This is a genomic window from Butyrivibrio sp. LB2008, assembly GCF_000621565.1.
Lineage (GTDB): Bacteria > Bacillota > Clostridia > Lachnospirales > Lachnospiraceae > Butyrivibrio.
In genome coordinates this window covers 1-57,671 of the sequence record NZ_JHXZ01000015.1, presented here as the reverse complement: position 1 = coordinate 57,671, position 57,671 = coordinate 1, and the positions used below count along the sequence as shown (strand labels likewise).

At 42.9% G+C, this 57,671-nt stretch carries 51 protein-coding genes and 1 pseudogene (1 of these 52 running past the window's edge); 11 read left to right on the top strand and 41 right to left on the bottom strand.

The annotated features are described in order from the left end of the window. From T356_RS0105020 to clpX, 6 genes are all read left to right on the top strand, one after another. Positions 1 to 88, top strand: partial view of a hypothetical protein gene (locus tag T356_RS0105020; protein ID WP_026513550.1) — the final stretch only. 311 nt of this gene lie to the left of the window's left edge; the window shows 88 of its 399 coding nt (coding positions 312-399); its start codon lies off the left edge, out of view; it ends in the stop codon at positions 86 to 88. A gap of 3 nt (positions 89 to 91) precedes the next feature. Further along, positions 92 to 589 (top strand): hypothetical protein, encoded by a 498-nt coding sequence (locus tag T356_RS0105015; RefSeq protein WP_026513549.1) that lies wholly within the window; start codon positions 92 to 94, stop codon positions 587 to 589. Positions 590 to 607: 18 nt separating this feature from the next. After that, complete coding sequence (locus tag T356_RS0105010; protein ID WP_026513548.1) at positions 608 to 1,348, top strand: DUF975 family protein; 741 nt, start codon at positions 608 to 610, stop codon at positions 1,346 to 1,348. Then, positions 1,335 to 3,251: a glycoside hydrolase family 2 protein gene (locus T356_RS0105005; protein ID WP_026513547.1), complete on the top strand. Its 1,917-nt coding sequence runs from the start codon at positions 1,335 to 1,337 to the stop codon at positions 3,249 to 3,251. The genes T356_RS0105010 and T356_RS0105005 overlap by 14 nt, the downstream gene beginning before the upstream one ends. A gap of 88 nt (positions 3,252 to 3,339) precedes the next feature. Further along, positions 3,340 to 4,278 carry a carbamate kinase gene (gene arcC / locus T356_RS0105000; protein WP_026513546.1) on the top strand — a complete coding sequence of 313 codons (939 nt, stop codon included), beginning with the start codon at positions 3,340 to 3,342 and terminating at the stop codon, positions 4,276 to 4,278. 24 nt (positions 4,279 to 4,302) lie between these two features. Continuing rightward, positions 4,303 to 5,877 carry an ATP-dependent Clp protease ATP-binding subunit ClpX gene (gene clpX, locus T356_RS0104995; RefSeq protein ID WP_026513545.1) on the top strand — a complete coding sequence of 525 codons (1,575 nt, stop codon included), beginning with the start codon at positions 4,303 to 4,305 and terminating at the stop codon, positions 5,875 to 5,877. A gap of 103 nt (positions 5,878 to 5,980) precedes the next feature. On the opposite strand, the gene T356_RS18425 is transcribed toward clpX, so the two are convergent. The 5 genes from T356_RS18425 to T356_RS0104970 all read right to left on the bottom strand — a co-directional run bounded on the left by T356_RS18425 (position 5,981) and on the right by T356_RS0104970 (position 12,123). After that, positions 5,981 to 7,528, bottom strand: coding sequence for a S1C family serine protease (locus T356_RS18425; RefSeq protein WP_051563158.1), 1,548 nt, complete (start codon positions 7,526 to 7,528; stop codon positions 5,981 to 5,983). Between the two features lie 93 nt (positions 7,529 to 7,621). Continuing rightward, positions 7,622 to 7,891, bottom strand: a complete 270-nt coding sequence (locus tag T356_RS0104985; protein WP_026513544.1) for a hypothetical protein — start codon at positions 7,889 to 7,891, stop codon at positions 7,622 to 7,624. A gap of 66 nt (positions 7,892 to 7,957) precedes the next feature. After that, positions 7,958 to 8,974, bottom strand: coding sequence for a UDP-glucose 4-epimerase GalE (gene galE / locus T356_RS0104980; RefSeq protein ID WP_026513543.1), 1,017 nt, complete (start codon positions 8,972 to 8,974; stop codon positions 7,958 to 7,960). 63 nt (positions 8,975 to 9,037) lie between these two features. Beyond that, complete coding sequence (locus tag T356_RS0104975; RefSeq protein ID WP_026513542.1) at positions 9,038 to 10,267, bottom strand: UTP--glucose-1-phosphate uridylyltransferase; 1,230 nt, start codon at positions 10,265 to 10,267, stop codon at positions 9,038 to 9,040. A gap of 119 nt (positions 10,268 to 10,386) precedes the next feature. Then, positions 10,387 to 12,123: a GH25 family lysozyme gene (locus tag T356_RS0104970; protein ID WP_081777748.1), complete on the bottom strand. Its 1,737-nt coding sequence runs from the start codon at positions 12,121 to 12,123 to the stop codon at positions 10,387 to 10,389. A gap of 474 nt (positions 12,124 to 12,597) precedes the next feature. On the opposite strand from T356_RS0104970, the gene T356_RS0104965 reads away from it, so the two are divergent. Beyond that, positions 12,598 to 14,160, top strand: a complete 1,563-nt coding sequence (locus T356_RS0104965; RefSeq protein WP_026513540.1) for a hypothetical protein — start codon at positions 12,598 to 12,600, stop codon at positions 14,158 to 14,160. 79 nt (positions 14,161 to 14,239) lie between these two features. Here the strand turns inward: T356_RS0104965 and T356_RS0104960 are convergent, their stop codons facing one another. After that, positions 14,240 to 14,440 (bottom strand): hypothetical protein, encoded by a 201-nt coding sequence (locus T356_RS0104960; RefSeq protein ID WP_026513539.1) that lies wholly within the window; start codon positions 14,438 to 14,440, stop codon positions 14,240 to 14,242. A gap of 175 nt (positions 14,441 to 14,615) precedes the next feature. Here T356_RS0104960 and T356_RS0104955 point away from each other — a divergent pair, with 175 nt between their 5' ends. Then, positions 14,616 to 15,164, top strand: coding sequence for a histidine phosphatase family protein (locus T356_RS0104955; protein ID WP_026513538.1), 549 nt, complete (start codon positions 14,616 to 14,618; stop codon positions 15,162 to 15,164). Between the two features lie 336 nt (positions 15,165 to 15,500). Here T356_RS0104955 and T356_RS0104950 read toward each other — a convergent pair whose 3' ends face one another. The 6 genes from T356_RS0104950 to T356_RS0104920 all read right to left on the bottom strand — a co-directional run bounded on the left by T356_RS0104950 (position 15,501) and on the right by T356_RS0104920 (position 25,347). Next, the gene (locus tag T356_RS0104950; protein ID WP_026513537.1) at positions 15,501 to 16,979 is read right to left on the bottom strand and encodes an L-fucose/L-arabinose isomerase family protein; all 1,479 of its coding nucleotides are present in this window, start codon (positions 16,977 to 16,979) and stop codon (positions 15,501 to 15,503) included. A 169-nt stretch (positions 16,980 to 17,148) separates the two neighbouring features. After that, entirely contained in the window at positions 17,149 to 19,269 is a 2,121-nt protein-coding gene (locus T356_RS0104945; protein WP_026513536.1) for a glycoside hydrolase family 3 C-terminal domain-containing protein, read from the bottom strand. A gap of 222 nt (positions 19,270 to 19,491) precedes the next feature. Further along, positions 19,492 to 21,156, bottom strand: coding sequence for an extracellular solute-binding protein (locus tag T356_RS0104940; protein ID WP_026513535.1), 1,665 nt, complete (start codon positions 21,154 to 21,156; stop codon positions 19,492 to 19,494). 33 nt (positions 21,157 to 21,189) lie between these two features. Then, on the bottom strand, positions 21,190 to 22,065 hold the full coding sequence (locus tag T356_RS0104935) for a carbohydrate ABC transporter permease (protein WP_035780459.1): 876 nt from the start codon (positions 22,063 to 22,065) through the stop codon (positions 21,190 to 21,192). 17 nt (positions 22,066 to 22,082) lie between these two features. After that, positions 22,083 to 23,030 carry an ABC transporter permease gene (locus tag T356_RS0104930; protein WP_026513533.1) on the bottom strand — a complete coding sequence of 316 codons (948 nt, stop codon included), beginning with the start codon at positions 23,028 to 23,030 and terminating at the stop codon, positions 22,083 to 22,085. A 334-nt stretch (positions 23,031 to 23,364) separates the two neighbouring features. After that, the gene (locus tag T356_RS0104920; RefSeq protein ID WP_026513532.1) at positions 23,365 to 25,347 is read right to left on the bottom strand and encodes an alpha-glucuronidase; all 1,983 of its coding nucleotides are present in this window, start codon (positions 25,345 to 25,347) and stop codon (positions 23,365 to 23,367) included. Positions 25,348 to 25,453: 106 nt separating this feature from the next. Here T356_RS0104920 and T356_RS0104915 point away from each other — a divergent pair, with 106 nt between their 5' ends. After that, complete coding sequence (locus T356_RS0104915; protein WP_026513531.1) at positions 25,454 to 26,368, top strand: AraC family transcriptional regulator; 915 nt, start codon at positions 25,454 to 25,456, stop codon at positions 26,366 to 26,368. 18 nt (positions 26,369 to 26,386) lie between these two features. On the opposite strand, the gene T356_RS18420 is transcribed toward T356_RS0104915, so the two are convergent. The 14 genes from T356_RS18420 to T356_RS0104845 form a co-directional block, all read right to left on the bottom strand. Continuing rightward, entirely contained in the window at positions 26,387 to 28,273 is a 1,887-nt protein-coding gene (locus T356_RS18420) for a sialate O-acetylesterase (protein ID WP_051563157.1), read from the bottom strand. Between the two features lie 143 nt (positions 28,274 to 28,416). Further along, the gene (gene atpC / locus T356_RS0104905) at positions 28,417 to 28,830 is read right to left on the bottom strand and encodes an ATP synthase F1 subunit epsilon (protein ID WP_026513530.1); all 414 of its coding nucleotides are present in this window, start codon (positions 28,828 to 28,830) and stop codon (positions 28,417 to 28,419) included. An 11-nt stretch (positions 28,831 to 28,841) separates the two neighbouring features. Continuing rightward, a complete protein-coding gene (gene atpD, locus T356_RS0104900) occupies positions 28,842 to 30,236 on the bottom strand; it encodes a F0F1 ATP synthase subunit beta (RefSeq protein ID WP_026513529.1) in 1,395 nt (464 codons plus the stop codon). A gap of 97 nt (positions 30,237 to 30,333) precedes the next feature. Next, the gene (gene atpG / locus T356_RS0104895) at positions 30,334 to 31,194 is read right to left on the bottom strand and encodes an ATP synthase F1 subunit gamma (RefSeq protein ID WP_026513528.1); all 861 of its coding nucleotides are present in this window, start codon (positions 31,192 to 31,194) and stop codon (positions 30,334 to 30,336) included. Positions 31,195 to 31,209: 15 nt separating this feature from the next. Further along, positions 31,210 to 32,742, bottom strand: a complete 1,533-nt coding sequence (gene atpA, locus T356_RS0104890) for a F0F1 ATP synthase subunit alpha (RefSeq protein ID WP_026513527.1) — start codon at positions 32,740 to 32,742, stop codon at positions 31,210 to 31,212. A 24-nt stretch (positions 32,743 to 32,766) separates the two neighbouring features. After that, positions 32,767 to 33,306, bottom strand: a complete 540-nt coding sequence (atpH, locus tag T356_RS0104885) for an ATP synthase F1 subunit delta (protein WP_026513526.1) — start codon at positions 33,304 to 33,306, stop codon at positions 32,767 to 32,769. A gap of 19 nt (positions 33,307 to 33,325) precedes the next feature. Then, positions 33,326 to 33,859, bottom strand: coding sequence for a F0F1 ATP synthase subunit B (gene atpF, locus T356_RS0104880; RefSeq protein WP_051563156.1), 534 nt, complete (start codon positions 33,857 to 33,859; stop codon positions 33,326 to 33,328). 33 nt (positions 33,860 to 33,892) lie between these two features. Continuing rightward, on the bottom strand, positions 33,893 to 34,174 hold the full coding sequence (atpE, locus tag T356_RS0104875) for an ATP synthase F0 subunit C (protein WP_026513524.1): 282 nt from the start codon (positions 34,172 to 34,174) through the stop codon (positions 33,893 to 33,895). A gap of 54 nt (positions 34,175 to 34,228) precedes the next feature. Continuing rightward, positions 34,229 to 34,999 carry a F0F1 ATP synthase subunit A gene (locus T356_RS0104870; RefSeq protein ID WP_026513523.1) on the bottom strand — a complete coding sequence of 257 codons (771 nt, stop codon included), beginning with the start codon at positions 34,997 to 34,999 and terminating at the stop codon, positions 34,229 to 34,231. Between the two features lie 10 nt (positions 35,000 to 35,009). Continuing rightward, on the bottom strand, positions 35,010 to 35,420 hold the full coding sequence (locus T356_RS0104865; protein WP_035780456.1) for a hypothetical protein: 411 nt from the start codon (positions 35,418 to 35,420) through the stop codon (positions 35,010 to 35,012). Positions 35,421 to 35,448: 28 nt separating this feature from the next. Continuing rightward, a complete protein-coding gene (locus tag T356_RS0104860) occupies positions 35,449 to 35,706 on the bottom strand; it encodes an AtpZ/AtpI family protein (RefSeq protein ID WP_242846555.1) in 258 nt (85 codons plus the stop codon). A gap of 264 nt (positions 35,707 to 35,970) precedes the next feature. Next, positions 35,971 to 37,779, bottom strand: a complete 1,809-nt coding sequence (aspS, locus tag T356_RS0104855) for an aspartate--tRNA ligase (RefSeq protein ID WP_026513520.1) — start codon at positions 37,777 to 37,779, stop codon at positions 35,971 to 35,973. 126 nt (positions 37,780 to 37,905) lie between these two features. Continuing rightward, complete coding sequence (locus tag T356_RS21460) at positions 37,906 to 38,571, bottom strand: hypothetical protein (protein WP_051563155.1); 666 nt, start codon at positions 38,569 to 38,571, stop codon at positions 37,906 to 37,908. A gap of 124 nt (positions 38,572 to 38,695) precedes the next feature. Beyond that, on the bottom strand, positions 38,696 to 39,382 hold the full coding sequence (locus tag T356_RS0104845) for a hypothetical protein (RefSeq protein WP_026513518.1): 687 nt from the start codon (positions 39,380 to 39,382) through the stop codon (positions 38,696 to 38,698). Positions 39,383 to 39,761: 379 nt separating this feature from the next. Between T356_RS0104845 and mgtE the strand changes: the two genes are divergently transcribed. After that, a complete protein-coding gene (gene mgtE / locus T356_RS0104840; RefSeq protein ID WP_026513517.1) occupies positions 39,762 to 41,117 on the top strand; it encodes a magnesium transporter in 1,356 nt (451 codons plus the stop codon). A 329-nt stretch (positions 41,118 to 41,446) separates the two neighbouring features. On the opposite strand, the gene T356_RS0104835 is transcribed toward mgtE, so the two are convergent. The 15 genes from T356_RS0104835 to T356_RS18410 all read right to left on the bottom strand — a co-directional run bounded on the left by T356_RS0104835 (position 41,447) and on the right by T356_RS18410 (position 57,172). Next, positions 41,447 to 42,793, bottom strand: a complete 1,347-nt coding sequence (locus T356_RS0104835; protein WP_026513516.1) for an MATE family efflux transporter — start codon at positions 42,791 to 42,793, stop codon at positions 41,447 to 41,449. 133 nt (positions 42,794 to 42,926) lie between these two features. Beyond that, complete coding sequence (gene pflB / locus T356_RS0104830; RefSeq protein ID WP_026513515.1) at positions 42,927 to 45,191, bottom strand: formate C-acetyltransferase; 2,265 nt, start codon at positions 45,189 to 45,191, stop codon at positions 42,927 to 42,929. A 165-nt stretch (positions 45,192 to 45,356) separates the two neighbouring features. Next, the gene (gene pflA, locus T356_RS0104825; protein WP_026513514.1) at positions 45,357 to 46,085 is read right to left on the bottom strand and encodes a pyruvate formate-lyase-activating protein; all 729 of its coding nucleotides are present in this window, start codon (positions 46,083 to 46,085) and stop codon (positions 45,357 to 45,359) included. Positions 46,086 to 46,124: 39 nt separating this feature from the next. Next, entirely contained in the window at positions 46,125 to 46,886 is a 762-nt protein-coding gene (locus tag T356_RS0104820; RefSeq protein ID WP_026513513.1) for a Crp/Fnr family transcriptional regulator, read from the bottom strand. Between the two features lie 19 nt (positions 46,887 to 46,905). Continuing rightward, a complete protein-coding gene (locus tag T356_RS0104815; protein ID WP_026513512.1) occupies positions 46,906 to 47,466 on the bottom strand; it encodes an NUDIX hydrolase in 561 nt (186 codons plus the stop codon). 17 nt (positions 47,467 to 47,483) lie between these two features. Next, a complete protein-coding gene (locus T356_RS0104810; RefSeq protein WP_026513511.1) occupies positions 47,484 to 49,283 on the bottom strand; it encodes a Na/Pi cotransporter family protein in 1,800 nt (599 codons plus the stop codon). 131 nt (positions 49,284 to 49,414) lie between these two features. Continuing rightward, on the bottom strand, positions 49,415 to 50,326 hold the full coding sequence (locus tag T356_RS20185) for a GNAT family N-acetyltransferase (RefSeq protein WP_051563154.1): 912 nt from the start codon (positions 50,324 to 50,326) through the stop codon (positions 49,415 to 49,417). A 269-nt stretch (positions 50,327 to 50,595) separates the two neighbouring features. Then, positions 50,596 to 50,859 carry an HPr family phosphocarrier protein gene (locus tag T356_RS0104800; protein WP_026513510.1) on the bottom strand — a complete coding sequence of 88 codons (264 nt, stop codon included), beginning with the start codon at positions 50,857 to 50,859 and terminating at the stop codon, positions 50,596 to 50,598. A gap of 13 nt (positions 50,860 to 50,872) precedes the next feature. Next, a complete protein-coding gene (gene whiA, locus T356_RS0104795; RefSeq protein WP_026513509.1) occupies positions 50,873 to 51,814 on the bottom strand; it encodes a DNA-binding protein WhiA in 942 nt (313 codons plus the stop codon). Between the two features lie 3 nt (positions 51,815 to 51,817). Continuing rightward, positions 51,818 to 52,693 (bottom strand): RNase adapter RapZ, encoded by an 876-nt coding sequence (gene rapZ / locus T356_RS0104790; RefSeq protein ID WP_026513508.1) that lies wholly within the window; start codon positions 52,691 to 52,693, stop codon positions 51,818 to 51,820. A gap of 53 nt (positions 52,694 to 52,746) precedes the next feature. After that, positions 52,747 to 53,661: a UDP-N-acetylmuramate dehydrogenase gene (murB, locus tag T356_RS0104785; RefSeq protein ID WP_026513507.1), complete on the bottom strand. Its 915-nt coding sequence runs from the start codon at positions 53,659 to 53,661 to the stop codon at positions 52,747 to 52,749. A gap of 11 nt (positions 53,662 to 53,672) precedes the next feature. Next, positions 53,673 to 54,608, bottom strand: coding sequence for an ROK family glucokinase (locus T356_RS0104780; RefSeq protein ID WP_026513506.1), 936 nt, complete (start codon positions 54,606 to 54,608; stop codon positions 53,673 to 53,675). A 25-nt stretch (positions 54,609 to 54,633) separates the two neighbouring features. Beyond that, positions 54,634 to 55,587 (bottom strand): HPr(Ser) kinase/phosphatase, encoded by a 954-nt coding sequence (gene hprK / locus T356_RS0104775; protein WP_026513505.1) that lies wholly within the window; start codon positions 55,585 to 55,587, stop codon positions 54,634 to 54,636. Between the two features lie 97 nt (positions 55,588 to 55,684). Further along, a complete protein-coding gene (locus tag T356_RS0104770; RefSeq protein WP_026513504.1) occupies positions 55,685 to 55,942 on the bottom strand; it encodes a hypothetical protein in 258 nt (85 codons plus the stop codon). 384 nt (positions 55,943 to 56,326) lie between these two features. After that, a complete protein-coding gene (locus T356_RS18410; protein WP_051563153.1) occupies positions 56,327 to 57,172 on the bottom strand; it encodes a Fic family protein in 846 nt (281 codons plus the stop codon). Between the two features lie 311 nt (positions 57,173 to 57,483). Between T356_RS18410 and T356_RS18405 the strand changes: the two are divergent. After that, positions 57,484 to 57,671 (top strand): annotated as a pseudogene (locus tag T356_RS18405) (IS1634 family transposase); the annotation flags it as partial.

The following is a 57,671-nucleotide window of genomic DNA, read 5'->3' as shown; positions in this document are numbered from 1 at the left end:
TGAATATCGCCAGCAGTTAAACACTATGTCCGAGCAGATGAACGGAATAAGTTTTGATGATATGTTAAAAGAACTGGAATCGAGGTAGTTTATGAGTATTATCGGTGCGGTTGGCAGCGGATATGTGCCTTACAGATCTGCCGCCGCGCTCGGCACAAGTGCCGCAGCAGGCAACAAACCAATATTGAATCCCAATGTCTCCACTGAGAAGGCACCGGGCAGGATATCATCTCCGGCAGAGTGCGAAACCTGCAAGAATCGTAAGTACCAGGACGGTTCGGATGAGATGGTTTCCTTTAAGAGCGCTCAGCACATCAGTCCGCAGTCCGCTCCTGCGAGAGTGCGCGGACACGAAGCAGAGCACGTAAGTAACGCCTATAAGGACGCCGCAATGAACAACGGCAAAGTCCTTCAGGCTTCGGTCGCAATAAAGACCGCGATCTGTCCGGAATGCGGCAGAACCTATGTCTGCGGAGGAACGACAACCACCAAGATCCGCTATGAAAATGAAGACAATCCATATGAAAAAGAACGCAAAGCAATGCACCGCCAGGGACTTGTCGGTGCAAATATCGACCTCGCGGGGTAAGTTGGGAGCAATTAACTAATGACTAATCTTAAGACATCAGCAGAATTAAAAGCTATCGCAAAAGAAAGATCTCTTGATAAATACGGCACTTTGATCTTAGCCAATATTATAATATTCGTTCTTCAAACGGCTATATCGGGTATTGTTACAGTATCCGACTCACGTAGCCTTATTATATTTGCAATAAATGAAATTATCATCTTTATTGTCAGCGTTCTATTGGGAATTCTGGTCTCGGGAAAAGCTTATCTGTACATGAATCTCATTTATTCGCAGACAGTTTCCGCAAGTGACGTTTTCTTCGGACTCAAACAGCACCCTGATAAAGCGGTCAAGATTCAATTAGTCTTTGTACTGGTTGACTTTATCTCAAGTCTTCCCATTTCGATTATCTTATTTATATTGACGCCTGATTCATCTAACTACGTCCGCTTCGCGCTATTTATCGCAATCGCACTCGGCATGATAGTAAATGTATATGTATCACTTACATATTCGCAGGCATTTTATCTTTTACATGATTATCCCGACAGATCGGCAAAAGAACTCCTTGCTTACAGCAAAACACTTATGCAGGGAAACAAGTTTAAGCTCTTCTATCTGCATGTAAGCTTCATTCCGCTTATCATTTTCGGATGCTTGACCTTTTTCATCCCTCTTTTGTGGATTTCTGTCTACAGATATGCAACACTGACAGCGTTCTATCAAGATCTGATCGCTGCATCAAACACAGGAAAGGTTGAAAATGGACTTAATTGACGCAATAAAAGCAATCGACAAGCCTCACGAGGACGATGTGCTTAACAGACTTTACACTACATGGGGAGAAAACCTCGACAAAGACAACGTTCTTCCCGAATATCCAAGGCCCCGCTTTGTAAGGGACGATTTTTTAAATTTAAACGGTATCTGGGAATACAAGATTGTCAGTGACATATCCGCAAACGTACTTCCCGCAGATACAGACGGCGAGATTCTCGTACCTTTTTCACCCGAGAGTTTTTTATCAGGTGTTGAAAAAAGACTTCTTCCCGACCAGGTTCTCTGGTACAAAAAGGTACTTCCACCACTTAAAAGGAAATATCAGAACTCCAGATTTCTCCTGCATTTCGGAGCGGTCGATCAATTTGCCGAAGTGTATATAAATTCCAGATTTGTAGGATCTCATGGTGGCGGCTATCTTCCTTTTACCATGGATATAACAGATTATCTGAAATTCTCAGACGGCTGCGCACTTGAAACGCTTCTGAATGTGAAAGTAAGAGATACCAGCGACAGTTCCTACCACAGCAGAGGTAAGCAGACACTCAGAAGAGGCGGTATGTACTACACCGCACAAAGCGGAATCTGGCAGACCGTGTGGATTGAAGAAGTTCCGGAGACATACGTAAGAGAGCTTATCGTAACACCCTCTCAGGATCTGAAGAGCGTAACGATTGAAGTTTCGACAAACAAGCCCTGTGACGTCAATATCACCATTCCGGGGCATGATGTGAAGATATCCGATAAATCCGGCGAACGCATTAACTTTGAACGCGAAGAGCTTTATTCATCGGACACTTACCCTTCTAACGAAGCAGGCGTAAAAGAATTTGCTCCGGAAGGCTACAAGTTCTCTTTTGAAATTGACAACGCTCACTTGTGGACTCCTGAAGATCCTTATCTGTATCCGCTGCATATTGAAGCAGGCGATGACAAGATTGAATCTTACTTCGCCATGAGATCTTTTACCATAGAAAAAGATGATAATGACAATATGCGCTTCTTCCTTAACCACAAGCCCTACTTCCTCATGGGAGTTCTCGATCAGGGCTACTGGCCGGACGGTCTCTACACCGCACCTTCGGATGAAGCACTTATATTCGACATAACCGAGATGAAAAGGCTTCATTTCAACATGATGAGAAAACATGTAAAGATCGAAGCCGCGCGTTGGTACTATCACTGCGACAGACTTGGAATGATAGTATGGCAGGACATGGTAAGCGGAGGCTCATCCTACGCAAAGCCCATGGTTTCCTATCTTCCGACTCTTTTCCCAAAAGTATTCGGAAGAATGTCGGACGGTCCCGCATATTACAAGACCTTCTCAAGACACTCGGCCGAAGGTCGCAGAGAGTGGCTTAACGAGATGCAGAATACCATCCGTTATCTCTACAGCGTACCCTCAATAGCTACTTGGGTGCTGTTCAATGAGGGATGGGGCCAGTTCAACGCCGCAGGTGCCACTGTTATGGCGAAAGAGCTCGACAAGACAAGGCCTATCGATCAGGCCAGCGGATGGTTCGACGAAGGAAGCGGAGACTTCAGAAGCGTACACAACTACTTCAGACCTCTTTCAGTCGAAAAAGATCCCAAGAACAGAGCTTTTGTAATCTCGGAATACGGCGGTTTTACCTGCCACATAGACGGTCATTCAAGCGTAGACAGGGTATTTGGTTACAAAAAATATGATACTCTCGAAGCTCTGGGCGTTGCTTATTACAACGTGATAAATGCAAATATTATTCCTCTTATCTCAAAGGGGCTTTCCGGAGCGGTATATACTCAGGTCAGCGACGTCGAAGAGGAAGTAAACGGCCTTATGACTTACGACAGAAAAATGACCAAAGTTAACCCCGATCTTGATCCTAACGTATATAACAGGCTACACCGGGGATGACGGGTTTTTCTTCCAAATCAGACACAGTTATTGTAAAATAGTTCTATCTTTATATTAAGCACGCTCGACGTGCGGAAATGAGGACAACATGGAAAACATCAAAGCAGTAGTTTCTCTCGGACATGAAGCACTGGGTGTTACTACACATGAACAAAGAAATGCCACAAAGCTTACGGCAAAAGCACTCGCCGACCTTATAGAAGCAGGCTATCAGCTTGTTATAACTCACAGTAACGGACCTCAGGTCAGCATGATCCACAAGGCAATGACTGAGCTTCACAGAATGTATATCGATTACACATCCGCTCCCATGTGCGTATGTAACGCAATGAGCCAGGGATATGTAGGCTATGATATTCAGAATTCTTTAAAGACAGAGCTCACAAGCAGAGGAATCTCCAAACCTGTCAGCACTATCCTTACACAGGTTACCGTAGATCCTTACGATGAAGCTTTCTACGCTCCGACCAAAGCAATCGGACGTTATATGTCTAAAGAAGATGCCGATACAGAGATCAAAAAAGGTAACTTTGTAAAAGAGGATCCCGGAAAGGGCTACAGAAGAATCGTTGCAGCTCCGAATCCCATCGAGATCGTTGAGATCGATGCTATCAGAACTCTTGTTGATGCAGGCCAGGAAGTAATCGCATGCGGCGGAGGCGGAATCCCCGTAATCGAGCAGGGCCACGTGCTCAAAGGAGCTTCAGCTGTAATCGAGAAGGATGCTATCGCCGGAAAGCTCGCAGCAGACCTTAAGTCTGACAGACTTATCATTCTCACATCGGTTCCTTATGTTTACAAGAATTTTGGTAAGGATGATCAGGAACCCATCCTTAAAATGAACATTAAAAATGCAAAAGAGTACATCGAAGCAGGCGAATTTGGTGAAGTTGACATGCTTCCCAAGATCAAGGCAGCAATAGAGTTCTTGGAATCAAACCACGACGGTTCTGTTCTCATCACCTCTCTTGCCTCTGTTTCCGATGCACTTAAGGGAAAAGCAGGTACATTCATTACCTTCGAGTGAGCTCTTTTCCTTAATGGAGAAAATATGGAAGATAACAGAGACGATAACTTCGACTTCAGAGAAGTCAAAGATGAAGAATTGAATAACAAAGACACAAACGACAACACTTCAGACAACTCAACAGGCGAAAACAGCGCCAACAATAACAACAACGCTAATAACGATAACAATGACAAGCCTGAATTTGAAGATGTTTGTTTCGTATGCAGAAGACCTGAGAGCAAGGCGGGCAAGATGTTCCATCTTCCCAACAATATATGCATCTGTGAAGACTGTATGCGCAAGACTATGGATACAGTCACTCAGTTTGATTATCAGAATCTTCTGAATAACCCCAATCTTATGGGGGAACTCAACAAAAACATGGGCACATTCCCGAATGTGGGATTCTTTAACTTAGGTGATATGCCCGGTGATTTTAATATGGGCGGAATTCCCAACTCTCAGAAGATCAAAAAAAAGAGCGAAGCAAAATCCAAGCCCATAATCGACATCAAAGATATTCCCGCGCCTCACAAGATCAAGGCTAAACTTGATGAATTTGTTATCGGTCAGGACAAGGCCAAAAAAGTCATGTCTGTTGCGGTTTACAACCACTATAAGAGAGTTGCCACAGATACCATGGATGAGATTGAAATTGAGAAATCTAACATTCTCCTCCTCGGACCTACAGGTAGCGGTAAGACTTATCTTGTTAAGACTCTTGCCAAACTTCTCGATGTTCCGCTTGCGATCGCAGACGCAACATCACTTACAGAGGCAGGCTACATCGGCGACGATATCGAAAGTGTTGTAAGTAAGCTCCTTGCAGCTGCAGGAAATGATGTAGAAAAGACAGAACACGGCATTATCTTTATCGATGAGATAGATAAGATTGCCAAAAAGAAAAATACAACAGCAAGGGATGTAAGCGGCGAATCTGTTCAGCAGGGAATGCTTAAGCTTCTTGAGGGTTCAAATGTTGAGGTTCCCGTAGGAGCAGGCAGCAAGAATGCCATGGTTCCTCTTGCCACAGTTAATACAAGAAATATCCTGTTTATCTGCGGCGGTGCTTTCCCGGATCTTGAAGACATAATCACACAGAGACTTAACAAGCAGACATCAATCGGTTTTGATGCCGATCTTAAGGATAAATACGAAGACGATCCCAATATTCTCTCAAACGTGACTGTTGAGGACCTTAAGAAATTTGGTATGATCCCTGAATTCCTGGGAAGACTTCCGATCATCTGCACATTGCAGGCTCTTACAAAAGATATGCTCATTCAGATTCTCAAAGAGCCCAAGAATGCCATTCTCAAGCAGTACCAGAAGCTTCTTGCTCTTGACGAGGTTGACCTTCGATTTGATGACAGCGCACTCGAGGCAATCGCTGAGAAGGCTTTGGAAAAAGAAACGGGAGCACGTGCTCTCAGAGCCATCATAGAAGATTTCATGCTTGATATCATGTATGAGATTCCTAAGGATGACAACATCGGACGTGTGACGATCACAAGAGACTATATCGAAGGAAAAGCATCACCCGTCATCGAGATAAGAGGTGAAGGCATACATCCTCAGTTTCCTGTGTTTAACAAAGAACAGGCAAAGCTAGTGTGATACGTCGTTTTAAGCAATTTCCTATGATATTAAAAAGCTGTGAAAATGATCATTTCTCATTTTCACAGCTTTATTTATTACTCTAATATATATTCTATATCAATCAGCCTCCGGAGCTCTCCTGAGAATCTTCTGATGTTTCAGATTCTGATTCTGCTCCCGATGAAGATTCACCGCTTTCCGATGAACTTCCACTGTCTTTAGCAAGCTCTACAGTCACTTCCACTTCTTCGTATTCGGAACCGTTAGGTCTCATAACCGTCACATTTACGGAAGTTCCTGCCGCATAATACTGAAGCTTGGACTGAAGAACATCCATTGATTTGATCTCACTGCCATCAAACTTAACGATTACATCCCCCTTCTTGATTCCTGCCTTCTCTGCTCCGCCTCCGGGTACTATCTCTGCGATACATACGCCGAGAGGAAGTCCGTACATCTGTGATACATCCGAAGTAACAGTAACACCCTTTATACCAAGGTAACCTCTGTTCTCGTTGGTTACTTTCTTCTTGGTCTCCTGGTTCATAAGTTCCTCAATCTTAGGCTTTGCTGCTGAGATAGGAATTGCATAACCCATACCTTCTACTGCTTCTCCACCGATCTTATTGGAATTTATACCAATAACTTCACCCTGGATGTTAAGAAGTGCTCCACCTGAGTTACCGGGGTTAATAGCTGCATCTGTCTGAATAAATGTCTGGAATACGCCCTCTTCAATCTCAACCTTTCTGTTGATGGCTGAAATAACACCTGTTGTAACAGATTGTCCATATCCAAGTGCATTACCGATTGCTATAGCAGGCTCACCAAGTGTGAGTGCATCGCTGTCTCCAAGTGTTGCTACCTTAATGTTTGCAAGTGTTTCAGAAGGAATATCTTCAAGAGATACTGCGATTACCGCAAGATCCATCTCCGGATCGGGTCCCTTGATATCTGCCTTGATTGATTTCTGCTCGCCATCTGCATCAGCCATACCGTCTGAAAAGATAACTTCAAGTGAATCTGCCTCAGCTACAACGTGGTAGTTGGTTGCGATGAGCAGCTCTGAATCGTTCTGACCTACTATGATTCCGCTACCTGAAGCTGTTGCCTCTTCTGTCTGAACATATCCGAAGATGTTTGCAGATCTCTTCTGGTTGTTATGTATAATTACCATTGCAGGCATTACTGACTGAACAACGCCTGTAACGTCTGTAACTGTAGCCTTTACTTCACCTGAAACTGTTGCGGCAACCTTATTCTGATCGTTCTGTGTAACAGCCTGAGTTGCTTCCGTGCTTGCTTCCGCGGTAGTCTGTTCAACCTTTTCGGTTGTAACCTTCACATTATGCTTAAATGTATGGAAGAGATATCCTCCGATACCAACTCCGCTCAATATCGCAAATACAACGACCAAAGAAACCACTACTTTAAGTCCGGTTTTCTTCCTCGGAGGTCGCTGCATTCCATTATTCATTGCATTTCCTGTATTTGAATACTGGTATGAACCGTATGCTCTATTTTCGTTACCATAGCCATACACGCTTTTTCCTGATAAATCTCCATTGTATGTCTTATCATCTGAATAATTATAATTCGTGTAGTTATAACTGTTGTATGAGTTTGACGGTTTCACACCACTCTGTTCATTGGTTGCATCATCATACATAGTATCTACCTTCTTCCTTTTTCTATATTATAGATTTAAGTATAGTTTTATTATGTGTCGAAATTGTGTTTATTTTATTATAAAAAAATAACGTCAATAATCCTCTTCCAGAACCTGAATTTCCATATAGTCGAAATTAATCTGTTCTATAAATGCGTCTTTATTAAAACGGCATTTCGAATGAATCTGGAATTCTTTTACTATATTATCAAGCCAGATAGGCTTGGAAAGGTCCATCTCATAGCACGCCTTCTCAATAGCGTTCATAACTTTATGTGTTCTTGTATCGGTTGATTCATCGCAAACAACCATATCTTTTATCAGGTGATTGTCATCCACCAGTCTTACCCAAAGTCTAAACATCTTGTCTCCTGCTCGAATGCAAAATCGGTCGCATGCTCTTTTGAACATACGACCTGCATAAATTTATCATTCATCATATCCGTTAGGATTCTGACTTTGCCACTTCCATGAGTCCGCACACATATCTTTTATACCGTACTGAGCCTTCCAACCGAGCTCTTTTGCCGCTTTATCTGCATTAGAATAACACGTTGCAATATCTCCTGCACGTCTGGGTTTGATCTCATAAGGAATCTTAACTCCGGTAGCTTCTTCAAAGTTCTTTACTATATCAAGAACGCTGTAACCAACTCCTGTTCCGAGGTTGTAGATATTAAGTCCGCTTCCGGGCTCAAACTTCTTGAGCGCCTTAACATGACCGAGTGCAAGATCTACAACGTGGATGTAGTCACGCACTCCCGTTCCGTCAGGTGTGTCATAATCATTACCAAATACATTGAGATGAGGAAGCTTACCAACAGCAACCTGAGTAATGTAAGGCATGAGGTTGTTCGGAATTCCGTTAGGATTCTCTCCCATTGTTCCGCTCTTGTGAGCTCCGATAGGATTGAAGTAACGAAGAAGAACTACATTCCACTCGTTATCAGCTCTGTAAATGTCGGAAAGAACCTGCTCAAGCATTGACTTGGTCCATCCGTAAGGATTTGTGCAAACTCCCTTAGGACATTCTTCGGTGATCGGTACAAATGCAGGATCTCCGTATACTGTCGCCGATGATGAGAAGATCATATTCTTGCAATTATGTTTTCTCATTACATCAACAAGAGTAAGTGTTCCTGAAATATTATTTTCATAATATTCCCAAGGCTTCTCAACAGATTCACCTACAGCCTTGAGTCCTGCAAAGTGAATAACTCCGTCAATCTTCTCTTTTTCGAAGATTGCATTAAGACCTTCACGGTCTCTGATATCTGTCTCATAGAAAGGTACTTTTTTGCCTGTAATTGCCTCTATCCTGCCAATTACTTTCTTGCTCGCATTGGCAAGATTATCAACAATAACAACATCATAACCAGCGTTCTGTAGTTCGACAACTGTGTGAGAACCGATATATCCGGCTCCTCCTGTAACTAGTATAGTCATAATATTACCTTCTTTCAGTTATAAAACTCGGGAAACGCCGGTTAAAGCGTTTCCCTCGTAAAATTATAGCTCTATTCCGTTTTTCTTGCAAAGTTCTCTTGCAGACTCAACAGAATCAACACCTGTCTTATTCTTGATCGGTGCGAATTCATGCTCTCTGACAACCTCGTAAGGAAGGCATGTATCAAGCATATGGATCATGTCGAGAACAAGCTGCTCGAACTTGCATCCGTTTGGACTCTCGGGTTTAATAAGATTTGCATTCTCATCAATGTAGGGAATCTTCTTCTCTACAACGTGAAGAGGAAGTTCCTTCTGAGCGATCTCATAAAGAGCTTTCTCATTGAACATATAATTGAGAATAACTCCATAGTTATAAGCAGGATCGCCGTTTGCGTCCTTTGCATCCATCATTTCCTGTGAAAGCTCGTAGTATTCTACGATTGAAGGCTTACCATCTTCAAGACACATAACGCCTACTTTTTCATCCGGAGCGTTCTTTCTTACAACTTTGGCTCCGCATGAAACCTTAGCTGCAACTGTAGCTCCCACGAAGCAGGGATCTGCAATTCTCTGAAGAACGTTGTCCACTGCAAAAATGTCTATCCATTCAATGCCCTCTTTTACGATGACATCACGAAGACCTGCTTTAAGGAGTGATGAATACCATCCGGCGTTACCGTTGGGAGAAGTTGAGATTCTTGACTTGCTCTCCATATAAACTTTTCCGTCATAGTCGGAAGCCGGTGCCATCTCCTGCTTAAAGAATGTAATCTTATCTTCAGGATAACCGAAGAAGTTCTTCTCCTTGAGGAAATTAACAGTCGCATCATTGTTCTTTTCACTGGTCATGATGAAAAGACGGATGTATGTACCATCGGCCTGCTTAACTGTATCAAGAAGATTCTCGATTATTCTCTGGAAAATATAAACGGGCTTGGTTATACCAATATCGTACATTCCCTTTGGATTGTCAGAGCCAAGTCTTGTTCCCATTCCGCCTGCAAGGAGAACCGCAGCAACTTTACCTGCCTTAATGGTCTCAACGCCGAGCTTCATAAACTCATCTTTTCTCTTCTCAATCTCTGATACCTGAAGAGCCGCCAAAGGTGCAAACTCACCTCTTGCATCAGCATGTCCAAGATTCTTGCAATTGGCAAGTACTGAAAAATCCGTGTCCTCAATCTGTGCGATAAGTTCCTGTTTCTCGGAATCGCTGAGTTCGGAATAGTACTTAAGTACATGCTCCTGTCCATACTTCTGTAATTTCTCTTTTGCTTCTTCGATGTTCATTTTTAGTGTTCCCTCCGTTTTATAAACAACTAAATTTATTGGACGTCCCGTGCCGATACACCGGACGTCCACCCCTCTTAAATTTATTAAAACACTGATCTATTCAGTATTTTTTCTGATTAATTGCTTGCTGCTGTATTAGCCGGTGCTGCAGGAGCCGCAGGAGTTGATGCGCCTGCTGAAGCTGCCTGTCCTGCTGCATCAGGTGCAGGAGCCGGAAGTGGTGTTCCGGGTGTCCAACCTGCAGGATCAACAAGAAGACCGTTCTTATCAAATGTGCAAGATACATTCTCAAGCACTGCAGTTGTCTTTACAAGCATCTTTCCTGTGTTGCCGTCAAAATAACGCCATCCGTCAGGCTGCTGTACCCAACCTACTGTTCTATGTCCGTCTGTAGGCTCAAGATAGTAAACGCCGTCCTGAAGTGAAGCCATTCCTACAACCATCTTACCATCTGCGCCAAAGTAATATCTCTGTCCTTCAATATCGCTCCATCCTGTAACCATCTTTCCATCAGGTCCGAAGTAGAACTTACCCGAAGCGATGTCTCCCGACCATCCTGTCTGCATTACGCCGTCAGGTCCAAAGAGATAATTAGCCTTTTCGATATTCTGAACTCCTGTAACAGCAACATGATCCTGGTTAAAGAAGAACTTCTGTCCCTGCTCGTTTGAGTACCATCCTTTTACAGCTGCGCCGTCTGCTCCGAACATGTACTTACCTGTTTCAAGAGCAACCATACCTGTCTGCATTACACCCTGAGGATTGAACAAGTAAAGCTTGTCGCCAACCGGTGTAAGTCCTGTGTGCATCTTGTACTCTTCATCAAAGTAGTGAACGCCGTCTTCAAGAGGTACAAGTCCCTTCTGGCATACACCTTCCGCATTGGCATAGTAAACAGTTCCGCCGAGATTGAGAAGACCTGTTCTCTTTACAGCTGCTTCATCAAAGTAGTAACGCTTTCCTTCAATATCAGCAAATCCTGTCTTGGCAAGACCGCCTGCTGCGGGATCAAAATAGTATGTTCCGGTCTCATCCTGGAACCATCCTGTCTGTACATATCCGTTAGGATCTGTATGATACTTGGCACCGTTAAGATTGATCCATCCAAACTGCTTACGGAAGTTGTGATAGTAGAATGTATGTCCGCCCCAGCTGTTGAAACCTTCCTGAATAATTCTTGAGAAATAATCGCTGTAAAGGTGGTCAACGTCTACTCTTCCGGGAATTCCGGGATAGCTTCCGTGGCTACTTGACTGCCACATTACGTATTCACCCGGATAATCACAGGCAACGTCGTACTGAGCAACCCACTTAGGTGCTGAAACAACCGGCATTCTCTGCAAGAACCAGTTTCTGCTTGCATAAACCATTGTCTCGTATCCTGCACCGTTAAGGATTCCGCAGAATGTATCGGCAATAGCCTGAAGCTGTGCAGGATTAAGACTCTTCTGCACTGTATCTTCTATATCAATAGCAACCGGGAAAGTAACCGAATAAGGAGCAATCCAGGCAAGAACCTGATTTGCCTCCACAGCAGCTGCTTCCGGAGTTGTTGCATAAGAATAAATATAGATACCTGTTCTGATACCTGCTGCATTTGCACCATTGATATTATTAACAAACTGCTCATCCAGGCCCTTTTTCATCGTGCCTACGCGGATCATAGCAAATCTGACACCTGCTGCCTTAACCTGCTGCCAGTTGATGCCTCCCTGAAACTTGGATACATCAATACCTGTAGCTAATTCCGGGCCTGCCGCTCTCACATTAATACCGGCAATAGGAGTAAAGAATAACGCCGCTGACATAGTGACAGCCCCCAGTGATGTAACAATTTTCGAAACTTTTTTCATTATAATACCTCGCTCCCATTTTTTTATCGCATTTAATCACATACTTAACGTTCTAATTATATTAGTAAACTCTTGCCCAGGTCAATGCAAAATGGGCATATTTACACATTATTAACATCTAATACAAAAAATACAGGCATCAGAATATTTCTGATACAAAAAAAAGTTTTTCACACTTTGTTTGTTGACATCATAAATTTCATGTGTTACTATGCCTATCGTAGTACTACAGTCGTACTATGCCAGATAGAGTAAAGAGGCCTCTTATTTATCAGAACAAAAGAGATACGACACAGAAAAGAGAGTAACCAAAGCAACAACGCGACTAGGCACTTTTTTGATCATGCTGATAGTATTAATAGTATCAACACAATTCAGACATAAAGAAATGAGACATAAATGAACTACTTGGGGAATTACTTTAAAACAATATATCAAAGAATAAAGGAAATGCGCTTATGGGAAATTGGGGCGATGATACTTTTCACGATCAATATGTCAGGTATCTTCTACTTTAACTTATCTGACCTTCGCCTCTCGCTTGATCCTGATTTTGCAACAGTTGTATATCATCTAAGAGAAATCGTTAATAAAGGAAGTCTTGTCCTCCCGAACTGGGTTGCGACAACAAGCATGGAATTCGACTCGACTCTGCTTTTTGCAGTTCCGTTCTATGCACTTACCGGTAATGAGTTCTTATCGGTAGGCTTATCCGATCTTTTGATCGTTTTCATATATATTTACGCGATATGGAACATCCTGACAGCGCTCCATGTGCGTATCGGCGTAAGATTTCTCACGCTTGCCGTCATAATAACACCGTATAATTACGACTGGCTTGATTATTTCAAGATGCTGTTCTTTGCACATGCCAATTACAGCATTAAGGCTCTTGTACCGATCATGCTTGTGCTATGCCTTATAGCGTTTGACGACGGTAAGTTTGCCGATTGTTTCAGCAAATGGAAAAGAATTTCTTTCCTATTTATATATTTGTCACTACTGTTTGTGACATGCGCTTCCACAGGAATATACACCGTTGTATGCGGCGTAGTTCCGATACTGTTTATCAACATCTTTTCTCTGTGGAAAAAAAGATATGCCTTTACAGAAAGCGTATTTCCGGTCTGGGCAATGAGCGGCATCTTTGCCACCATGGGAATATTTACATATAAACTGATCTACACAGGTCACTCTCCTTCATCATCATTTATAAAGATTGAGAATTTCTGGGACAATATGAAAGATGTATTTGTCGGAGTATTTCAGGCATTCGGAATTCTTTTTACCGGAAGTGTACCTTTATTCTCTAAGATGGGACTGTTCTACCTGTTAAAGATAGCCTTTGTGATCGCGATGTTTATTGTCACTGCGCTTGTTATATATAAGTGGCTTCGCGGAGCAGATAATTACAACTATTATGTATCATTCTTCTCGGTAATACTTTTTAACATGTTGATCCTGATTGTTTGTGACATGCGTGCCGGTAATAACTTCATCCCTTACAGATACCTCTTCGTGGGTATACCGATTCTTTTGACCGGAATGGGAATCATGCTTAACAGGTACCTTGCCACTCACAACAACAAGCAGATCATGCCGATAATGTCGCTTGTTCTCCTTGCATGCTCATATATGCTTGTCGGTAACTTCAAGGTCACAAACGACAACCTGATGGACAAAGATTACATCGTCGATATGACGGACTACTTCTCCACACTCGATGTCGATACCGTTTTTATCGCCGACGACAAGGACACGGCGCTCATGTGCAAAGCAGTTGATGACAGCAAGAATTATGCCTGCTACAACAGCGAGGATGAGAGTATTACACTTGAGATCAATTATTATAAAGATGAAAAAGACTTTGATTATTACGGGGACAAAAATGTAATAGCCATTCCCTACTACAACAAGCTTACAGACTATGTTCCGGAGCATATCGCAGACGAATATGAATATGTCGGTGAGACAAGATGGCTTGCATGTTACGTATCTGACACCAACTTTTTTAAAGATGGTGAAAAGAATTCCTGAAAAAATGAATCGCTCGATGTTTTCTGCCATCGAGCGATTCTATATTTATACACACAGTATGTGTAATTTCCTGTTTATATTATTCTGCAACTGTTTCTTCAGCTTCGGTATCCATTGAAACATCACCTGTCTCTGTAAGACCATCCTGCTCCATGCTAACCTCTTCTTCAATGGCCTCATCTGCCTCAAAATCATCTGAGCCTGAAGCTCCGCCGCATCCTGTAGTCAACGCAACCGCTGTCAATACCCCAAAAATAATACTAAGTGTTCTCTTTTTCATATAGTCTCCTTTCTATGTACCCCCACGTACTTCTTTTTTCTTTGTTAATTTCTGTGTTACATCATGTTTGAATTATAACCGATATCGGCCAAATATTCAAATTTCTATTGTTAACTTTTTGTTGTCTTTTATTGTGATATAATAAAGTTCACTATTTTTATGCGAGGTTTTCGAAATGCTATATATTATGAGACATGGAAAGACAAATTGGAATAAAATGGAAAAGCTTCAGGGGAGCGTTGACATCCCTCTCAACGAAGAAGGAGTATCAATTGCTCGCAAAGCTCATGATAAATACAAAGAAATATCGTTTGACATCTGTTACTCTTCCCCTCTTGTAAGGGCAAAAGAGACTGCAGAGCTGTTTCTTGAAGGAACCGGCACTCCGATCGTGCTTGATGAGCGTCTCAAAGAAATGTCTTTTGGAGAATTTGAAGGAACAGTCGGATATTTCAATAATCCCGAGTGTCCTATAAACAACCTGTTTGTCGATCCCGTTAACTACGTTTCTGTCGGCGGTGCCGAGAGTTTCGAGGAATTGGGCAAAAGAACTCTCTCTTTCCTAAACGAGATTGCTTATCCTCTGCACAATGAAGGAAAGTCTGTACTTATTGTCTGCCACGGCGCACTGGGATGCAGCATTATCTCACACGTAAAGAATACTCCTCTCGCAGGCTTCTGGGACAACCTAATGGGGAACTGCGAATTGGTGAAGTTACTTTAAGATCATCCTTAAAGCAGCCGAGCTTATCGAAGACGGACGTATCGATGATTTCATCAAAGAGCGTTATCAGAGCTTCGAATCCGGAATCGGTAAAAAGATCCGTGATAACAGCGTAGATCTTAAAGAACTCTCAGACTATGCCCTTAACATGAAAGCTCCTAAGCTTCCTATCTCAGGAAGACAGGAATACCTTGAGAGTGTTGTGAACAACGTTCTTTTCAAAGGATAATGCAATAAAAGTATTTCTCGTATAAATTTAAGAAGCCTCAGCTCCGTTAAAGAGCTAAGGCTTCTGTTTTATACGCTTACGCGCGATTCTTATTCAATCTCTATAGATTAAGCGAAAGGATTCTCTGTAGGGTAAGGAAGAGATGCAGGCTGGTTGTAGCCGATTGTCTCTGCTCCGATGTACTTGAATACCTCATAGAGAGCCTTTCCGAAGTGACCGAATGCTACAGCGCCGTGGTGAGGGAAGTTGCCCTCGATAAGTACGTGTCTGTAGAATCTGCCCATCTCAGGAATAGCGAATACACCGATACCACCGAATGACTTAGTAGCAACAGGAAGAACCTCTCCCTCTGCAACGTATGTGCGAAGGTGATTGTCTGATGTGCTCTGAAGTCTGAAGAATGTGATATTTCCGGGCATGATGTCACCTTCAAGAGTTCCCTGTGTAACTTCTTCAGGAAGGTTTCTAGCCATAATTCTCTGGAACTTCATCTCGCAGCTTGAAAGCTTGCCTGTGCATGTATTTCCACAGTGGAAGCCCATGAATGTATCTGTGTGCTTGTAATCGAACTTGCCCTTGATGCTCTCGTTGTACATATCCTCAGGAACTGAGTTGTTGATATCAAGAAGAGTAACTGAATCGTTACTTACGCAAGTTCCGATGAACTCACTGATTGCTCCGTAGATATCTACCTCACAAGATACAGGAATTCCGCGACCTGTAAGTCTTGAGTTTACATAGCAAGGAACGAATCCAAACTGAGTCTGGAATGCAGGCCAGCACTTTCCAGCGATTGCTACATACTTCTTGTAACCTCTGTGCTCCTCAACCCAATCAAGAAGTGTAAGCTCATACTGAGCAAGCTTCTCAAGGATTTCAGGCTTCTTGTTACCTGCGCCAAGATCTTTCTCCATGTCCTTAACAACATCAGGAATTCTCTTGTCGCCTGCGTGCTTGTTGAAGCTCTCGAAGAGGTCAAGCTCTGAGTTCTCTTCAATCTCTGCACCAAGGTTATAGATCTGCTGAATAGGTGCGTTACAAGCAAGGAAGTTCATAGGTCTGGGACCAAAGCTAATGATCTTGAGATCACGAAGTCCTGCGATTGCTCTTGCGATAGGCACGAACTCGTTGATCATCTTAGCGCATCCTTCTGCTGTTCCAACAGGATACTCAGGAATATATGCTTTTACATTACGAAGGTGGAGGTTGTAGCTTGCGTTAAGCATTCCGCAGTAAGCATCTCCTCTTCCGTCGATAAGATCATTCTGTGACTCCTCTGCCGCAGCACAGAACATGATAGGTCCATCAAAGTGCTTAGCAAGAAGTGTCTCTGAAATTTCAGGTCCGAAGTTTCCAAGATATACGCAAAGAGCGTTACATCCTGCTTTCTTGATATCCTCAAGAGCATTTACCATGTCGATCTCGCTCTCGATAATGCAGATAGGACACTCATATACGTCCTTATCATTAAAGTTCTTTTTGTAAGCCTCCATAACGGCTTTTCTTCTGTTCACTGCAAGTGATGCAGGGAAACAGTCACGGCTGACTGCAACCAGTCCGATTTTTACCTCTGGTATATTAATCATAGAAATCCCCTTTCTTTGCGCTTAAGCGCTATACCTTCATTTTTCTTTATATCAATGTAAACCGCTCATAAAAAATTGACGATTTTTTATTATCGAGTCGGTTCCCATAAAGAACTGCCTTTTTTTATTATACACTTTTACAAGCTCTTCGTATAATAAACATTTTGTATCAGATTGTAATTTCTTTAGAAACGCACTTGTGTCCCGTAAGCTCTTCTGAACGGCTGTCAGGCTGCATTGTTCCTGCAAAGATATCGAACTTCTTTGAGAAGATCTTTCTGTTTCCGTCATTATCAACTGATGTGAATGCCTTTGCATTAACAGAAATTGTTACTTTCTGCTCGCTGCCTGCTTCAACATGTACTCTCTTGAATCCGCAAAGACAAGCGTTGGGAATTGCAAGTTCGTACTCCTTATCCTTGATGTAGAGCTGTACAACATCATCTGTAGCTACTTTACCGTTGTTAGAAACAGTTACTGTAACGTCAGCACCTTCCAGCTCACCGTTTGCTGCCTTCTTAATGTCTACGTTTACGTCTGTAACAACGCAGTCACCGTATGTAAGACCATATCCGAAAGGATAAAGAGGTGTTCCCTCGAAATATCTGTATGTTCTGTTCTTCATTGAGTAATCCCTGAAATCAGGAAGCTCTTCTGAAGAATAATAGAATGTAACAGGAAGTTTTCCTGAAGGAGAAACATCACCGAAGAGAATATCGGCAACATCTTTTCCTCCGAGAGCTCCGGGATACCATGCCTGGATAACAGCGTTGGCGTCATCATCTGCTCTCTTAAGGTTAATTGCACTACCTGACATATTTATTACAATTGTAGGCTTGCCACACTCAAGTACTGAGCTGATAAGCTGTCTCTGAGGCATAGGAAGATTAAGATTGAGCTTATCTCCCGAAGCGAACTGGTTACCTGTATCACCCTCTTCGCCCTCAAGTGTCTCATCAAGACCTACTACAACAACTACTACATCTGAATAATCAGCAACTGCCTGAGCCTCAGCAATTCTGTCTGCTCCGTTAGGATCAGAAAGTGCGCTGGCATTTGCCTGCCACAAATGGCTTCCCTCTGAATAAAGAACTCTCACGTCATCACCGACTTTGTCCTGAATTCCTTCAAGAACAGTGATGTATCTTGATGATACGCCGTGATAGTTTCCGATAAGTGAAGATCTTGAATCAGCATTGGGTCCTACTACGCCGATAGTCTTAATCTTGCTCTTATCAAGAGGAAGGATACCATCGTTCTTAAGAAGTACGATACTCTCCTTTGCTGCCTTGTGAGCTACTTCAAGGTGCTCTTTGCACTCAACAACAGTGTAAGGAATCTCATCGTATTCTGTCTTATCGAACATTCCGAGAAGGAATCTTGTTGTGAACAGTCTCTCACAAGATGTTGTGATAGTCTCTTCATCAATAAGTCCCGCTCTGTAAGCGTTCATAAGTTTCTGATATGTACATCCGCAGTTAAGGTCACAACCAAGATCAAGAGCAAGCTTAACAGACTCTTCAGGTGTTCCCGTAACCTTGTGATTCTCATGGAAATCTCTGACTGCCCAGCAATCAGAAACGAAATGTCCCTGGAATCCCCATTTACCTCTTAAGATATCAACCATAAGAGGCTTATTTGCACAACAAGGCTCATCATTTGTTCTGTTATATGCGCCCATTACCGCCTCAACATCAGCTTCCTTTACGCAAGCTTCAAAAGCAGGAAGATATGTCTCCTCAAGATCTTTTGCAGAAGCTTTGGCATTGAAATAATGTCTCTCAGCCTCGGGACCTGAGTGAACCGCAAAATGCTTAGCACATGCAGCAACCTTCATGTACTCGCCGTCACCCTGCATTCCTTTGATAAAAGGAACTGCAAGAGTACTTGTAAGGAACGGATCCTCACCGTATGTCTCATGTCCGCGTCCCCATCTGGGATCTCTGAAGATATTTACGTTGGGAGCCCAGAATGTAAGTCCCTTATAAATATCTCTGTCACCGCGCTTAGCCTGCTCATTGTACTTAGCACGTCCTTCAACAGCGATTATCTCACCGATGCAACCCATGAGTTCCTCATCAAATGCTGCAGCAAGTCCGATTGCCTGAGGGAACATTGTTGCCGTGCCTGCACGTGCAACTCCGTGGAGTGCCTCGTTCCACCAGTTGTAAGCAGGAACTCCAAGTCTCTCAATTGCGGGTGCGTCATAACGAAGCTGACCTGCTTTCTCTTCAACGGTCATTTTCGCCACGAGCTCTTTGGCCCTTTTTCTTGCTTCTGTTCTATCCATTCATTCACCTCATATATTAATCTCATTTATACTTTTCCGATAATATGTATAAACATTGTACTTAGGTTCTATACACTAATTCCTATCATTTAATGCTTTTTTTATCTTGAAATTTGCTTATGGCAATTATGACAAAATAAAACAGAGACGGGGCTGCGCAGTTACACGCATCCTGTCTCTGTTTCATTAGTTATTGCTATTTGAACAGTATAATTTTAATTATCAGTCAAGGTTCTCTTTGTCGCCGTGGATAGACTCCCATTTAGCTTTTCTTTCATCAATGATAGCCTGTCCGCCTGTTGAAAGGTATTCCTGCATACCCTGATCGAATACTTTATCGAACTCAGCTGTAGGAGCAACGATTGCCTGATCGATGATCTGGTCTCTCTTCTGTGAAAGAGGATCGCCCATACCTGTCTCAGCCTCGATTGCACCGATGTGATAAGACTTAGCTGCACGATTGTCTGTCTTAGCGATCTTGTCAGCTTCCTCAACAAGTGCAGGATCAATTCCTGCATAGCTGTATGCAATTGACTTGCTTGTAAGTTCAGGATCAACAAGCTTAAGTCCGTTTGTTGTGATTGTGTAGTCGATGTTCATTCCTGAGTTCTGAATGTCATTTCCTTCAGCTGCGATGATTGAAATAACGCCGCCTTCACCAACTTCGTGTGTAACACCCTCATCACCAATCTGGAGATACTCAATGTTCTCCGGTGTGCTGATCCACTCAAGGTAAAGAAGTGATGCAAGGACATTTTTGTTTGTTGCAGGTAAGAAGATCTTACGGTCTACAGGACCTGAAATCCACTTTGTGTGTGTTCCGTTCTTATCCTGGAAAGGATCGATAGCGATGAACTTAGCATCGTCTCCACCGAATTTCTTGATGTTAGCTTCGATTGAGTTCTCACCGTCTCTGAAAGGGTAATCCCAGTTATGTGTGAATGCTCCGACATAGCCGGCTTTGATAAGGTCATCCTCTGTCTTGTCTCCTGCGCCGTAAAGCGCGAAATCTTTCCAGATAAGACCTTCGTTGTACCACTTGTTAAGAAGTGCAAAACCTTCTTTTACGCCGGGGATTGTGAATCCTCTGTCATCAAAGCTGTTGATGTAATACTCTTTATCTGTCATCTTAGGATCTGCAAATGACATTGTAAGTGTCTTTGCTCTGTAACCTGCATCAAAGCTGATTGAATAAGGGATCATCTTAGATGCGTCTGCTCCAAGGAGAGTATCTGCATTGTCTCTGAATGCGCAGATTACGTTGTAGAACTCCTCAGTTGTCTTAGGAACTTCAAGGTTAAGTTTCTTGAGCCAGTCTTCTCTGATGAATGTATTTACATCGTTCTGGTTCTCACGAACAGCGTTGATATCCCAGATGGTACCTGTATCAGGATGCTGATCCCAGTAAATGTTTGTCTCACCGAGATGCTTCCAAAGATTAGGAAGAATGTCTTTATTAGACTCAAGCGCATCCTTCATATCAACAATACCGCCCATGTTTCCATAAGTCTCGATTGTTGCGATATCATATGTAACGCATACGTCAGGTGCATTGTTTGCAGCAAGAAGGTTACTGATCTGCTCAACCTCTGTCCAACGGGGAACTGCTACGAACTCAACTTCTACGTTGTATTTGTCAAGCATTCCCTTCTTAATGTAATCTGTGTACTTGTTGTTTACAGGATCTGATCCGCCGTCATTACCACGATCATAAACCTCAACAGTAATGTGCTGAGTTTCTGCAAACTTACCATCCACGAGTGCTGAAGCATCAGCTGCTCCGCCTTCGTTTGCTGCGCTTCCGCCATTGTCTGACTTAGCGCCGCATCCTACTGCCATAACAGTCATCATAGCAGCAAGCATAAGTGATACCACTCTCTTTTTCATACTAACCCTCCTTATTTTTTGTATGAATGTTTTTTATTCTTTTACTGCGCCGACCATAACTCCTGACATGAAGTACTTCTGGAGTCTGGGATATACGCACAGTATAGGAATCGTAGAGAACATAACAATCGCAGCTTTCAGAGCTTCTGAAAGACCGGGTGATGAGAATCCTTCCTGTGTAGCAACTTCAACACTGTTAACATTATTAAGAATGTTGTACAAAAGAAGCTGCAGAGGATACCATTTGCTTCCGCCGGGGCCGCTCAAATACATAAGAGCATCTGAGTATCCGTTCCAACGACCTACTGCATAGAAAAGAGCAAGTGTTGCGATAACAGGCTTTGAAAGCGGAATATAAATGCTTGAAAGTATTCTAAAGAATGATGCTCCGTCAATCTGTGCAGATTCGCGCAAACTTTCAGGTATTCCATAGAAGAAACTTCTCATAATTATCATGTTGTAAACTGACAAGCATCCCGGAAGAATAAGTACCAGAGGCTTGTTCAAAAGTCCCAAACTCTGCATAAGAAGATAGTTAGGGATTGTTCCTGCATTAAAGAACATTGTGATAGTGATAAAGATATTGATAACACTACGCCCCTTAAGTTCGGAATAAATCAAAGGGTATGCACATGCTGCTGTCATAACAAGTGAAACAATTGTGCAAATAATTGTCAAAATTACTGTCCAGATAAAGGACTTAATATATTTAGGATCCGTAAGGACCATCTGATATGCATCGATGTTGATGTCAACAGGCAACAGATATACTTCATGCTTAATAAGCGCATCTGTTGAACTGAGCGACCTTGCAAGCAAGTTGATCATCGGAATGATACATATCAAACTGATTACTACGCAAATTGCAGCGATAACATAATCGCTAATATAATGCTTAGGTTTATGCATTGATGTTCTCCTCTCTTTTACCAAATACCACGCTCTCCAAGCTTTCTGGAAATTGTATTAGCCAGAAGCAGGAATACTACACCTACAACAGACTGGAAGAATCCAACCGCAGTGGTAAGAGAGAACTGTAATCCCTTGATACCATGTGAATAAATATATGTAGGAAGAACTTCTGCCCATGAAATAACAAGGTTGTTTCTGAGTGCAAAAGGTCTGTCAAATGTTCCGCCAAGGATGTTACCGATCTGCATGATAAGGAGCAGAACGATAGTTGATCTGATTCCCGGTAAAGTAATGTGCCAGATCTTGCTGAGTCTGCCTGCACCGTCTACAGATGCAGCCTCATAAAGCTCATTGTTGATACCTGCAATAGCTGCAAGATAAACAATTGAGTTCCATCCAAAACTCTGCCAAGCTCCAAGGAATACATATGTCCATACCCAGTGTCCCGCATCATTAAGGAAAGGAACTGTCTGTCCTCCAAGTTTTGTAATAACCATGTTTACAAGACCTGTAGAAGGTGTGAACAACTGAAGTGCCAATCCATAGATGATTACCCAAGAAAGGAAGTGAGGCATGTATGCAATAGTCTGAACCACATTCTTGAATCTCTTAAAGCACAATTCATTAAGAAGAAGTGCAAATATGATCGGAATCGGGAACCCAATAGCAAGATCAAGAAGATTAAGCACTAATGTGTTTCTGAGTGCTCTTCTGAAATCACTGTCGGAAAATGCCTGGATAAAATACTGGAATCCGTGATTTCCGGCAAGTTTCTGGCTCCAAATACTCTCAACAATACTGTACTTCTTAAAAGCGATCTGAATATAGACCATAGGAATGTACTTAAAAATAAGCAAGTACAACATAGGTAGCGCAAGCAACAGATAAAGTTGCCAATAACGCTTAAAATAGATACTTACCGGTTTACGTTCCGCCGGCGCGTCACTTTTAATTTTGCTCATAAATTTCTCCCTAATTAAAAAAAAATTGCACAACTTGTATAATAATTCTACTTATCACTTTGTGCTAAATCCTATCAAATAATGCTTTTTTCATCTCGATATTTGCGACAAAAAATCGGTCGCATCCCGCTATTTTTCTAGCATTTTTGGCAATTGACATAGTTGTTGTTTTTATTGCAAAACTTGCTATGTTAGCGCTTACATAATGGATATTTATACATAAATAATGCATAACGCGACTCTTTTTCTGCATATTTAAAGAAATCGCGCTATGCATCTTAAATTTTATTTCAAAAAAACCTTGTATTTATGAGCTTCTTCGCAATTTTATTACTTAATATATTTTTCTGCACTTCTCGTCAGCAATGTCACTCTTTCTATAGAAATAAGAGTTAACCTGGTCTCTCCACTCTTTTGCATTGGCAACCTGAAGCTCGAATCTCTCAGCTACTCTCGCAAATACCTCGGGATCGACAGCATCTTTTAATGAATCCCAATCTGCCGCAAGCTTCTCTGCACCCTCTTCTCCCTCGAAGTGAGAATCGTAGATGTACTGGATAAGAGTCTGACCACTCTTAAGCTTCCATGTATAAGGAATATGATGGAAGAAAAGAAGCAACTCTTCGGGACATTTCTCGGGATCGTTATATGCTGATGCGTTTGGCTCATAATACTGCTGCGCATATCCTGTTCCCTTGTCGGATCTGTCTACACCGATTCCCTTGTGATCTGCTCTGTGATATGTACCCCATCTTGAATACTCATATCCGTCAACGCTTGGTCCGTAGTGTACGTGAGGAGTCACCATCCATCCGATTCCGAGAGGTGATGTGTATTTCTCATAGATATCTCTTGATCTCATGAGCATATCAACGAGCTTGTCTTCTGATGCCTTGTCCATATCAAATGTAAGAGCAACCCACTCTCTTGCGATCTCATCCGCACCAAGTTCGGTATTATAGGCAAGTCTTCCGAAACCGTAGAGGTTTGCTGCTGCAAGATCGTTTCCGGTCCAGTTGAAATCGTTACCTGTATTTATTACCGCTGCCATTCCCGCAAGCTTATTGCCCATTGTTCTTCCACTTACAATATCGGCAACAGTGTCATTCTTCTCACTGCAATATGTTCGGAAATCAAGAACTTCCTTGAACATGGGCATGAGATAGCAAAGATCTATCTGATGTCCCGTGTACTCCTGCGCTATCTGAACTTCAAGAAGCTGATTTGTCTTGGTAAGTCCGCCAAGAAGAGGAGAAATAGGCTCTCTTATCTGGAAATCCATGGGACCGTTCTTGATCTGAAGGATTACATTGTCATGGTACTCTCCGTCAAAATCCTTGAAGTAATCATATCCTGCTCTTGCTCTGTCAGTCTTGTAATCTCTCCAGTCCTGAGTGCAGTTGTAAACAAAACATCTCCAGATGATTATTCCGCCGTAAGGAGCAACAGCATCAGCGAGCATGTTTGCTCCGTCAGCCTGTGTTCTTCCGTATGTGAACGGGCCCGGTCTTCCCTCTGAGTCAGCCTTTACAAGATATCCGCCAAATCCGGGGAGCTTCTCAAATACTTCTTTTGACTTAGCCTGCCACCATGCGATAACGCCTTCATCAAGCGGATCGCACACCTCAAGACCACCAAGCTCAATAGGAGCCGCAAAGTTGATAGAGAGATAAAGCTTGATCCCGTAGTCTGCAAATACATCCTGAAGCTCTTTTACCTTATCAAAAAATCTGTCAGTTATAAGGTAAGTAGCCGCCCCCTTAACATTAACATTATTGATGACAATTCCGTTTATTCCTACACTCGCCATGAAACGTGCATAGTCAACGGTTCTCTCATTTATATACATTTCGTCATTCTCAAAAAAGAATGATTCTCCCGAATATCCTCTTTCAATACTTCCATCCATGTTATCCCAGTGGTTCATCATTCTGAGCGGGTTGGAGGGAGCTGCCTCTTCGCAAATATCTTCAACAGAAACTCTTGCACCGAGCTTTCTGAGTATTGCAAAAACGCCATAGATCACGCCATTTTCATCAGATGCTTTAAGTGTGATACCACTCTTTTCACCTTTTACAAAATAGCCTTCCTTTGCAATACTTGCATCCTTTGCAATCTCAAGAACGTAGACATCACCGTCATTCTCTGTTATGTCCGCATCAAAATATCCCTTGATCCCTGTTGCAAATTCACCTATCGCGCTCTTAACAACGCGATCTTCCTTGGAAAAATCATTGCAGATAACTTTCCAATTCTTGTTGTCTTTGGATATTTGGTGATATCCAAGCCACATCTGTGACCAGTTCTGTGTTTTCATAAAAAAATGTTACCTTTCCTTTAAAAATCTTTCTTCTATTTTTTATAGTAAAATGCTAAAATTAATCTCGTAGTATTTGTTATACCGTTTTATAGGAGTTATCAATATGATACAAGACATAAATGAAAAGGCCAGAGAAGATATCATCTATGACACCCTAAAAGGCGTCCTTCTATATCACAATACTCTTGCCAAATATCCTATACACTGGCACAACGACGTGGAGATTATTTTGCTCTTATCGGGAACTCTTAGTATAAAGTTCCATAATGATAAATCCACTATTGTTAATTGCGCGCCCGGTGACCTTATTATGATCGCTCCGGGAACACTTCACGAGTACATTTCCGAATCATCGGGAGGAGAAAAGCTCATCCTGCTCTTCGATATCGGTGGTTACTCACAGATTTCCGCGCTCGTTCCCCTTCTTAAAACACTTCCGCCTTATGTTCATATAAAGCAGACCGAATATCCAATCGAGACCGCCAAGCTTCAGAATTATTTCTGGGAGATTGACAGACTCTACGGCGAGAGCGATGAATTCCTGAAAATTTCGGTATACTCTCTTGTCACGCTTATCTTGGCGCAGATCGGAAGCATGCATCCCAATGAAAAAAGACAGATGCCCGATTCCGCTGATCCTCAGCGCAAAAATATCGACAAGATTGTTTCTGTCACAAACTATATCGATTCGCACAGATCTGACGATCTTACGGTTGAACAGCTTGCTGAACTTGCAGGTTTTTCCAAATTCCATTTTGAAAGACTTTTCAAAAACTATATGGGTATTTCCTGCTATCAGTACATTACCAAGCGCAGAATCCTCATGGCTCAGGAACTTCTTGGCGATACAAACATGTCCATTATGGATATCGCGCTCCAGTCCGGATTCTTCAGTCTTTCAACCTTCAATCGTGTGTTTAAAGACATAAACAAGTGCTCTCCAACCGAGTTTAGAAAGCTCTACCGAACCGGTGCGGATCTCACAGGAAAAGAAGCCAATCCTGGCAAAAAGAGATAGGACCGGCTTCTTAAATATTTAATGTATCAAGAGCTTGAACGGGCTCATCGGTATTCCCGATACATTTGATACAAGTCCGCCTCTGTATGTGTTTTCACAACACCACAGAACTCTTCTGAACTTTGTTTTGCTGCCGTCTTTGCATTTACAAATTACGGCGTTTTCTGAAAGCACTGCTTCAGTCTCATGCAGCTTGCCTTCTTCATCTTCAAGGAAGAAGTCTTTTATTTCCGTGCCCTTATCGGCATCAACTACGCACAATCCATCGGCATGTCCGAGTACTACCTTAACACTGTCACCCTCTGCTGCCGCAGCAAGCGCAACAGGTCCTGTATACTCACCATTATAGCCGTATTTGATATGTGCTGCCCAAAGAGCAAGTCTCTCTCCGACAGGCTTCTTTGTAACGGGATGGAGATCGTTGTCCTCACCAAGTCCCATTGTTACAGCAAGTCCCGTTGAAGGAATTGAAAGAATCTTGTTCTGTATAAGTCTGAACTCTCCCCAATTCTCATTTTCATTAAGATCGATCACAAAGTTGGGAAGCTGAACAGCGATAAAAGGAAGATTCTCTTCTTTCCACAATTCTCTGTAACCCTTTACCATTCTCTCTGTAAGGTCTGCGTAATCCCACTTCTCATGAACATTACTCTCACCCTGATACCAGATAACACCGTCAATAGGGAAATTGTGGCAAGGAGCAGTCATTCCGTTAAAGAGTCCCGAAGAATTCCAGTTGATGAAATCTGTGGGCGGCTTGGGATCGCACTTTGCACCAATCCTGTATTTCCACTCACCGTCGAGATTAACAGACGCATCTTCGTTAAAAATCTTATATTCTTTGCCGGGGCCCGGAGTAACTCGTCCAAGACCAAGTTCGATGGTAAGTCTTATTGATATAACATTGTCTTTTTCCCTGGTAAGGCCTTCGGGAATGTCATATTTACGAGGCGGATACTGATAACCGGTCTCGCCGATAAGCTGTCCGTTTACGTATACCTTGTCTGAATCAACCATTGTTCCAAAGAAGAATCTTGCTTTTTTGCCCGCAAGTTCCTTAGGAAGGTCGAATTTCCTTCTAAACCATACAGAGCCTATATGACCTTCAAGAGGTGTTCCCGTAAACATTGTGGGAAGTGTCATTGTATCCCAATAAGAATCATAAACATCTTCAAGATCCCAATGCCCCTCTATTCCTGCATCTGCCGCCTCAAGTTCGCCGGTCCACTTCTCATCCTTCGCAACATTGTATTCCATGCGCTCTTTTCTGAAAGCTTCATCGTTGTACTTATCAGTCTCTGCGATAAGTTCATCATAACCTTCAAGCATCTCTCTGCTCATCCATGATGATGCTCTGGAACCGCCAAGGCTTGCATTGATAAGACCAACGGGCTGGCCCGTCATACTCTGCAATTTATTGGCAAAAAAGTATGCTGTAGCGGAAAAATCCAAAATAGTATCTTTGCTTACATGTTTCCAGCTACCTGTATTATGTTCCTCGTAAGGTCCTTCAAAACAGGTCTCTTCAACTATCTTAAAAGTTGATATTCTCTTATTCTCTTCTACATTAACAAGTTCAGGATATTTGTCTTTTACCCTGTTGATAGGAAGCTCCATATTGGACTGTCCGGTGCAGAGCCAGACAATTCCAAGCATTACATCTTTAACTGTTATGCTGTCTCCCTTATCGTCTGAAACGACAAGCTCGTATGGTCCGCCGCTCTCTTTGGCGGAAAGATATACGTCAAATCTTCCCTTGTCGTCGCACTTTCCTGTAGCACTCTCACCGGCGAGATTTACAGTAATCTCAGATCCTGCATCGTCCCATCCCCAAATATGAATGCTTTTTCTCCTCTGAATAACACACCCGTCAGATAACAAACGCGGTAAAGTAAGTCTAGCCATAGTATATTACCCCATCCTTTCATGTTAGATAGATTATACTAATCGCAGACCTATTTTACCGCGTACTTAATGCTAATATTTTCCCAGTTTGTGCTAGTGTCGTATCTCATCAAAAATGAGATATCACACTTATGCTTTTTTCCTTAGATATCCTGTCCCGAGGATCCGATTCTTACCAGCGCTCTGTACAGTTTTGCCTCGGCACGAACCCTTGCTTCCTTATCAAGCTGCTGGTTCTTGAGAAGTTCCTCAGCCTTTTCTTTGGCTGCCTTGGCACGCTCAATATCGATATCTTCGCTCCATTCCCAAGTTGTGGGAAGAACTCTGACCTCGCCGTTCATGACTGAGATCATTCCACCGATACAGGCCGCTTTTCTCTCACTGCCGTCGGCCAGGGTAACTTTAGCGGTTCCCATTCCGATGGCGGTACAATAATTGGTGTGACGAGCAAGGATCTCAACATCACCGTCTATTGTACGGAGCATTATCTTCTGTACTTCACCTTCAAAATCAAGACCATCCAGGGATACAACCTGTAAATGATATGAAGTGGACATAATCAGCTCCTTTACTGCTTTTTAGCCTTCTCAAACACTTCGTCGATAGTTCCGACAAGGAGGAAAGCACTCTCAGGAAGATCATCGCACTCACCGTCAAGGATCATCTTGAAGCCTCTGATTGTCTCCTTAAGAGGAACATACTTGCCGGGAAGACCTGTGAACTGCTCAGCAACCGAGAAGCTCTGTGACAAGAAGTTCTGCACCTTACGTGCTCTGTATACAGCCAGCTTATCTTCCTCTGAAAGTTCGTCCATACCCATGATAGCAATGATATCCTGAAGTTCACGATATCTCTGAAGAACCTGCTGAACGCCCTTTGCAACTTCATAATGCTCTTTTCCGACGATGTCGGGTGAAAGAATACGGCTTGTTGAATCAAGAGGATCAACCGCAGGATAAATACCCTTTGAAGCGATATCTCTTGAAAGAACCGTAGTAGCATCAAGGTGTGTGAAGGTTGTAGCAGGAGCAGGGTCTGTCAAGTCATCGGCAGGCACGTATACAGCCTGAACTGATGTGATAGATCCCTTCTTTGTTGATGTGATACGCTCCTGAAGAGCACCCATTTCTGTAGCCAGTGTAGGCTGGTAACCTACGGCTGAAGGCATACGTCCTAGAAGCGCTGAAACCTCTGAACCGGCCTGTGTGAAACGGAAGATATTATCGATGAAAAGAAGCACGTCCTGATTCTTAACATCACGGAAATACTCCGCCATAGTAAGTCCGGAAAGACCTACTCTCATTCTTGCTCCGGGGGGCTCGTTCATCTGACCGTAAACAAGTGCGGTCTTATCAAGAACTCCACTTTCTTTCATTTCGCCGTAAAGGTCATTTCCTTCACGGGTACGCTCACCAACTCCTGTAAATACGGAGATACCGCCGTGTGCGGTAGCAACGTTATTGATAAGCTCCATGATAAGTACGGTCTTACCTACTCCGGCACCGCCGAACAGACCGATCTTACCACCCTTTGCGTAAGGACAGATAAGGTCAACGACCTTGATTCCTGTCTCAAAAATCTCTGTAGCAGGTACCTGATCTTCGTATGCGGGAGCTGCGCGATGAATCGCCCATCTCTCTTTTGCATTCGGATCGGGACCGTTATCTACGGGATCACCCAAAAGGTTGAAAATTCTTCCCAGACACTCTTCTCCTACAGGAACTGTGATAGGGCTTCCGGTGTCTTTGGCATCAACACCTCTTACAAGACCGTCAGTTGAACTCATGGCAACGCAGCGAACTACGTCATCACCTACCTGCTGCGCAACTTCGGCAACAAGCTTGCGGTCCTCTATCATAATCTCTATAGCATTGTGAAGATCAGGAAGTTCGCCTTCTTTAAAGCGAATATCGAGTACAGGTCCTGTAACCTGTATTACCTTTCCAACATGATTTTCACTCATTGTTAAACTCCTTTTTTCAATATGATGTTCTGCTCTCGGTCAAAAGACCTCGCCAGAACAAGCTTCTCACTAGGCTCGAAAATACCTCGCCAAGTGATCAGCTTTCTGCACCTGCGACGATCTCTGTGATCTCCTGCGTGATGCTTGCCTGACGTGCTCTGTTGTAGTACAAGCTCAATGTATCGATCATCTCCTCAGCGTTGTCGGTTGCAGCCTCCATCGCTGTTCTTCTGGCTGCAAGTTCACTTGCATAGGATATATTGATACTTGAATATAAAATGCCCGCCAGATACTCCGGAACGATGGCATTGAACACCGTCTCACTGTCAGGTTCATACAAAATAAGGTCTTTTGCCTTTCCGTCAGACTTCTTTTCCTCCGATCTGAGATCTTCAAGCGGAAGAAGTGAAGAAGCGGTAGGCACCTGAGAAAGCATGGATACAAAATTCGTATAGCAAAGATGAATATGTCCGTACTCTCCGCTTTTGTATGCATCACAGATCAGTTTTGCGATCTGGTAGCAGTCCGAAATCGTAACCTTGGCAACCTCGGAATATTCCTCTGTAAAGAGAGGCACATTTCTGTGTTTAAAGTACTCTACAGATTTTTTTCCTATGGGAAGAACGGTTATATCGTCATGTCCCTTGGTCTCTGCTTCCATGAACTTGAAAAGATTGGAGTTATAGCCGCCTGCAAGACCTCTGTCTCCCGCAATGACCACATAGAGCCATTTGTCGTTTTTACCGCTCTGGGTAAAAGGAGATCTGAAATCCGTATTGCCGTTTGCTATATCCGTCAATGTCTCAAGTGTAGTCTCGAGATAAGGTTTTGACTGGTCCGCCTTCTCTTTTGCCTTACGAAGTTTGGATGCTGCAACGAGCTGCATCGCCTTCGTGATCTGCATAGTGCTCTGAACGCTCTTTATTCGGAGTTTAACAGCTTTCATATTTCCAGCCATCTTTATGTCCTCCTATTATTTTGCACTCTCTTTTTGCTGCAAAAACTTATCTGTATATGCGTTCAATGACTCTTTAAGTTTGTTCTCAGTCTCGGCTTCAAGCTTACCTGTCTCGCGAATATCCTTAAGTGCGGCAATTCCTGAAGGATCGCTGTCAAGGAAGTCATAAAGACCTTCTTCGTATTCCGCTACATCCGCAGCATCAACCTTCATAAGAATGTTATTTACTACGGCATAGAGAATAGCTACCTGCTTTTCAACGGGAACCGGCTTATTCTTGTCCTGCTTAAGAACTTCAACGATACGTTCACCCTGTGCAAGACGTGCCTTGGTATCTTCATCAAGGTCAGATCCGAACTGAGCGAAACTCTGAAGTTCACGGTACTGTGAATAAACAAGCTTAAGTGTTCCGGCAACCTTCTTCATCGCTTTGATCTGAGCGTTACCACCTACTCGTGATACAGAGATACCGGGGTTAACAGCCGGCATGATTCCTGAGTGGAAAAGCTCTGTCTCAAGGAATATCTGTCCATCGGTGATGGAGATAACGTTTGTAGGAATGTAAGCAGATACGTCACCTGCCTGTGTCTCAATGATAGGAAGGGCTGTAAGCGATCCGCCGCCGTTCTCATCAGAGAGTTTAGCCGCTCTCTCAAGAAGTCTTGAGTGAAGGTAGAATACGTCTCCGGGATAAGCCTCACGTCCCGGTGGTCTTCTGATCAAAAGTGAAAGTGCACGGTATGCAACCGCATGCTTTGACAGATCGTCATAGATGCAGAGTACGTGCTTTCCTTTGTTCATAAAGTACTCACCCATTGCACAACCTGTGTAAGGTGAAATGTACTGAAGAGGACTGGGTTCTGAAGCTGTAGCTGCAACTACGATAGTGTAGTCCATAGCTCCGCCCTTCTTAAGGTCCTCAACAAGTGCCGTTACTGTAGAACGTTTCTGTCCGATAGCAACGTAAATACAGATAACGTCCTTGCCCTTCTGGTTAAGGATCGTATCTATTGCGATTGTTGTCTTACCGGTCTGTCTGTCACCGATGATAAGCTCACGCTGACCTCTACCGATAGGGATCATTGAATCGATAGCTTTGATACCGGTCTGGAGAGGCTCCTTAACCGGCTGTCTATCAATGATTCCGGGAGCAGGTGATTCAACAGGTCTGTACTCTGATGTCTCAATTGGTCCCTGTCCGTCAATAGGCTGACCGATAGCGTTAACAACACGTCCGATCATTTTATCTCCTACGGGAACGGATACGACTCTTCCCGTACGTTTAACAGTCTGTCCTTCGCTGATTCCTACATCCTCGCCGAACAAAACCGCTGATACTACTGTTTCCTCGAGGTTCTGAGCCATTCCGAATGTACCATTCTCAAACTCCAAAAGCTCTCCGGACATACAGTTCAAAAGACCGCTAACTCTGGCGATACCGTCACCGACGGTAAGAACTGTTCCTGTCTCGTTTTGGATTATTGCATTCTGATAATTCTTTATCTGGCTTCGAATGACCTCGGATATTTTTTCTGGTTTTAGTTCCATATTATCCTCCGACGTAATTTTGGTTTATATAATTGTCTCGTCGACTCGTCTCTTAAGTTCGGATAACCTGCCTTTGACCGTTCCGTCAAAAAGCTGTCCCTCAAGATCAACACGGACACCACCTAGGATTCCGGGATCTACCTTCTGTCTTAGCAAAACTTTTTTGCCGCTTATTCCCTCAAGTTTCTCTTTGAGCTTGGTTACTTGTGACTCATCAAGCGCAACAGCAGATGTAACAAGAGCATCTGCGATGCCGTTGTCCGAGTTGTAACACTTCCTGAATCTCTTTCGGCAAGCCGAAAACTCTCTAAGCAAATCTTTCTCAATAAGAATCTTGATGAAATTCAGAAGATATTCCTGACAGCCGTCTTTGAGCGCATCATCAACAAGCTGCAGTCTCTCTTTTTTGGGAACCGACGGTTCCGAAAGGAGTGTGATGTAATCGGGATTCTCTTTAAAGAGTCCTTCTATCACCTCCATCTGTCCCAGTATTTCATCCGTAAGGTTCACTTCTGCTGCCAGATCATATAGGCTCTGCCCATAAAGATCTCCAGCTTTACTCATGATTACCTCTTTTCTGCGATCAAGCTCCGACTTTGCTTATAAAGTCTTCAATGAGCTTCTTGTGATCATTTTCATTTATCTCTTTTTCAACGACCTTACCTGCAATATCCATTGCAAGTCCGCCGATTTCATCTTTAGCCTCGTTGATAGCTTTCTTCTTCTCCTGCTCAATATCAGCAGCAGCTCTAGCCTTGATATCAGCCGCTTCTTTCTGTGCTTCATGCACCATTGCGTCTGCTTTGACCTGTGCTTCTTTCTGTGCATCAGATACGATCTGTGCAGCTTCCGAATGAGCATTTGTCAGGCTGCTCTCATATTGATCTTTGAGAGAATCTGCTTCTTCCTTGGCTTCTCTTGCTTCCTTGATTGCCTTATCCGCAAGATTCTGTCTCTTCTCAAGAATATCGTTGATAGGCTTGAACAGGTATTTCTTTATAAGATGAACCTGTATAAAGAGGTTACAGATCTGAAAAATAAGGGTCCAAGGACCAACTGTGACAAGATCCTGCGTCTCATTCGATGCAGCAAATGCCAATAAAGCCTGTATTCCCATATTATTTCTCCTTCGTTATTGAAGCTTGTTACATTACTGCAGGTAGTTCATGAACATTCCGGGTGCTACAAACATAAGAAGAAGACCTGTAACGAAACCATAAATACCTGTTGTCTCTGCAACAGCACAACCAAGAAGCATTGTACTTGTTACATCATTCTTGCACTCGGGCTGACGTCCGATTGCTTCAAGAGCCTTAGAAACTGCAGTTCCTTCACCAATACCGGGTCCGATACCTGCGATAAGTGCACATCCTGCACCGATTCCACAACCTGCAAGTGCTATACCTCTAGCTAATAACTGAAAATCTGTCATAATTTTGCCTCCTTCAAGACACATTTAATTGTTTTTATTATTATTTACTTTTTGTCAGCCTTCTTCTGCTGCATTTGCGATATACATTACTGTCAGCATGCAGAAAATAAATGCCTGCATACATCCTGAGAACCAGTCAAAGTATACGCCTGTGATCGCCGGCAAACCTACTCCCAAGATTGGTATCTTTGAGAGGAAGTTACCCACAACTCCCGGAATCAGTCCGAGCAGTGCAGATGATGCCAGTCCCAATGCCCAGTAGATAAGACCATCGATAACTACACCCGAGAGAATATTTCCAAAGTGACGGCACGCCATACTAACCGGCGTAGCAAGCTCTGAAAGAATATTGAACGGGGTCATAACCGCAATAGGTGTCGTAAATCCCTTTAAATATCCGCCTAATCCATTAGTCTTTATCTTAGTCGACGTAATCATGATGAATACGACAATCGCCCAGGCGGCTTCTGTAGATAAGTCTGCTGTCGGGCTTCGTAGCCCAATAAGGCTGATAAGGTTTGAAACCACACTTGTAACAAATAACGCCGATACAAACGGGATCAACTTATCAAATTTAGTGCCTCCGGTGTTATTACGAACAAAGTTATTTCCCATTTCAACAAGCATTTCAGCAAACGCCTGTCTCTTTGAAATGTTCTCCATCTTAAGATCCCTTGTAAGGAATATGCACAATCCTGTTATTATCAGCATTACGATCCACGTAACCACTAAGGTTTCGGTAATGTTGATATCACCGAGAATCGGGATTCCGGTGTGGATAGTCGCATATATCTTAGGACCTACGACTGAGAATTCTTTACTCATATCTTCGCCTTCAACCTCCTTTCCCCGCAGATATAATCCCGCGTAATTTAATCACAATGCTTGGAATAAATAAGGGTGCTATACCCGCTACCGGATTGATAAACGGTAAGACTATAGAAAGAATAATCCAGAGAAACTGAATCATCGTTCTATACCTATAGCTCACTCCCATTGTCTTCCTTGCTCTGTCTTCATCTTCAATAGATGCTACTTTTTGCACAGATACCGCCATGCCTAAGAAATTACCTACAGCGACCATATAACCGCCTATTCCGCCTATGATAACTTTTATGTCAAATGGCGCCCAATCGGGAACTACCATGTGCAAACAAAAAAATACGAGATACATAGCAAGAACGCCTACCGCTACGCTTGTAGCAATTATTCCTGCTTCTTTTTTTACAGCCTTCTGTAATTTCATTTGCTGTCCTCTTTCCGTCTGTATTAATTCAATGATGCCTGTTGAAAGACACTTCGTTGTTGTTTTTCTTCTTTTTTTCTTCTTTGTTGATTACTTGCAGATACACCTTATACGCAGTTGTAATAGAACCTCCAAGCCCCAAAATAAACCCGGGTATGTACACCCACGCTCCTACCGAAAGCTTAGAGCATAACAGATAACAGCCGATCAGACACATCAAAAGAGGCATTATCAAAGAAAGCCCCAGTTGACCAACCATCGCAAATTGACCAAGTATTTCAGACATTCGCTTCATTTGCATCTGAATTCTGACTACGCTCCTTTTCATATAAAAGTCGAAACAAACCTAATTTATATGATACTCTATTTACGTTCATTTCTCAACCAATCCCTGTCAATAAGCTACTTTTGCAAAGTACATGCCAAAATTAGAAAACCATTCGATTCTCGCACAAAAATGTCGCAACAAAAATGAAAAAGCCGCTCAAATGACAGATAATATACTCTGTATTTAAGCGACTTTGCTCAACTATAATTCAATATATTCTTTTTACTGTTCTTCTTCAACAGCAGTTGTCTTAATGTGAAGTTCCTCAAGCTGCTTGTCTGTTACGTATCCGGGTGCTCCCATCATTACATCCTGTGCATTCTTGTTCATAGGGAAAGGAATGATCTCTCTGATAGAATCCTCTCCGGCAAGAAGCATTACCATACGGTCTACTCCGGGTGCGATTCCTGCGTGCGGAGGTGCTCCGTAGCAGAATGCGTTGTACATGGCAGGGAACTTGGCCTTAACGTCTTCCTCTCCAAGTCTTACCATCTCAAATGCCTTTATCATGATCTCTGGATCGTGGTTACGAACAGCTCCCGATGAAAGCTCAACGCCATTACATACAAGGTCGTACTGATCAGCTGTGATAGAAAGAGGATCGATCTCACCTCTCTCAGCCTTAAGAAGAGTCTCAAGACCGCCGCTTGGCATAGAGAAAGGATTGTGGCAGAACTCAAGCTCGCCTGACTCCTCACCGATCTCGTACATAGGGAAATCTACTATCCAGCAGAATGTATACTGCTCTTTATCCATGTGTCCGGGAACAGCAGCGCCGAATGTCTTAACAACAACACCTGCTGTCTTCTGAGCCGCACCAAGCTTGCCGCTTGAAAGAACAACAAGGTCTCCCGGCTTAACGCCAAGTGCCTCAACTACTTTATCCTTGATAGGTGCAACGAACTTAGCAATTCCGCCTACAAGCTCGCTGTTATCGTCCATTCTGAACCAATATGCCTTGTTACCTGACTGAACTTCTACATCTCCGATAGTCTTGTCGATGAACTTTCTGCTCTCTTTGAAATCAGAGATTACAACAGCCTTTACTCTTACGTCTGTTGCAGAACCGTCTTCTGCCTTTGTAGCAAAAGGTCCGAATCCACAATCTGCAAGAACTTCCGTAGCGTCCTGAACAGTAAGGTCGATTCTGAGATCGGGCTTATCCGTTCCGTATTTCTCCATAGCCTCAAGATAAGGAATTCTCATGAAAGGAGCTCCTGAAGCACGGTCGTAGTTCCCGTATTTAGCAAATATAGGAGGAAGAACATCCTCGATAACGGCAAATACGTCTTCCTGTGAAGCGAATGCCATTTCCATATCAAGCTGATAGAATTCTCCGGGACTTCTGTCTCCTCTTGCATCCTCATCACGGAAGCAGGGAGCGATCTGGAAGTAGCGGTCAAATCCTGCTGTCATAAGGAGCTGCTTGAACTGCTGAGGAGCCTGGGGAAGTGCATAAAACTTACCCGGATGCTTTCTTGCAGGTACAAGATAGTCTCTTGCGCCCTCAGGTGAAGATGCTGTAAGTATAGGTGTTGTGATCTCAAGGAAGCCATGTTCAGTCATAGCGCTTCTGAGAGCGGCAACAACGTTGCATCTTAAGATAATATTCTTTTTAACCTCAGGATTTCTGAGATCAAGGTAACGATATTTAAGACGTGCAGTCTCGTCAGCTTCTCTTGAGTGGTTGATCTCAAAAGGAAGCTCGTTATAACGGCAGCGTCCCAAAATCTCGATTGATTCGGGAACAACTTCGATGTCTCCGGTTTCCTGCTTCGGGTTCTTGGAACTTCTCTCTCTTACAACTCCCTTTACGGAAATTGTTGATTCCTTGTTGATCGCCTTGGCTGTCTTAACCATCTCTTCAGTCTCAAGGACGATCTGAGTTGTGCCGTAGAAATCGCGAAGAACTACGAATCCAAGTCCGCTTCCGACTTCTCTCATATTCTCAAGCCATCCGACAAGAGTTACGCTCTCGCCGACATTATCAATACGAAGTTCACCGCAGTTATGTGTACGTGATTGCATCATTAGTGTTACTCCATTCTTTTATTCATTAAATCTGCATTAAAAAAGTTGTGCGCGATATTTTTATCCAATACCACGCACAACATTTTAGACCAACATTGTAATAGTTGCAAGTGAAAACACCAAACCTTATTTAACCCTGTTTCCACCCCACTCAACAACAGTAAAGCCTTCTCTGTTGAATTCATCCAAATACTGCGGATTAAGAAGAACGTATCTATCCGAAGGATACCAAGCCATAAATACACGAATGAGAGTATCCGGCTTGGGCTCTATGTTAAGCTTTGCACCCTTTGTATAAGCGCTTCCCTGAAAACTGATAACGTTATACTCGTTTCCTGCCATCTGAGGCATCCAATACTCAATAAATTCAGCTATCTCTTTCTCATTAAGTCCGATCTCGGTAAGCTTCGCTTTAAGGAAAGCCTCCGTCTCTTCACCCCTTACACAGAAGCCTGAGAAAAAGTTGTAATTGTGTCTGGGATCCCCTTCCCAATAGAGATAGTCATACTTCTCTCCTTCAAAGGTGATCGTTCCGTCTCTGTCAGCCGTAACCTTCCAACCGTTATCTATATTGAATTCAGGATCAAGCTCAACCAGATTGCCATCGTAATCAAGCGTTACGGAAACCTCCGTATCGTCCTCTTCAGGATATAGATAAATTACCGGTTTTCGGTCTACTCCAACGCCTTCCGAAACACCAGACTCTGGGCAGGTATCAACTGTTTTCCCAATACTAAAAACAGTAAGCAATATGCCCATAACAACAGTTACAATAAGACACTTCTTGCCCATAAGACCACCTCCGATCTTTCGTACATTAATTATATAATGTATATCGGCAAAAAGATACCTTTACTTCATCATAAAACTAAAATTTTTATAATATTCTTAATATTATCTGATAATTGACGTTAAATCATCTGACACCGGGCCTGTTTCCCGCTTTCTCAGGCGCTTTTTCAGGCACTTTTTCAATGGTCATCTTTCCAACTATTTCATTTGGATTAAGTTTGTAGGAATTTATGTCGCCGACATTGTTATAGCAGACAAGTTTCAATGTGATCATCTTGTTCTGCTTGAGAGTACAAAACTGATAGATTTCGGCATAAGGCGGCTCTGCCACAGTCTTCACGCGAAGATATTTGCTTTTATTGTATTTGACAATATCAGTTGTTATCTCGCTTACCTTTACGCCCTCTTTTTTCATCGAATTGCGGATTTGTCCTTCAAGATCACCGAAGAACTTTTTGATTGCTTCATCAGGCATGTTATAAAGATCTGCACCCTTTGTATCGAAGTTCTCGACCGATACAGACATCTCACCGTCATTGGCTGAAACCCAAAGATCATAGCCGCTGTTAGCCATGAGTCTGGAAACTTCGGCAGCATTTCTAAGACGCCCCGTACCATCGGAATAAACAGTCTTACCACCCATAAAGCATGTTCCGTACTCAGGCAGAACAATATCTACCGCGGTATTTCCCTTTTCTAAGCGCACTTTTTTGTCAATCGCATAAGCATCTGTTCCGGCTACCCCAACCAAAAAGAAAAACAATGCAATCGCCGCTACCAAACGTCTGATTCTTTTTAAATTCTTTTTCATTTTATCCTCTCATTTTCTACATATAACGCCCCCACAACAAGTAACTTTTTCTCTTCCCAAAATGACACTATTAAGATAACTCATTCTTAGTATTATGACAACCAAAACTTGCTTCCTGACTAAATTGTGTTGCAGTATTTGCGATATTTTAAAAACAACTTCTGAAGCTATCAGTTTAATCAAATCTTTCTATACACAAGTCTGCCAATTTGTGTTAAAGTAAACTTGCTCAATGTCTTGAGCTATTCGATTCACGATAAGTGGATAATCCCCGAATGAAAGGTGGTGGTTTTTATGAAGTCAGATTCACATCGATGCGGCAGTGATCCTGCTCCTGGTCGAAGTACCATAAAAACCACATACGCAAAAGGAGATTACCATGGAATTACAAGAAGAGAAAACAATCGTTGAAATCCTGAAAGAACTTCTTGATGCAAGGCAATACACCATGCTCCGCCAGACCATCTCGGAAATGAACACAGTTGATATAGCTGCTGCAATGGGCGAGATGGAAGACGAGGATTCCCTTAAGATGTTCAGAATCCTCCCCAAAGACATGGCTGCGGATGTATTCGCCGACCTGGAACTGGATGATCAGCAGTATATCATCCGTTCACTGTCAGACCGAGAAGCTTCCAACATTATTGACAATCTAATGGCGGATGATGCTACCGACCTTTTGGAAGAGATGCCCGCCAGTGTAGTAAAACGCATACTTGCAAGCGCAAGTCCCGAGACAAGAGCCGATATCAATCACCTGCTCCGATATCCCGAAGACTCTGCCGGAAGTATCATGACCGTGGAGTACGTAGACCTCCGCGAAGACATGACTGTCACAGATGCAATCGACAGGATAAGAAAAAAGGGCGTTGATTCAGAAACCATCAACATCTGTTATGTTGTTACAAGGCAGAAAATTCTTGTCGGAACAGTTGCACTAAGATACTTGCTTATAATGAAACCCGATGAGATCATCGGCGACATAATGAACACAAATGTCATCAGCATCAATACTATGACCGACCAGGAAGAAGCTGCAAGAATCTTCCAGAAGTACGGATTTACAGCAATGCCTGTTGTAGACAACGAATCACGAATGGTCGGAATCATCACCATCGATGACGTTGTGGACATCCTGGAAGAAGAGGCTACCGAGGATATCGAGAAGATGGCTGCTATCGTGCCGTCAGATAAGCCTTATCCTAAAGTTGGAATTTTAGAAACATACAGAAAAAGAATTCCCTGGCTGCTATTCCTTATGATCAGCGCAACATTTACCGGAGGGATAATCGCACACTATGAAGCAGCTTTAACAGCCTTTGCTCTTACCGCATATATTCCAATGCTTATGGACACAGGCGGAAATGCAGGCTCACAGGCAAGTGTTTCAATCATTCGTGGATTGTCACTTAAAGAAATTGAATTTAAAGACTTATTTAAAATTGTCTGGAAAGAGATACGAGTTGCGGTACTTTGCGGTTTTACACTTGCCGTTGCAAACTTTCTCAGACTGCTGATCTTTGCTCACGGTGTTCCAATCGCAACTTCAGCTGTTGTTTGTCTTACATTGTTTGTTGTCGTACTTATTGCCAAGCTTGTTGGATGTTTCCTCCCTATGTTGGCATCACGTTTTGGGTTCGATCCGGCAGTTATGGCAAGTCCGTTTATTACAACAATAGTTGACGCATTGTCACTGCTTGTTTTCCTTAACATAGCAACTGCATTATTAGCTTGAACAGAACAAAGAGTTGCTTTGCAACTCTTTGCGCGCCGATGCGCGCAAGCTTTAGCTTGCATAATACTTCTGCGCATCGGTCGCATCCATAGCGGAGCGTTTTTTATTTGATAGGAATTTCCTATCAAATAAAAATAGCGTAGCCCCCATTTTGAGTGGCTACGCTATTTTCAATTCACATAACGATTTTTACCACGTCCAGGTATAATCGACGTGACCATCACTAGCATTTAAGGTTTGATACTGTTGACCGTTAACCCACATAGTAACAAATACGTTTTTGTTTCCGTTGTAACTTGTTCTAAAACAGCTTAAATATCTTCCGAAGATTACCCTTGGAATGTTTTTCTCCAATTACCGAATGTATATCTAAGCACGCACGCAACTCCGGTAATAGCCCAGGTAAGCGCGTTCGTATACCAGCATCCCCACATTCCCACAGCGGGTATTGCTACAAGTATTGTCGCAAAGCCTATTCTGCCTACAACTTCCGTGACACCGTTTATAAGCGCAAATGCAGCGTCTCCTACGCCGTTTAGCATTCCTCTGAACACATATATCAGCCCAAGGAAGAAATAGAACATACCGGTAATTCTGAGGCCTTTTGCGCCTATCTCTATCGCCCTAGTCTGGTCGGTAAATATTGAAATTACACTTTCTCCAAAAATCACCATCACAGCGAACATCGTAGCGCTGAACGCCGCAACAAGAATCACGCTCTTAAGGCAGCCACTCTTTACTCTGTCAAGTTTCCCGGCACCGATATTCTGACCTGCAAATGTCGAAACCGCTGTTCCAAGAGATCCGTATGGCTGCTGAACAAGCTGTTCTATCTTTCCGCACACCGTATACGCCGTCAGGACATCCGTTCCAAATCCATTTACAACTCTCTGAAGCGAAACACATGAGAAGGCAATAAGTGCGTTCTGAAGTGCAAGCGGTATGCCTAGTCTTGTCGCTTTAATAATTATATTCGGATCGATCTTTTTGTGCCTGGATTCCAGCTTCAAATAGGCATTGGTCTTTACTCCCATGATAATAGAGCCTATCATTGCAACAGTCTGCGAAATGATCGTTGCAACAGCCGCACCTCCGGCGCCCCATCCAAGGCCCTTTACGGTAATAAGATCAAGTACTATATTGATCCCGCACGCAACGCCAAGAAATATTAGGGGTGTTCGGGAATCGCCGAGAGCCCTCAATATTGAAGAGATCATGTTGTAACCTGCAACCAGGAATGTTCCGCCGCACACCACTCTCATGTATATGAGTGCTTCTGACATACACTCATCCGGAACATGCAAAAGAACCAGGATTCCCCTTGCAAAGATCACGCTGATAAGGCTCATTGCCAGTCCTACTACAATCGTGATCACCACAGCGTTTCCTACTGTCTTTTTTACAAGCTCTTCCTTACCTGCCCCAAAGTGCTGGGAAATCATGATACCTACACCGGATGCCATACCAAGGCACAGTGAGAAAAAGAGAAAGTTAAGACTTCCGACGGTTCCTATAGCCGCAAGTCCATATTTTCCTCCATATCTTCCGACAATCAATGAATCTGCAAGATTGTAAAACTGCTGAAATAGATTCCCCAGCAGCATCGGAATAGTAAACTTTATAAGAAGCGCAAGCTCGTTGCCCTTCGTCATATCTGTAACATATTTATTGTTCATACAGATCCCCTCATAACGCGTTGTCCGCTATTTTTACTCTATCATCCTTTTATACAAAATTAAATAGGAACGCCCCAAAAATGAGACGTCCCTAAATAATTACATATTATTATCTAATTTGTACAGGTTACGATTAAAGTGCCTCGTGGCATGTACGTGCGATAACGTCGAGCTGCTGCTCCTTAGTAAGGTTGATGAACTTAACAGCATATCCTGATACACGGATAGTGAAGTTAGCATACTCAGGCTTCTCAGGATGCTCCATAGCATCGATGAGCTTCTCCTTACCAAATACGTTAACGTTAAGGTGATGAGCACCCTGGTCAAAGTATCCGTCAAGAACGCTAACAAGCTTGTTTGATCTCTCCTCATCGTCGTGACCAAGAGCGTTAGGGTTCATTGTCTGTGTGTTAGAAATTCCGTCGAGAGCGTACTCGTAAGGAATCTTAGCAACAGAGTTAAGTGAAGCAAGAAGTCCTGTCTTCTCAGCACCGTATGAAGGTGATGCTCCGGGTGCAAATGAAGCGAATGCAGGTCTTCCATCAGGTGTAGCACCTGTAGCCTTACCATAAACAACGTTAGATGTGATTGTAAGGATAGATGTTGTAGGCTCAGAATCACGATATGTGTGGTGCTTCTCGATCTTCTTCATGAATGTCTTAAGAAGCCATACAGCGATCTCGTCTGCTCTCTCATCATCGTTACCGTATCTAGGGAAGTCTCCCTCTACCTTGTAATCAACAACAAGGCCTGACTCATCACGAACAGTTGTAACCTTAGCATACTTGATAGCTGAAAGTGAATCTACAACGTGTGAGAATCCTGCGATACCTGTAGCGAATGTACGTCTTACATCTGTATCGATAAGAGCCATCTCAGCTGCTTCGTAGTAGTACTTGTCGTGCATGTACTGGATAAGGTTGAGGATGTTTACATAGAGTCCTGCAAGCCAATCCATCATGATGTCATACTTGTGCATAACTTCATCGTAATCAAGTACATCAGCTGTGATAGGAGCCATCTCAGGACCTACCTGCATGTGCTTGCCGTCCTTTGTAAGGAACTTCTCATCCTTACCACCGTTGATAGCGTAAAGAAGGCACTTAGCAAGGTTAGCTCTTGCTCCGAAGAACTGCATCTCTTTACCTGTCTGTGTAGCAGATACGCAGCAGCAGATGCTGTAGTCATCGCCCCAGATAGGACGCATAACATCATCGTTCTCGTACTGGATTGAAGAAGTTGTAACCGAAATCTTAGCAGCATACTTCTTGAATGTCTCAGGGAGCTTAGATGTGTAGAGCACTGTAAGGTTAGGCTCAGGTGAAGGTCCCATGTTCTCAAGAGTATGAAGGAAACGGAAGTCGTTCTTTGTAACCATGTGACGACCATCCATTCCAAGTCCACCAACTTCAAGTGTAGCCCATACAGGGTCACCTGAGAAGAGGTTGTTGTATGAAGGAATACGAGCGAACTTAACCATTCTGAACTTCATTGTCATGTGGTCGATAAGTTCCTGTGCCTCTTTCTCTGTAAGAGTTCCTTCTTTAATATCTCTTTCAATATAAATATCAAGGAATGTTGAAACACGTCCTACTGACATTGCAGCACCGTTCTGTGTCTTGATAGCTGCAAGGTATCCGAAGTAGAGCCACTGAACAGCTTCCTTAGCGTTCTTAGCGGGAGCAGAAATATCAAATCCGTAAACGGCTGCCATTTCCTTCATTCCCTTAAGAGCTCTAACCTGCTCAGAGATTTCTTCTCTCTGACGGATGATGTGGTCAAGCATTGTTCCATCACCACAGTTGTTGTAATCATCCATCTTCTTCTTGATGAGGTAGTCGATACCGTAAAGAGCTACTCTTCTGTAGTCGCCTACGATACGTCCACGGCCGTATGTATCAGGAAGACCTGTTACGATGTGGCTGTGTCTTGCTGCTCTCATCTCAGGAGTGTAAGCATCAAATACTGCCTGGTTGTGAGTCTTGTGGTACTCTGTGAAGATCTTGTGGAACTTCTCATTTACCTTGTATCCGTATGTCTCAGCAGCTTCTTCAGCCATCTTGATTCCACCAAAAGGCATGAATGCTCTCTTAAGAGGCTTATCAGTCTGAAGACCAACGATCTGCTCAAGATCCTTCATAGACTCATCAATATATCCGGGGCCATATGCTGTAAGACTAGAAACAACTTCTGTCTCACACTCAAGAACGCCGCCCTTTTCACGTTCCTGTTTCTGGAGCTCCTGAAGCTTGCCCCAAAGCTTATCTGTAGCTTCTGTAGGCTCAGCCAAAAAGCTCTCATCTCCGTCATAAGGTGTGTAGTTGTTCTGGATGAAATCTCTTACGTTAACGTCATCCAACCAGTGGGTTCCCTTAAACCCGCGCCATGCTTCGTTCATTTTACGTACTCCTCGTTAAAATATTATCATATGTATTGTTCGAGATTGATGATATCACCTGTTACACAACCAAACATTGATTGTAATCAAGTTTTAAGATTTTATTAAAATTAATATTAAAATAAGCAAAAAAGGCAGATGCTATCTGCATCCACCTTCCTGATATTATTTCCCGTTTAATATGTTCATGGCGTTATCAACCCTATCTTTTGTAGGAGATTTTACGCCGTCGAGCTTATATGGTATTCCGAGAGTCTCGAACTTGTGCTGTCCCATCGAATGATAGGGAAGAACCTCTATCTTTTCCACATTGGAAAGTGTCTCTATGAACGCTCTTGTCTTCTTGAGATATTCATCATTGTCCGTTATTCCGGGCACAAGCACATGACGGATCCAGATGGGCTGGCCCATTTCCGAAAGATACTTCATTCCGTCAATAATATTATCATTCGGAAGTCCCGTAAGCTCTATATGTTCATCTCTATCAATGTGCTTGATATCAACAAGCATAAGGTCTGTGTACTTCAAGAGCTCATTGAACTTGGAGAAAAAAGGCTCCTCACGTGTGAAAGGCTGAAGTGCCGTATCAATACAAGTGTTGATCCCGCGCTCTTTGGCCTTCTTAAACAGCTCTGTCAAAAAGTCAATCTGAAGAAGCGGCTCTCCTCCGCTGACTGTTATTCCACCTTCCGTACCCCAATATGATCTGTATCTCTCAGCAAAGTCCAAAAGCTCATCGGGAGTACGCATGTCCTCTGAATTGGGATCCCATGTATCCGCATTGTGACAATACTTGCATCTTAATTTGCATCCCTTGAGGAATACGATAAATCTGATTCCGGGTCCGTCTACCGAACCGAATGTTTCTATTGAATGAATTGCACCTTTAACCATTATTACTCCGTTTCATTACATAGTCTGTAAAAAGATAAATCACTGATAAATATAAATTTCCCTGAGCGCATCTCTGTCAAGAACCCTGATCTTGGCATGCCCTACTCTCTCTATAAGACCGCTCTTTTCCATCTCCCTGAGTTTCCTGCTGACCGTCTCTGTTCTAAGATTTACACTCGCAGCAATGTCGTCGAGTTTTAATACTATGTCATCGCCCACACTTCTGTCAACTCTGTACATCAAAAATCCCGCCAGTCTCGCCATGGGATCCTTGGTGGAAAGTAGCATATTTCTTTCATTGGCATCGTGGAGTTTTTTGCTCAAAAGAATGATGATATTCATTGCGGCCGCAGGATCATCCACAACCTTTATGAAATCATCCCTGTGTATCTGGCAAATAGAAGCATTTGTAAGACATACCGCCGAATACGGATATATACTTCCGTCCAAAAACATGCCTTCCCAAATGATATCGTGATCAGCAAGTATGGTTATGATCTGCTCTCTTCCGAGAGAATCGTACCTGCACAGCTTAACTCTGCCTTTTCTTATAATACAGATCGAATCTACCGGCTCGCCCTCTCTGAAAAGATAGCTGTTCTTCTTGAGTGTCTCATGAATCGAATGTTCCATAAGGCTTACCTGCGCGTTTACGGGAAGTCCCTCGATAATGGGGACACTTGCCGTACACAATCCGCCGCATTCCTCACAGATATTAAGACCGATTATTCCTTTTTTTAATTCCTCCGCCTGACTCTGCTCTTGATATATTCCGTTTTGTTTTTCTTTCTTTTCGCTCATACGCAAACACCGACACTCGTTACTCTTTTGACCACAAATAGCAATACGCCTGCGTTCGTCCTGCAAAAGGCTGAGTCTTAAGCAGTTCTCTGACTTCTTTTTTGGTATACCATCCGGGAACTATCTCTTCCAAAGTTGAGCTGCTCTTTGAAAAAGTTCCCGCTGCTTTTCCTACGCAGCAAAGATTCTTCTCGTTTGAAAATCCCACAGCACTGTAGCTCTCGCCGATCCACTCATCGATACTTACGATATCAAGTCCTGTTTCTTCCTTGAGCTCTCTTCTTGCGCTCTCTTCAGGCTGTTCACCGGGATCGATAAGCCCCGCGGGGAAATTGTATACCCATGCACCGGGAGCGAGTCTGAACTCCTTGTTTATAAGTATCTTCTCACCTGTCTCATCATGCATTATGAGAACAACCGCGTCGACTTTGTTGTTGTGAATATCTTCATATCCCTTAAGATTGGGATTTCTGCTGATTATCTCGTAAGTCTTGTCCTTGTTATCCACCGTCTTGTAGTGAAGATCATAGCGCGTTATAAACTCGCCCTGCTCCTTCTTTTCCAAATACTGAAATTCCATCCGTTATAGCTCCTACATTAAAACTTAACTGAAGGAAGCTGATATTTTCTCTCGTAAAAATCAACTGCCTGCTCAAAGCCTTCTGTCTTCTCAGCTTTGAGTGTTTCCAAATACTCATGCGCATCGTACGCATCATCGTGAACCTCGATCACCCCGACAGCAATATTACTGCAGTGATCTGCAATTCGCTCGTAATCCGTTCCTATATCGCTAAGGTCAAATCCCTGTTCGATAGTGCATTTGCCCTTGCGAAGTCTTCTGACATGACGTCTCTTTACCTCTTTCTGAATGCCGTCAATGGCTTCTTCCAAAGGTTCGATAGATTTAGCAGTCGAAACATCCCTTGTTTCAAACGCTTTGATAGACATTTCCACAATCTCTTTTACCGCAGATGAGAATATATCCATCTCTGTCTGCATCTTGGGTGTAAATGTCCTCTGATTTGCCGACATTCCCCTTGCTTTCTGCATAATGTTGAGCGCGTGATCGCTTATTCTCTCATAATCAGTTATGCAGTGAAGAAGCATTGTAAGTGTATGGCTGTCTTCAGGTGCAAGATGATGATTATTTATCTTCATAAGGTAAGTTCCAAGCTGATCCTCGTACTGGTCAACCTTGCGCTCAAGATAATCAACCTCCTGCGCAACTTCCTCTTTGTAATCCGTAATAAGTTCAATCGCCTTATCAAGAGCATCTTTGGACATATTGGCCATCTCGATCGCAGCCTGTCTTGCCTGCTCAAGCGCAAACGGCGGGTTTGCAAGGAAAAGAGGATCCAGAGTTCTGATACCCTGCTGCTCTTCCTGATCTTTTTTCTCCTTCTCATCAATAGGAATTGAGCTGAGTGCCAGGTTTACAAGCACCGATGAGAAAGGAAGCATAAGCGGTGTTGCAATAAGGTTTACAAGTGTGTGCACTCCCGGAATTCCCGCAAGTCCGACTTCATTATGCATAAACGAGAAATTCATCACAGCGTTTAAAGAATAGAAAATCACCATAAAAAGCCCTGCTTTTATGATATTAAAGTACAAGTGCATAAGCGCTGTTCTCTTACCGTTCTTATTAGCGCCAAAAGATGACAGGATCGCCGTGATACATGTACCAACCTCAGCTCCGACTACAACAGGGATAGCTATGCTGAAATACACAGGTATGCTTCCGGATATCGCCTGTAACACACCGATTGTTCCGGCAGAGCTCTGAATAAGCATGGTAAAAAATATACCAACCAGGAATCCGATCAAAGGATTGCTGAACTTCATAAGAAGAGTTCTGAATCCCGCATTATCTTTAAGCGGAGCTACCGCATCAGACATGCTGCTCATACCGAACATCAAAACAGAAAATCCAAGAAGGATTGTTCCAATATTTTTCTTTTTCTCACTTTTGGAAAACATGTAAAGCCCGATACCGATGAGAGCCAGGAAAGGTGTGAATGATCTGGGCTTTAAGAGTTCCAGCCACAAATATTTCGTGCTGTTCAGATTATTAAGTGTAAGAATCCATGCCGTAAATGTTGTACCAAGGTTAGCACCAAGTATAACGTTTACTGCCTGTTTAAGGGTTACGATTCCTGAATTAACAAGACCAACTACCATTACGGTAGATGCAGATGATGATTGAACCAGTGCGGTGACACCAACACCGAATAAATAAGCGATTATAGGATGCTTGGTAACTTTGGCAAGTACACTTTCAAGACGTCCTCCGGCAGCCTTGGTAAGGCCTCCGCTCATAACGTTCATTCCATACAAAAACATTGCAAGACCGCCAACAAGCCCTGCTACCATTTTAAAACTGTCTAAAAATTCTTTCATTTCACCTCCATAGGCACTCTTCGCTAAGGGCTCTCTACCCTTCGTACCTATCTGTCTTTTTCTTCTTATTGTTACAAATCTATTTTATAGGATGGCGTCAAAAAAAGCCACAAATTAATTTAGCCCTCTTTTTACAGCCTTTTCATCAGCCTTACGTATTCTCCATAAGAAGCACCGCCGACAGGCACGCTGTTCTCTCCGTTGTATTCTCTTCCGTATATGTCTTCCTCTACAGAGACAGTATCGAGATATTCAAAGCCGAGCTTCTTGCAAAGATTTATTGAGATCTCGTTCTCCGCCTTCACAAGTGTCTGGACCTTATCAAAAAGAAGAATATCTCTGCCGTAGTCAAGAACCGCATTGCACGCTTCAAACGCATAGCCCTGTCTCTGGAACTCTTTTCCTATAAGAAATCCAAGTTCTATATCATCAAATCCGTTTCTCACAGAATATCCGACTCTGCCTATTACTCTGCCGTCACTTCGCCTTACGAGAGTCCATATGCCAAAGCCCATAAGTCCGTATACTTTCTCGATGTAGTCCTTCTGATATCTTTTCTCATCTTCGGGATTCTCAAACAGGCCTTCCATATATCTGGTCATCTCGGGATCTTTGTAAAGCTTATAGAATTCATCCACATCATCAAGGGTTGTCTCCCTGACAAGGAGCCTGTCCGTTGTAAGCACATCCCACGGCTCCTTCGCATATCTCTGATACGCCTTTATGAATGAATCTATATCGACTTCGTCAATGTCGGAAAAAATATATTTAACTCCGGGGAACTCCTCATTCCTGTTCAGCACATGTTCAACGCCTATTACATAAAAGCCCTCTTTAGTCGCTCTTTCGGAAATTTCTTTCCTGTCCGCAACTACCAGCATTTCCCCATCAGGCTTATGTATTTTGAAAAAATCCTGTGCCCCAAGAATCTCTGAATCCAATCCGCAACTTTTTATATAAGCTTTCGCAGACTCCATGCTTTCCGAGACTTCTTTATTCTTCAGGCTTTCCTCATCTAATGTAAAAACAATCTTCTTAAGCACGAATTTTTCCTCCAAGAACAATTATAATACAATAAACCGTAAAACGCCCGCATTTACTGAAAAATGCGAGCGTTCATAATTTGTTTACAATTCTTTAAAAGATTGGTTACTTCAAATCATCTTTTGGACATACCTGCTTGTTATTATAATATTGTCAGATGAGTTGAGACAGACAATACCAATTAAACTTTTTCATAATGTGCCGGGTAAGAGATACTTACCCGGCATCCTCCCTTTTTAATAGGGCTTTTTTTAATTAATAATGAATATTACTTTTTCTTGTTTCCGTGAAGGAACATTTCCATATCAGCGACAGCTGATTCCTCATCGCTTCCTTCTGCGATAACCGTTACCTCTTCTCCGGTGTTAAGACTAAGTGTCATCATACCCATAATGCTCTTCGCATTAACTTTCTTGGACTGAGCCTCGATATGAACTGTACTCTCGTACTTACTTGCGAGCTGAACAAGCTCTGCAACAGGTCTTGCCTCCAGTCCTCTGGGCAACTTAATCTCGATAGATTTTGTCAACATAATAATTCCCTCCTCATCTCAGCTTATCCGCAAGCTCGCTCAGTTTCCTAAGCCGATGATTAACTCCTGACTTACCTACAGGCGGATCAAGATACTTGCCCAACTCGAGAAGCGTCGCATCAGGGTGTTCAAGCCTGACCTCCGCCATCTCCCGCAAGTTCTCCTGCAGGCGATTAAATCCGTAAAAGTCTCTGATATATGTAATGTCCTCTATCTGTTTAGTCGCGGCATTAACAGTCTTTGTTATGTTGGCGACTTCACAGTTGACTCTTCTATTAATGGAATTCCTCATCTCTTTTACAATTCTGAGATTCTCCAGATTCATGAGACTTATAGGCGCTTCCATTATATTAAGAAGATCCACGATACCGGAGCCTTCCTTAACATATAACACAAAATACTTCTTACGTCTGACTATTCTTGCCTCAATATCAAAGCTCTCAATTATTTCCTGTAATCGGAGTGCCTGATTCTCATAGTCACAGACAAATTCCAAGTGATACCCTTTATTGGGATCGCTGATGGAACCGATGCACAAGAAAGAATCGCGAAGAAAGGCTCTCCTGCAGCAAGAGTTCTTAGTGATCAACGGACTCACACCTTCATCCAAAGGTCTGAATTTACCCTGACCGTCAATCAGTCTTATAGCCTTAAGACACGATTCAAGAATATCCCCTTCACCCAGAACAGGCCTGTAAACTCGCCCATTTACCTTGATATCGGGGGATTCCTCCAAAAAGCTAGTTCCTATATTAAATGCTTTTTTTAATAATGTAAAGAACTTTCTAATTACAGCTTCGTTGTCAGGCTGTAAATAAAGCATTATCGGCCTGTCGTTTTTTAGTTCAACGTAGCCCGTGCTATTGATAATAGCAGCTAGCTCCGCGAGCCGGCAGTGCCTTGACGAACCTATACGTTTAGCAAGTTCTTCCTTTACGTCCGCTGAAAAAGACATACCTCACCTTGCCTGTTTAACATCTCTGTGCAAAAGCTTGAGTCCGAACTTTCCGTCTCCCGCTTTTAATCTGTCGTACAGTTCATTTGCTATGGTAACGCTTCGATGCTGCCCTCCGGTACATCCGATTGCAACAACAAGCTGATATTTTCCTTCTTTTACATAGCCGGGAATCAGGAATTCAAGCATATCCGTCAGCTTATCCAGAAACTGTCCGCATTCGGGAAAACTTTTCACATAGTCCTGAACCGGTTTGTCGTTTCCTGTCTGATGCTTGAGCTCATCTATATAGAAAGGATTGGGCAGGAATCTCACATCAAATACGAGATCCGCGTCCGACGGGATTCCATATTTGAAGCCAAAAGAAAGCACCGTTACCATAAGAGAGTTGTACTCTTCATTTCTTACAAATATACGGTCGAGCTCTTCACGAAGTTCTCTTGTAAGGAGCTGAGAAGAGTCTATAACGTAGTCCGCTCTCTTTTTTACCTCTGTAAGAACCGCTCTCTCCTTGGCAATTCCGTCTTCTATACGATTTCCGACATCATTGACGTTCATGGGATGAACACGTCTTGTCTCTTTGTATCTCTTTATAAGAACTTCATCGCTTGCATCCATGTACAAGACTTCTATTGGAAGTCCTCTTTCTTTAAGAGTATCAATGATACCCGCAACTTCTTCGAACTTCTGTCCCGCTCTTGCATCAATTCCAAGAACGACCTTACTGATTCCATTATCCGGAACCGCAACAAGTTCTGCAAACTTCTCTATCAAAAACACAGGAAGATTATCTACGCAATAAAAACCTGCGTCTTCAAGCATATGTATGGCAGTAGACTTTCCACCGCCGCTCATTCCGGTAACAACTACGAATCTCATGACTCAATCCTTTCATAATAACTTATGGCCCGCACTAAGTACTCTACTCAAATCTACTCAAATCTACCCAACATAATAACCTCGGGTTCCAGCATTACTCCATAGGATTCGTATACCTTCTTCCTTACGTCATCTATTACTTTGTATATATCGGCCGAAGTTGCGGAATCTTTATTTATCACAAAGCCGCAATGTTTCTCCGACACGCATGCACCGCCAACGGTATAGCCCCTAAGTCCCGCATCCTGGATAAGCTTTCCCGCGAAGTTCCCCTCAGGTCTTTTAAAAGTCGATCCGGCGCTGGGATATTCAAGCGGCTGTTTGTCACGTCTTCTCTGCGCAAGATCCGACATCTTTGCTATGATATCTTCTTTTTGTCCCTTCTTAAGTTCAATAAGTACGGACAATACAATATATTTTTTGCCCTTAATAAAGCTGGTCCTGTAGCCGAATTCCATATCGTCGCATGAAAGCGTCACAACTTCACCTTCAGGTGATATGGCACTGACTTCCTTTACGACCTGCTTCATCTCACCGTCATAGGCTCCGGCATTCATAACCATCGCACCGCCGATAGTTCCCGGGATTCCCGCAGCGAACTCGAAACCCGTAAGCTCTTTTTCCCTGGCAAAAGAAGCTATGGCTGAATTAAGTGCACCGGCTTCCGCTCTGATACAAGTGTCATTTACTTCCGATACACCTGTAAAGTGCTTCAAAGATACAATCACGCCATCATACCCTTCATCGGACACAAGAAGGTTACTTCCGTTTCCGAGAACAAAGTAGTCGGCACCTTCAGCTCTGAGGCACTTAAGAACCTCCAAGAGCTGCCGCGTATCTTTCGGGCTTATAAATAAGCTCGCAGGCCCACCGGTTCTAAACGTAGTGTGCCTGCTCATTTCTTCATTCAATATTATGTTTTCTTCCGAGACAATATCTCTCAGACTTGTAATAAAATCGTTATTCAAAAAAATCTCCTTTAATACAGAAGCATTCTGGCTGCGCCGAAGACTCCCGCATCATTTCCAAGCTTTGCAAGTGCGAACTGTGCTGTGCTGCAACCTGAAAATACATACTTTTTAAATGAAGGCATCAAGAGGTCGAAAAGCATTTCTCCTGCTTTTGAAACTCCGCCGCCTATAACTATTATCTCAGGATTTACAACCGTCGCAACGCTTGCGATTCCTTTTCCCAAGTAATAGCCGTATTTCTCAGCGCACTGAACAGCGACTTTGTCACCCTTCTTGGCTGCATCGAAAACGTCCTTGCACTCGAAGTCCTTGCCGCGAAGTACGCTGTCTTCTGTTGTCTCAACGAGGATTCTCTTGGCAACTCTTACTGCTCCGGTAGCGCTTCCGTACTGTTCAAAGCATCCGTGATTGCCGCATCCGCAAGCATCGGGCTCATCGTCAACAAGATGGATATGTCCGATCTCTCCACCTGAACCTGTAGCTCCTGTGAGGATCTTGCCTTCGTTAATGATTCCGCCGCCCACGCCTGTTCCGAGAGTAACAAGGAGCATGTTCTGATGTCCCTGTCCGCCGCCTCTCCACTGCTCACCGAGGGCTGCAACGTTAGCGTCGTTTCCGGCTTTTACCTTGAATCCTGTGAGAGCTTCGAGCTCTTTTACCACGTTGAGCTTGGACCAGCCGAGGTTAACTGCCTGAAGACACATGCCATCTGCGTCTACAGCGCCGGGAACGCCAAGTCCGATTCCGATAACATCGTCGGATGAAAGATTCTTCTCAGCGATCTTAGCCTTAACAGACTCTGCAACATCACTTAAAATGCTGCTTCCGTTGTTCTCTTTTCTGGTAGGTATCTCCCAGAGCTCAACCTTCTCGCCTTCCTCTGTAAGAAGTCCTATCTTAGCAGTTGTTCCTCCGATATCTACGCCAAATACATATTTTCCCATTACCTCTATATTCTCCTTTTATGAATTAATCCTCGTCATCGTCGTCATCATCAGAACGTCTTCTTGCAAGCGAATTCTGAACCCTGTTGTAGAGCTCCTGAGCCGCATTGTAGCCCATCTGCTTCTGTCTGTGGTTAACTGCTGCCGATTCGCAGATTACCGCAAGATTTCGACCGGGTCTGATAGGAATTCTGTGACAAACTATCTTGTTGCCGAGATATTCCGTATATTCCTCTTCAAGTCCGAATCTGTCGTACTCGCTGTCCTTGTCCCACTCTTCGAGCTTGATAACAAGGTCAATCGTCTGTGTCTCCCTTACGCTTGATACACCGTAAAGAGTCTTAACATCTATGATTCCGACACCTCTCATCTCAATGAAATGCCTTGTGATATCAGGCGATGTTCCTATAAGAGTTTCCTCACTTACACGCCTAAGTTCAACCGCGTCATCCGATACGAGACGATGTCCTCTCTTTATGAGCTCTATCGCTGTCTCAGATTTACCGATTCCGCTCTCACCCGTTATCAAAACACCGACGCCGTATACATCGACAAGTACGCCGTGGATCGAGATACAAGGCGCAAGCTTTACATTAAGCCACCTTATAATCTCCGCCATAAAAACTGATGTGGATTTCTTAGTCATAAGGACCGGAACTTTCTCTTCAACGGCAATCTTCAAAAAGATCGGATCGGGAGCTAAGTCCCTGCAGAAAACAACTCCCGGTATATCAAAGGAAAGCAGTTCTCTGTACATTTTCTCTTTTTCCTTATCAGAAAAAGATTCCATATATGTATATTCTACGAAGCCTATAACCTGAAGTCTGGTAGCTTCAAAGTGCTCATAGTAACCTGCAAGCTGCAACGCCGGTCTGTTAATATCAGGCTGAATAATGCGGATCTTCTTGATATCAAGCTCCGGTGTCAGGTTTGTGAGCTTCATTTTATCGATAATAGTTTTAAGACTTACGCTTGCCATCAGTTCCTCCCCAACATAAGTATTTTTCGAACTATATACTAGGAAAAATGATACCATAGATGTGGGGTTTTTTAAAGCGGAGAGAGAAGGGAAACTGTTACTTGATTTCTTTGTTGAGTAGTCTGTTTTTTATATATAAATTGCCTTTAACGTCGTTCAATACAGGCGTTATATTATTTTTCCTGACTATATAATTAAGATTTTGTCTCGTGCACTCAAGAAGCTCACATGCTCTTGTAGTATCGACAATATTCCGTCCTATAAATGTAAGAAAATCTTTGTATGTAACATCCACAATTCGCCCTTTATCATACAAAAGCCATGCCGGTATATCTATTGAATCGTTGAATGTCACATAATACCCGCCGCATCCCGGAGTGCGTCACGAGGAATTGTATATATTCCCTTTTTGACAAAAGAAGTGAAGAGAAGCGGGGCAGTCCACTCGTCAAGCTCAGTTCTGAGCTCGATAATATATAACTTATTTTTTTTATAATATAGAAGGATTCCTATATCGATTTGATTATCTTCATCATAGATCTCATAGACTCGCATATGACTTATATCCTCCCACTACTGAACCCGATTTCAAATAAGTACCTGCTGTTCCTGAAGAATTCCGCGCATGAGACCAGGAAAGATATGTAAGATCTTGAGTTTTTCTTATTACCTTTGCCATTCCGTACCTCTTTTTATTTGACGCGCGTCAAATAGAAATATACTTCGGAAGGATATCAAATTATTTTGATTTCCTTCTCTTAATATATCTCGCATCTCTATAGGATCCTATTTTTTCAATTTTTTCTTCCTTAAGCATTTTGTTAAGAACTCTCTCTATCGTTTTTACACTTACATCAGGTATTTTTTCTTCAATATCTGCTTTTGAAATCGGAGCAATCGCCCCAATGAGTACCGCCTCAACCCTTTCAGACTTTTTGGCCTTTTTTAATGAAATATCCATGAACGATTCATCCAGATCTTTAAAACACTTATACAATATTTGAAGAAAATTCACCATAAACGGAGTATAGTCATTTTTATTTTTATGCCATCCTGAAGATGACGCTTCAAGAGCTGCATAATAGCTCTCTTTATATTTTTTTATATGATTCTCAACAGAAATATATTTTCCAATGTCATATCCCGAGATATACAACATAAGCACCGTCAGAAGTCTTGATACCCTTCCGTTACCATCAAGAAACGGGTGTATACATAAAAAATCCACTATAAAACATGGAATCAAAAATATTGTTGGAATATCCGCATCCTGTCTGGCATCATAATATGCAAGAATCAGCTGTTCGATCGCACTCTCTGTTTCCTTTGCCTTGACAGGAGTAAACCTTATCCTTCTCGTTCCATCCGGCTGATATTCCATAATCAAATTGTCTCTGGTTTTAAACTTTCCGGCTTCTGTAGGGCTTGCCGCCTCTTCCATCATTCTATGAAGCATAAGTATCACATCTATATTCACATCAAGATTCTCATTTTCTGCATGAATAAGATTAAGTGCATCCCAATCAACACTTGAGGCCTCTTCACTGAGAATTTTTCCGCATAATGGAAAAATTCTCACTCTCATTGAGAATTTTTCCAAAAAGTGGTAAAATTCTCAATGAGATGAATAATAAGGAGAGAAGATGATATGATCAAAAGAGAAAAATACATTGCTCCAATACGCGCGTTCTATGATAACGATCTCATCAAAATAATCACCGGCGTCAGACGATGCGGAAAATCAGAGATTCCTAACTTCCAGTAAGTTTTGAAACTCAATCAAATAAAAACGGCAAAAAGCCCAGAAAATTCAGCAATTCTGTTGATTTTCCGGGCTTTTCTTGTTATAATTATTGAGTGGGTATACATACTTATTATCAAGGAGAAAAGTGATCTATGTACTACGATTTCAGAGTGAAGATCCCGGAAGAAAAGGGCAAGATTTACACGAAGACGATCAAGGGAGTTGTCTACATCAACTACGAGTACGACAGGGTGTATAAGCCTGACAAGAAGTACAACATCCCAAAGCGGACTACTATTGGTAAGATGTGCGACGATGATCCTACCATGATGTATCCCAA

What these genes read in the sequence shown, in the direction of transcription:
- T356_RS0105015 (WP_026513549.1), top strand. Translation starts at nt 92, where the DNA reads ATGAGTATTATCGGTGCGGTTGGCAGCGGATATGTGCCTTACAGATCT.
- T356_RS0105010 (WP_026513548.1), top strand. Translation starts at nt 608, where the DNA reads ATGACTAATCTTAAGACATCAGCAGAATTAAAAGCTATCGCAAAAGAA.
- T356_RS0105005 (WP_026513547.1), top strand. Translation starts at nt 1,335, where the DNA reads ATGGACTTAATTGACGCAATAAAAGCAATCGACAAGCCTCACGAGGAC.
- arcC (WP_026513546.1), top strand. Translation starts at nt 3,340, where the DNA reads ATGGAAAACATCAAAGCAGTAGTTTCTCTCGGACATGAAGCACTGGGT.
- clpX (WP_026513545.1), top strand. Translation starts at nt 4,303, where the DNA reads ATGGAAGATAACAGAGACGATAACTTCGACTTCAGAGAAGTCAAAGAT.
- T356_RS18425 (WP_051563158.1), bottom strand. Translation starts at nt 7,528, where the DNA reads ATGTATGATGATGCAACCAATGAACAGAGTGGTGTGAAACCGTCAAAC.
- T356_RS0104985 (WP_026513544.1), bottom strand. Translation starts at nt 7,891, where the DNA reads ATGTTTAGACTTTGGGTAAGACTGGTGGATGACAATCACCTGATAAAA.
- galE (WP_026513543.1), bottom strand. Translation starts at nt 8,974, where the DNA reads ATGACTATACTAGTTACAGGAGGAGCCGGATATATCGGTTCTCACACA.
- T356_RS0104975 (WP_026513542.1), bottom strand. Translation starts at nt 10,267, where the DNA reads ATGAACATCGAAGAAGCAAAAGAGAAATTACAGAAGTATGGACAGGAG.
- T356_RS0104970 (WP_081777748.1), bottom strand. Translation starts at nt 12,123, where the DNA reads ATGAAAAAAGTTTCGAAAATTGTTACATCACTGGGGGCTGTCACTATG.
- T356_RS0104965 (WP_026513540.1), top strand. Translation starts at nt 12,598, where the DNA reads ATGATACTTTTCACGATCAATATGTCAGGTATCTTCTACTTTAACTTA.
- T356_RS0104960 (WP_026513539.1), bottom strand. Translation starts at nt 14,440, where the DNA reads ATGAAAAAGAGAACACTTAGTATTATTTTTGGGGTATTGACAGCGGTT.
- T356_RS0104955 (WP_026513538.1), top strand. Translation starts at nt 14,616, where the DNA reads ATGCTATATATTATGAGACATGGAAAGACAAATTGGAATAAAATGGAA.
- T356_RS0104950 (WP_026513537.1), bottom strand. Translation starts at nt 16,979, where the DNA reads ATGATTAATATACCAGAGGTAAAAATCGGACTGGTTGCAGTCAGCCGT.
- T356_RS0104945 (WP_026513536.1), bottom strand. Translation starts at nt 19,269, where the DNA reads ATGGATAGAACAGAAGCAAGAAAAAGGGCCAAAGAGCTCGTGGCGAAA.
- T356_RS0104940 (WP_026513535.1), bottom strand. Translation starts at nt 21,156, where the DNA reads ATGAAAAAGAGAGTGGTATCACTTATGCTTGCTGCTATGATGACTGTT.
- T356_RS0104935 (WP_035780459.1), bottom strand. Translation starts at nt 22,065, where the DNA reads ATGCATAAACCTAAGCATTATATTAGCGATTATGTTATCGCTGCAATT.
- T356_RS0104930 (WP_026513533.1), bottom strand. Translation starts at nt 23,030, where the DNA reads ATGAGCAAAATTAAAAGTGACGCGCCGGCGGAACGTAAACCGGTAAGT.
- T356_RS0104920 (WP_026513532.1), bottom strand. Translation starts at nt 25,347, where the DNA reads ATGAAAACACAGAACTGGTCACAGATGTGGCTTGGATATCACCAAATA.
- T356_RS0104915 (WP_026513531.1), top strand. Translation starts at nt 25,454, where the DNA reads ATGATACAAGACATAAATGAAAAGGCCAGAGAAGATATCATCTATGAC.
- T356_RS18420 (WP_051563157.1), bottom strand. Translation starts at nt 28,273, where the DNA reads ATGGCTAGACTTACTTTACCGCGTTTGTTATCTGACGGGTGTGTTATT.
- atpC (WP_026513530.1), bottom strand. Translation starts at nt 28,830, where the DNA reads ATGTCCACTTCATATCATTTACAGGTTGTATCCCTGGATGGTCTTGAT.
- atpD (WP_026513529.1), bottom strand. Translation starts at nt 30,236, where the DNA reads ATGAGTGAAAATCATGTTGGAAAGGTAATACAGGTTACAGGACCTGTA.
- atpG (WP_026513528.1), bottom strand. Translation starts at nt 31,194, where the DNA reads ATGGCTGGAAATATGAAAGCTGTTAAACTCCGAATAAAGAGCGTTCAG.
- atpA (WP_026513527.1), bottom strand. Translation starts at nt 32,742, where the DNA reads ATGGAACTAAAACCAGAAAAAATATCCGAGGTCATTCGAAGCCAGATA.
- atpH (WP_026513526.1), bottom strand. Translation starts at nt 33,306, where the DNA reads ATGAGTAAAGCTGGAGATCTTTATGGGCAGAGCCTATATGATCTGGCA.
- atpF (WP_051563156.1), bottom strand. Translation starts at nt 33,859, where the DNA reads ATGGGAATACAGGCTTTATTGGCATTTGCTGCATCGAATGAGACGCAG.
- atpE (WP_026513524.1), bottom strand. Translation starts at nt 34,174, where the DNA reads ATGACAGATTTTCAGTTATTAGCTAGAGGTATAGCACTTGCAGGTTGT.
- T356_RS0104870 (WP_026513523.1), bottom strand. Translation starts at nt 34,999, where the DNA reads ATGAGTAAAGAATTCTCAGTCGTAGGTCCTAAGATATATGCGACTATC.
- T356_RS0104865 (WP_035780456.1), bottom strand. Translation starts at nt 35,420, where the DNA reads ATGAAATTACAGAAGGCTGTAAAAAAAGAAGCAGGAATAATTGCTACA.
- T356_RS0104860 (WP_242846555.1), bottom strand. Translation starts at nt 35,706, where the DNA reads ATGTCTGAAATACTTGGTCAATTTGCGATGGTTGGTCAACTGGGGCTT.
- aspS (WP_026513520.1), bottom strand. Translation starts at nt 37,779, where the DNA reads ATGATGCAATCACGTACACATAACTGCGGTGAACTTCGTATTGATAAT.
- T356_RS21460 (WP_051563155.1), bottom strand. Translation starts at nt 38,571, where the DNA reads ATGGGCAAGAAGTGTCTTATTGTAACTGTTGTTATGGGCATATTGCTT.
- T356_RS0104845 (WP_026513518.1), bottom strand. Translation starts at nt 39,382, where the DNA reads ATGAAAAAGAATTTAAAAAGAATCAGACGTTTGGTAGCGGCGATTGCA.
- mgtE (WP_026513517.1), top strand. Translation starts at nt 39,762, where the DNA reads ATGGAATTACAAGAAGAGAAAACAATCGTTGAAATCCTGAAAGAACTT.
- T356_RS0104835 (WP_026513516.1), bottom strand. Translation starts at nt 42,793, where the DNA reads ATGAACAATAAATATGTTACAGATATGACGAAGGGCAACGAGCTTGCG.
- pflB (WP_026513515.1), bottom strand. Translation starts at nt 45,191, where the DNA reads ATGAACGAAGCATGGCGCGGGTTTAAGGGAACCCACTGGTTGGATGAC.
- pflA (WP_026513514.1), bottom strand. Translation starts at nt 46,085, where the DNA reads ATGGTTAAAGGTGCAATTCATTCAATAGAAACATTCGGTTCGGTAGAC.
- T356_RS0104820 (WP_026513513.1), bottom strand. Translation starts at nt 46,886, where the DNA reads ATGAGCGAAAAGAAAGAAAAACAAAACGGAATATATCAAGAGCAGAGT.
- T356_RS0104815 (WP_026513512.1), bottom strand. Translation starts at nt 47,466, where the DNA reads ATGGAATTTCAGTATTTGGAAAAGAAGGAGCAGGGCGAGTTTATAACG.
- T356_RS0104810 (WP_026513511.1), bottom strand. Translation starts at nt 49,283, where the DNA reads ATGAAAGAATTTTTAGACAGTTTTAAAATGGTAGCAGGGCTTGTTGGC.
- T356_RS0104800 (WP_026513510.1), bottom strand. Translation starts at nt 50,859, where the DNA reads ATGTTGACAAAATCTATCGAGATTAAGTTGCCCAGAGGACTGGAGGCA.
- whiA (WP_026513509.1), bottom strand. Translation starts at nt 51,814, where the DNA reads ATGTCTTTTTCAGCGGACGTAAAGGAAGAACTTGCTAAACGTATAGGT.
- rapZ (WP_026513508.1), bottom strand. Translation starts at nt 52,693, where the DNA reads ATGAGATTCGTAGTTGTTACCGGAATGAGCGGCGGTGGAAAGTCTACT.
- T356_RS0104780 (WP_026513506.1), bottom strand. Translation starts at nt 54,608, where the DNA reads ATGGGAAAATATGTATTTGGCGTAGATATCGGAGGAACAACTGCTAAG.
- hprK (WP_026513505.1), bottom strand. Translation starts at nt 55,587, where the DNA reads ATGGCAAGCGTAAGTCTTAAAACTATTATCGATAAAATGAAGCTCACA.
- T356_RS18410 (WP_051563153.1), bottom strand. Translation starts at nt 57,172, where the DNA reads ATGAGAGTGAGAATTTTTCCATTATGCGGAAAAATTCTCAGTGAAGAG.